Origin of the sequence: Streptomyces sp. R302 (assembly GCF_012927245.1) — a bacterium.
In the GTDB taxonomy this organism is placed as follows: domain Bacteria; phylum Actinomycetota; class Actinomycetes; order Streptomycetales; family Streptomycetaceae; genus Streptomyces.
The window spans coordinates 164,630-221,712 of the sequence record NZ_JABBGE010000005.1; the positions used below are offsets into that span (position 1 = coordinate 164,630).

The 57,083-nt window shown below is 74.7% G+C and carries 48 protein-coding genes and 1 pseudogene (1 of these 49 cut by a window edge); 25 read left to right on the forward strand and 24 right to left on the reverse strand.

From position 1 onward, the window contains the following. Window positions 1-1,025: the 3' portion of a GMC oxidoreductase gene (locus tag HHL19_RS17070; RefSeq protein ID WP_169090461.1), read on the forward strand. Its footprint begins 625 nt before the window's first position; 1,025 of the gene's 1,650 nt are visible here — the last part of the coding sequence; its start codon lies beyond the left edge, outside the window; its stop codon occupies window positions 1,023-1,025. 64 nt (window positions 1,026-1,089) lie between these two features. Here HHL19_RS17070 and HHL19_RS17075 read toward each other — a convergent pair whose 3' ends face one another. The 3 genes from HHL19_RS17075 to HHL19_RS17085 form a co-directional block, all read right to left on the reverse strand. Further along, a complete protein-coding gene (locus HHL19_RS17075) occupies window positions 1,090-1,578 on the reverse strand; it encodes a carboxymuconolactone decarboxylase family protein (RefSeq protein WP_169090463.1) in 489 nt (162 codons plus the stop codon). Further along, window positions 1,575-2,654: a dihydrodipicolinate reductase gene (locus HHL19_RS17080; protein WP_169090465.1), complete on the reverse strand. Its 1,080-nt coding sequence runs from the start codon at window positions 2,652-2,654 to the stop codon at window positions 1,575-1,577. The genes HHL19_RS17075 and HHL19_RS17080 overlap by 4 nt, the downstream gene beginning before the upstream one ends. Window positions 2,655-2,744: 90 nt before the next feature. Beyond that, entirely contained in the window at window positions 2,745-3,203 is a 459-nt protein-coding gene (locus HHL19_RS17085; protein ID WP_169090467.1) for a GNAT family N-acetyltransferase, read from the reverse strand. A gap of 153 nt (window positions 3,204-3,356) precedes the next feature. Here HHL19_RS17085 and HHL19_RS17090 point away from each other — a divergent pair, with 153 nt between their 5' ends. Beyond that, the gene (locus tag HHL19_RS17090) at window positions 3,357-4,124 is read left to right on the forward strand and encodes a L,D-transpeptidase family protein (protein ID WP_206325282.1); all 768 of its coding nucleotides are present in this window, start codon (window positions 3,357-3,359) and stop codon (window positions 4,122-4,124) included. A gap of 42 nt (window positions 4,125-4,166) precedes the next feature. On the opposite strand, the gene HHL19_RS17095 is transcribed toward HHL19_RS17090, so the two are convergent. Continuing rightward, complete coding sequence (locus HHL19_RS17095) at window positions 4,167-5,534, reverse strand: NAD(P)/FAD-dependent oxidoreductase (RefSeq protein WP_169090469.1); 1,368 nt, start codon at window positions 5,532-5,534, stop codon at window positions 4,167-4,169. Between the two features lie 250 nt (window positions 5,535-5,784). Here HHL19_RS17095 and HHL19_RS17100 point away from each other — a divergent pair, with 250 nt between their 5' ends. Further along, entirely contained in the window at window positions 5,785-6,354 is a 570-nt protein-coding gene (locus HHL19_RS17100; RefSeq protein WP_169090471.1) for an NADPH-dependent FMN reductase, read from the forward strand. A gap of 33 nt (window positions 6,355-6,387) precedes the next feature. On the opposite strand, the gene HHL19_RS17105 is transcribed toward HHL19_RS17100, so the two are convergent. Further along, the gene (locus HHL19_RS17105) at window positions 6,388-7,893 is read right to left on the reverse strand and encodes an NAD(P)/FAD-dependent oxidoreductase (protein WP_169090473.1); all 1,506 of its coding nucleotides are present in this window, start codon (window positions 7,891-7,893) and stop codon (window positions 6,388-6,390) included. Beyond that, on the reverse strand, window positions 7,890-8,504 hold the full coding sequence (locus HHL19_RS17110; protein WP_169090475.1) for a TetR/AcrR family transcriptional regulator: 615 nt from the start codon (window positions 8,502-8,504) through the stop codon (window positions 7,890-7,892). The genes HHL19_RS17105 and HHL19_RS17110 overlap by 4 nt, the downstream gene beginning before the upstream one ends. Window positions 8,505-8,676: 172 nt before the next feature. On the opposite strand from HHL19_RS17110, the gene HHL19_RS17115 reads away from it, so the two are divergent. Further along, the gene (locus tag HHL19_RS17115; RefSeq protein WP_169090477.1) at window positions 8,677-9,522 is read left to right on the forward strand and encodes a class I SAM-dependent methyltransferase; all 846 of its coding nucleotides are present in this window, start codon (window positions 8,677-8,679) and stop codon (window positions 9,520-9,522) included. A 21-nt stretch (window positions 9,523-9,543) separates the two neighbouring features. Here HHL19_RS17115 and HHL19_RS17120 read toward each other — a convergent pair whose 3' ends face one another. From HHL19_RS17120 to HHL19_RS17135, 4 genes are all read right to left on the reverse strand, one after another. Then, window positions 9,544-10,728, reverse strand: a complete 1,185-nt coding sequence (locus HHL19_RS17120) for a YncE family protein (protein WP_169090479.1) — start codon at window positions 10,726-10,728, stop codon at window positions 9,544-9,546. Window positions 10,729-10,905: 177 nt separating this feature from the next. Next, window positions 10,906-11,283 (reverse strand): hypothetical protein, encoded by a 378-nt coding sequence (locus tag HHL19_RS17125; RefSeq protein ID WP_169090481.1) that lies wholly within the window; start codon window positions 11,281-11,283, stop codon window positions 10,906-10,908. Next, complete coding sequence (locus HHL19_RS17130) at window positions 11,280-11,528, reverse strand: hypothetical protein (RefSeq protein WP_169090483.1); 249 nt, start codon at window positions 11,526-11,528, stop codon at window positions 11,280-11,282. Before HHL19_RS17130 ends, HHL19_RS17125 begins: the two co-directional genes overlap by 4 nt. A gap of 57 nt (window positions 11,529-11,585) precedes the next feature. Continuing rightward, window positions 11,586-12,185 carry a hypothetical protein gene (locus tag HHL19_RS17135; protein ID WP_169090485.1) on the reverse strand — a complete coding sequence of 200 codons (600 nt, stop codon included), beginning with the start codon at window positions 12,183-12,185 and terminating at the stop codon, window positions 11,586-11,588. A gap of 178 nt (window positions 12,186-12,363) precedes the next feature. Here HHL19_RS17135 and HHL19_RS17140 point away from each other — a divergent pair, with 178 nt between their 5' ends. The 5 genes and pseudogenes from HHL19_RS17140 to HHL19_RS17160 all read left to right on the forward strand — a co-directional run bounded on the left by HHL19_RS17140 (window position 12,364) and on the right by HHL19_RS17160 (window position 17,183). After that, window positions 12,364-13,065 (forward strand): ribonuclease H, encoded by a 702-nt coding sequence (locus HHL19_RS17140; RefSeq protein ID WP_169090487.1) that lies wholly within the window; start codon window positions 12,364-12,366, stop codon window positions 13,063-13,065. A 286-nt stretch (window positions 13,066-13,351) separates the two neighbouring features. Further along, window positions 13,352-14,035, forward strand: a complete 684-nt coding sequence (locus tag HHL19_RS17145) for a GNAT family protein (protein ID WP_169090489.1) — start codon at window positions 13,352-13,354, stop codon at window positions 14,033-14,035. 222 nt (window positions 14,036-14,257) lie between these two features. Next, the gene (locus HHL19_RS17150) at window positions 14,258-15,616 is read left to right on the forward strand and encodes a cation:proton antiporter (protein WP_169090491.1); all 1,359 of its coding nucleotides are present in this window, start codon (window positions 14,258-14,260) and stop codon (window positions 15,614-15,616) included. A 102-nt stretch (window positions 15,617-15,718) separates the two neighbouring features. Then, window positions 15,719-16,657, forward strand: a pseudogene (locus HHL19_RS17155) (IS630 family transposase); the annotation flags it as partial. Between the two features lie 106 nt (window positions 16,658-16,763). Further along, window positions 16,764-17,183, forward strand: coding sequence for a hypothetical protein (locus HHL19_RS17160; protein WP_169090493.1), 420 nt, complete (start codon window positions 16,764-16,766; stop codon window positions 17,181-17,183). Window positions 17,184-17,195: 12 nt separating this feature from the next. Here HHL19_RS17160 and HHL19_RS17165 read toward each other — a convergent pair whose 3' ends face one another. Further along, window positions 17,196-17,858: a GAP family protein gene (locus tag HHL19_RS17165; protein ID WP_169090494.1), complete on the reverse strand. Its 663-nt coding sequence runs from the start codon at window positions 17,856-17,858 to the stop codon at window positions 17,196-17,198. Window positions 17,859-17,978: 120 nt separating this feature from the next. Beyond that, window positions 17,979-18,158 carry a CsbD family protein gene (locus HHL19_RS17170; protein WP_169090496.1) on the reverse strand — a complete coding sequence of 60 codons (180 nt, stop codon included), beginning with the start codon at window positions 18,156-18,158 and terminating at the stop codon, window positions 17,979-17,981. A 214-nt stretch (window positions 18,159-18,372) separates the two neighbouring features. Here HHL19_RS17170 and HHL19_RS17175 point away from each other — a divergent pair, with 214 nt between their 5' ends. After that, entirely contained in the window at window positions 18,373-19,398 is a 1,026-nt protein-coding gene (locus tag HHL19_RS17175) for an enoyl-CoA hydratase/isomerase family protein (RefSeq protein WP_206325324.1), read from the forward strand. Here HHL19_RS17175 and HHL19_RS17180 read toward each other — a convergent pair. Continuing rightward, window positions 19,355-20,098, reverse strand: a complete 744-nt coding sequence (locus HHL19_RS17180) for a lysophospholipid acyltransferase family protein (protein WP_169090498.1) — start codon at window positions 20,096-20,098, stop codon at window positions 19,355-19,357. The genes HHL19_RS17175 and HHL19_RS17180 overlap by 44 nt on opposite strands. A gap of 194 nt (window positions 20,099-20,292) precedes the next feature. Here HHL19_RS17180 and HHL19_RS17185 point away from each other — a divergent pair, with 194 nt between their 5' ends. Next, window positions 20,293-20,754: a hypothetical protein gene (locus tag HHL19_RS17185; RefSeq protein ID WP_169090500.1), complete on the forward strand. Its 462-nt coding sequence runs from the start codon at window positions 20,293-20,295 to the stop codon at window positions 20,752-20,754. A 129-nt stretch (window positions 20,755-20,883) separates the two neighbouring features. Continuing rightward, entirely contained in the window at window positions 20,884-23,187 is a 2,304-nt protein-coding gene (gene secD / locus HHL19_RS17190; protein ID WP_206325279.1) for a protein translocase subunit SecD, read from the forward strand. Between the two features lie 144 nt (window positions 23,188-23,331). On the opposite strand, the gene HHL19_RS17195 is transcribed toward secD, so the two are convergent. Together HHL19_RS17195 and HHL19_RS17200 are read right to left on the reverse strand one after the other, a co-directional pair. Then, entirely contained in the window at window positions 23,332-26,151 is a 2,820-nt protein-coding gene (locus HHL19_RS17195; protein ID WP_169090502.1) for a SpoIIE family protein phosphatase, read from the reverse strand. A gap of 161 nt (window positions 26,152-26,312) precedes the next feature. After that, complete coding sequence (locus HHL19_RS17200) at window positions 26,313-27,962, reverse strand: phosphodiester glycosidase family protein (protein ID WP_169090504.1); 1,650 nt, start codon at window positions 27,960-27,962, stop codon at window positions 26,313-26,315. A 336-nt stretch (window positions 27,963-28,298) separates the two neighbouring features. Here HHL19_RS17200 and HHL19_RS17205 point away from each other — a divergent pair, with 336 nt between their 5' ends. The 3 genes from HHL19_RS17205 to helR all read left to right on the forward strand — a co-directional run bounded on the left by HHL19_RS17205 (window position 28,299) and on the right by helR (window position 31,732). Further along, entirely contained in the window at window positions 28,299-28,895 is a 597-nt protein-coding gene (locus HHL19_RS17205; protein WP_169090506.1) for an HD domain-containing protein, read from the forward strand. A 177-nt stretch (window positions 28,896-29,072) separates the two neighbouring features. Beyond that, window positions 29,073-29,402 carry a hypothetical protein gene (locus tag HHL19_RS17210; RefSeq protein WP_240983187.1) on the forward strand — a complete coding sequence of 110 codons (330 nt, stop codon included), beginning with the start codon at window positions 29,073-29,075 and terminating at the stop codon, window positions 29,400-29,402. Between the two features lie 170 nt (window positions 29,403-29,572). Continuing rightward, window positions 29,573-31,732 carry an RNA polymerase recycling motor ATPase HelR gene (helR, locus tag HHL19_RS17215; protein WP_169091142.1) on the forward strand — a complete coding sequence of 720 codons (2,160 nt, stop codon included), beginning with the start codon at window positions 29,573-29,575 and terminating at the stop codon, window positions 31,730-31,732. Between the two features lie 19 nt (window positions 31,733-31,751). Here helR and HHL19_RS17220 read toward each other — a convergent pair whose 3' ends face one another. The 4 genes from HHL19_RS17220 to HHL19_RS17235 form a co-directional block, all read right to left on the reverse strand. Further along, window positions 31,752-33,152 carry a GH1 family beta-glucosidase gene (locus tag HHL19_RS17220; protein WP_169090508.1) on the reverse strand — a complete coding sequence of 467 codons (1,401 nt, stop codon included), beginning with the start codon at window positions 33,150-33,152 and terminating at the stop codon, window positions 31,752-31,754. 51 nt (window positions 33,153-33,203) lie between these two features. After that, window positions 33,204-34,109: a carbohydrate ABC transporter permease gene (locus HHL19_RS17225; protein ID WP_169090510.1), complete on the reverse strand. Its 906-nt coding sequence runs from the start codon at window positions 34,107-34,109 to the stop codon at window positions 33,204-33,206. Continuing rightward, complete coding sequence (locus tag HHL19_RS17230; RefSeq protein WP_346768447.1) at window positions 34,106-34,993, reverse strand: sugar ABC transporter permease; 888 nt, start codon at window positions 34,991-34,993, stop codon at window positions 34,106-34,108. Before HHL19_RS17230 ends, HHL19_RS17225 begins: the two co-directional genes overlap by 4 nt. Window positions 34,994-36,120: 1,127 nt before the next feature. Further along, entirely contained in the window at window positions 36,121-37,425 is a 1,305-nt protein-coding gene (locus tag HHL19_RS17235; protein ID WP_169090514.1) for an extracellular solute-binding protein, read from the reverse strand. Between the two features lie 341 nt (window positions 37,426-37,766). Between HHL19_RS17235 and HHL19_RS17240 the strand changes: the two genes are divergently transcribed. After that, entirely contained in the window at window positions 37,767-40,565 is a 2,799-nt protein-coding gene (locus tag HHL19_RS17240; RefSeq protein ID WP_169090516.1) for a glycosyl hydrolase, read from the forward strand. A gap of 15 nt (window positions 40,566-40,580) precedes the next feature. On the opposite strand, the gene HHL19_RS17245 is transcribed toward HHL19_RS17240, so the two are convergent. Both HHL19_RS17245 and HHL19_RS17250 read right to left on the reverse strand, forming a co-directional pair. Then, window positions 40,581-41,612: a LacI family DNA-binding transcriptional regulator gene (locus HHL19_RS17245; protein ID WP_169090518.1), complete on the reverse strand. Its 1,032-nt coding sequence runs from the start codon at window positions 41,610-41,612 to the stop codon at window positions 40,581-40,583. Window positions 41,613-41,708: 96 nt separating this feature from the next. Further along, the gene (locus HHL19_RS17250) at window positions 41,709-43,238 is read right to left on the reverse strand and encodes a PQQ-binding-like beta-propeller repeat protein (RefSeq protein ID WP_169090520.1); all 1,530 of its coding nucleotides are present in this window, start codon (window positions 43,236-43,238) and stop codon (window positions 41,709-41,711) included. A gap of 154 nt (window positions 43,239-43,392) precedes the next feature. On the opposite strand from HHL19_RS17250, the gene HHL19_RS17255 reads away from it, so the two are divergent. Together HHL19_RS17255 and HHL19_RS17260 are read left to right on the forward strand one after the other, a co-directional pair. Then, entirely contained in the window at window positions 43,393-44,172 is a 780-nt protein-coding gene (locus HHL19_RS17255; RefSeq protein WP_169090522.1) for a DUF6585 family protein, read from the forward strand. A 152-nt stretch (window positions 44,173-44,324) separates the two neighbouring features. Further along, window positions 44,325-45,443, forward strand: a complete 1,119-nt coding sequence (locus HHL19_RS17260; protein WP_169090524.1) for a chitinase — start codon at window positions 44,325-44,327, stop codon at window positions 45,441-45,443. A 64-nt stretch (window positions 45,444-45,507) separates the two neighbouring features. Here the strand turns inward: HHL19_RS17260 and HHL19_RS17265 are convergent, their stop codons facing one another. Continuing rightward, on the reverse strand, window positions 45,508-46,524 hold the full coding sequence (locus HHL19_RS17265) for an alcohol dehydrogenase catalytic domain-containing protein (RefSeq protein WP_169090526.1): 1,017 nt from the start codon (window positions 46,522-46,524) through the stop codon (window positions 45,508-45,510). A gap of 234 nt (window positions 46,525-46,758) precedes the next feature. Here HHL19_RS17265 and HHL19_RS17270 point away from each other — a divergent pair, with 234 nt between their 5' ends. From HHL19_RS17270 to HHL19_RS17280, 3 genes are all read left to right on the forward strand, one after another. After that, on the forward strand, window positions 46,759-47,328 hold the full coding sequence (locus tag HHL19_RS17270) for a TetR family transcriptional regulator C-terminal domain-containing protein (RefSeq protein ID WP_169090528.1): 570 nt from the start codon (window positions 46,759-46,761) through the stop codon (window positions 47,326-47,328). A gap of 90 nt (window positions 47,329-47,418) precedes the next feature. Then, window positions 47,419-47,976 (forward strand): hypothetical protein, encoded by a 558-nt coding sequence (locus HHL19_RS17275; protein ID WP_169090530.1) that lies wholly within the window; start codon window positions 47,419-47,421, stop codon window positions 47,974-47,976. Window positions 47,977-48,060: 84 nt separating this feature from the next. Beyond that, window positions 48,061-49,317, forward strand: coding sequence for an MFS transporter (locus tag HHL19_RS17280; RefSeq protein ID WP_169090532.1), 1,257 nt, complete (start codon window positions 48,061-48,063; stop codon window positions 49,315-49,317). Between the two features lie 16 nt (window positions 49,318-49,333). Here the strand turns inward: HHL19_RS17280 and HHL19_RS17285 are convergent, their stop codons facing one another. Further along, window positions 49,334-50,353 carry a serine hydrolase domain-containing protein gene (locus HHL19_RS17285; RefSeq protein WP_169090534.1) on the reverse strand — a complete coding sequence of 340 codons (1,020 nt, stop codon included), beginning with the start codon at window positions 50,351-50,353 and terminating at the stop codon, window positions 49,334-49,336. Window positions 50,354-50,505: 152 nt separating this feature from the next. On the opposite strand from HHL19_RS17285, the gene HHL19_RS38520 reads away from it, so the two are divergent. From HHL19_RS38520 to HHL19_RS17305, 4 genes are all read left to right on the forward strand, one after another. Continuing rightward, window positions 50,506-52,206, forward strand: a complete 1,701-nt coding sequence (locus tag HHL19_RS38520; protein WP_169090536.1) for a CAP domain-containing protein — start codon at window positions 50,506-50,508, stop codon at window positions 52,204-52,206. 128 nt (window positions 52,207-52,334) lie between these two features. After that, entirely contained in the window at window positions 52,335-52,982 is a 648-nt protein-coding gene (locus tag HHL19_RS17295; protein WP_169090538.1) for an alpha/beta fold hydrolase, read from the forward strand. A 103-nt stretch (window positions 52,983-53,085) separates the two neighbouring features. Further along, on the forward strand, window positions 53,086-53,574 hold the full coding sequence (locus HHL19_RS37305; protein WP_169090540.1) for a DUF1269 domain-containing protein: 489 nt from the start codon (window positions 53,086-53,088) through the stop codon (window positions 53,572-53,574). A gap of 147 nt (window positions 53,575-53,721) precedes the next feature. Then, window positions 53,722-54,816: a chemotaxis protein gene (locus HHL19_RS17305; protein WP_169090542.1), complete on the forward strand. Its 1,095-nt coding sequence runs from the start codon at window positions 53,722-53,724 to the stop codon at window positions 54,814-54,816. Window positions 54,817-54,961: 145 nt separating this feature from the next. On the opposite strand, the gene HHL19_RS17310 is transcribed toward HHL19_RS17305, so the two are convergent. Further along, window positions 54,962-57,046, reverse strand: a complete 2,085-nt coding sequence (locus HHL19_RS17310) for a SpoIIE family protein phosphatase (RefSeq protein WP_169090544.1) — start codon at window positions 57,044-57,046, stop codon at window positions 54,962-54,964. Window positions 57,047-57,083: the final 37 nt, after the last annotated feature.

Here is a 57,083-nt window from a genome sequence, read left to right on the forward strand (position 1 = left end):
CCTGGTGGGAGAGCACCGACGCCTACCAGTACGCGCGCGTGGGCCGCAAGCACGCCCAGCGCTCCGGCTTCCCCTTCGTCTTCGTGCCCAACGTCTACGACTGGGACTACATGAAGCAGGAGGCCGCCGGAGCCGTACCGAAGTCCGCCCTCGCCGGAGAGGTCATCTACGGCAACAACCACGGCAAGAAGAGCCTCCAGAAGACCTATCTCGCCCGGGCCGCCGCCACCGGCCGGGTCACCGTCTCCGCCCTCCACCGCGTCACCTCGGTCGCCCCGGCCGCCGCCGGCGGCTACACCGTCGCCATCGAGCAGATCGACACCACCGGCGCCGTCCTCGCCGCCAAGACCGTCCGCGCCGACCGGGTCTTCTTCGCCGCCGGCAGCGTCGGCACCAGCAAGCTCCTCACCCGCCTCAAGGCCACCGGCGCCCTGCCCGCCCTCAACGAGCACATCGGCAAGGGCTGGGGCGACAACGGCAACGTCATGTGCGGCCGGGCCAACCACATGTGGGACCCCACCGGAAAGCTCCAGTCCGCCATGCCCACCGCCGGCATCGACAACTGGAACGCGGGCGGCGCCTTCGCCGAGGTCGCCCCGCTGCCCACCGGCATCGAGACCTACGCCTCCTTCTACCTCTCCATCACCCGCACCCCGCACCGCGCCGAGTTCACCTGGAACCAGGCCGCCGGCCGCGTCGACCTCAGCTGGGACCGGTCCTGGAAGCAGGCCTCCATCGACATGGCGAAGTCCATCTTCGACAAGATCAACGCCAAGGAGGGCACGATCTACCGCACCGACCTCTTCGGCGCGTACAAGATCTGGGGCGACCACCTCACCTACCACCCCCTCGGCGGCGCCGTCCTCGACCGCGCCACCGACAACCACGGCCGCCTCCACGGCTACCAGGGCCTCTACGTCGTCGACGGCTCCCTGATCCCCGGCAACACCAGCGTCAACCCCTTCGTCACCATCACCGCCCTCGCCGAACGCAACATGGAGCGCATCATCGCCGAGGACTTCTGAGTGACCCGCCCCACGCGAAGGCCGGCCGGTTCGCGCACCGGCCGGCCTTCCCGTGCGTCCGGGCTCACCCCGTCGGCAGCACGCACACCTCGTCGAGCCCGAGCACCCGGTTCAGCCGCCCGAAGGCCAGCCACGAACCCAGGCTCATCGTCAGCTCCACGATCTCCGCCTGGCTGTAGTGCGCCGTCATCCGCGCCCAGAACTCCTCGTCCAGGCCGTGGTGGTCGAGCGCGTACCGCTCCGCGTACTCCGCCGCGAGCCGGGTCCGCGCGTCGAAGGCGTCCGACACCTCCGTCGTCCGCCAGGCCGCGACCACCTCGTCGAAGCCCTCCTCGACCTTCTCCCCGTCCCGGTCCGTACGCCAGTCCAGACAGAAGCCGCAGCCGTTGATCTGCGCGATCCGCAGCCGCGCCGCCTCGAACTCGCGCAGCCCCAGGGTCGTATGGGCGTACACCGAGAGCGAGAAGTTCGCCGCCGCCGTCCCGATCTCCGGGACCATGTCGCCCCACACGTACCCGATCGGCTCCTGCCCCTCGGGAATGTCGATGATCACCGTGGTCTCCTTCCCAGCTTGCCCACCGCCGGGCGTATCGGCACGTCCAGCGCGTCGTACAGCCCCGGTCCGGCCGCCGTCAGCCAGTCGATCGCCCCGACGAGGCGTCCCACCGCCGTCGCGTTCCCGCCGGCCGCCCGGTTCTCGCCCTCGTCGGTCGCCGCCACCGTCACCTCGATCCGCGGCCGGCCCTCGACGATCACCCGGTGCGCCCCGGCGCCGTCCGGCGGCACCGGCCAGTCGGGGGCGCAGGACGGGTGGATCCGGGTCACGTGCTCGATCACGATCCGCGGCTCACCGCCGACGATCCCCTGCACCTCGAAGCGGACCGCGCCCTGCGTGCCCGCCTCGAAGACGCCCATCGTCCGCGTCCGCACGGTCGATCCGAGCGGCCGGCGGTCCACCGTCTCGCGGATCTCCTCCACCTCGGCGCCGAGCGCCCGCGCCATCAGCCGGATCTGCCCGCCCCACACCATCGTCGGGACGGACGGGAAGAGCATCGGCGGCTCGTAGTCGAGCGGCTTGCCCATCCCGATCAGCTCGCGCACGGAGAACTCCTGCTCGTACGTCGAGTAGTCGAAGATCTCCTGGCAGCGGACCGCGTCCACGGTCGTGCCCAGGCCGCTCACCAGGAGCGGCAGCACGTCGTTGCCCCAGCCCGGGTCCACCCCGGAGGCGAAGAGCGAGCCGCCGCCCTCGGCCACCGCCGCGAGCACCGGGTCGCGGAACTCGGGCGGGGCGCTGCGCGGGTCGTACAGCGGGTACAGCGACGGCGTCACCACCACCGCCCCCGCCGCCACCGCCCGCACCACGTCCTCCAGGGCGCCGTCGGGCCGCACGTCCCCGGAGGCCGCGTACACCACGGCCCCCGGACGCGCGCCCAGGACCGCCCCGACGTCGTCGGTCGCGGCCACGCCGAGCTCGTGCCCGAGGCCCGCGAGCGCGCCCGCGTCCCGGCCCACCTTCGCCGGGTCGGCGACGAGGACCGCCGCGAGTTCGAGCCCGGGATGGGCGTCCACGGCCCGGATGGCCGCCCGCCCGACATTCCCGGTTCCCCACACCACCGTCCGTATCATGCGCGGAGGGTAGCGCCGGGGGGCGGAGGTTCCCAGAGCCGTGACGCCACGATCTGACGAGACGTCAGATTCCTTGCCCTGTACGTCCGGTCAGGCCAGTCGCAGCGTCACGAACGGGATCGTGTCCCCCGGCAGCACATACCGCTCCACCTCCGTGAAGCCCCGCGCCAGCGCGAACCGCAGCCCCTCCTCGTTCGAGGCGAGCACCACCGTCTCCACCCCGTCGCCGCCCAGTGTCCGCGCGTGCGCGAGCCCCCGCTCGTACAGCGCCGTCCCGTGACCCCGGCCCCGGTACTCCGGCAGGATCCGCGCGATCACCGTCACCGCCGGCGTCTCCCCGTCCGGCGGCCGCACCGTCGAACAGCCCACCGCCACCCCGTCCAGATACGCCACGTCCAGCCGGTTCCGCCCGGCCCGCTCCCGCACTTCGTCGGCCGACAGCGGCGCCGTCGGGATGATCGTGTTGTGGACCGCCCGCCAGTCGGCCAGCTCCCGCTCGCCCGCCGCCGGAACCACCCGCAGCTCCCCGTACCCCTCAAGATCGCTCATCCCCGCACCCAACCCCGCCCCCGCCCGCGGGTCAACCCGGTTCGGGACCCCACCCGCTCCGCCGTACGGGTGGGCCGCCGCCACCCCGCGCAGCGCCGCCCGCCGAACGGGTACGGATCGCTCCACTGCCCCCGGCCAGGAGGATGCCTTCCCATGCCCGCCTTCGTCCGCAAGGGCGCCCCCGCGCTCCTCGGCGCCGGCACCTTGTGCGCGGCCCTGCTGCTCACCGCCTGCGCGCACCCCGCACCGACCACCCCGGCCGCGCCGACCACCCCCGCGCCCGTGAAGAGCTCGGCCGCCGCGTCCGCCGACGCCCGCCCCCGGACCGCCCCCCACCTCCCCGGCCTCGGCCCCCTCACCCAGGCCCGGATCCCCGACGGCGCCACCCAGGCCCTCGTCGTCACCGGCGACACCGAGAACAGCAACACCGCCACCGCCGTCCTCCACCAGCGCGCCCCCGGCGGCCGCTGGTACGAGGCCGGCGGCCCCTGGCCCGCCCGCAACGCCCTCAAGGGCTGGACCGCCGACCACTCCGCGGGCGACCTGCGCACCCCCATCGGCGTCTACCGCATCGGCGACGCCGGCGGCCGGCTGCCCGACCCCGGCGGCCGCCTCCCCTACGACGAGGACCCCGAGTTCGCCATCAGCGGCACCGGCTTCCGCGGCGAATCCCTCGAAGGCTCCTTCGACCACGTCATCGCCATCGACTACAACCGCGTCCCCGGCCGCACCCCGCTCGACAAGGAACGCCCGCTCGGCGCCGACAAGGGCGGCGGCGTCTGGATCCACGTCGACCACGGCGGCCCCACCCAGGCCTGCGTCGCCCTCGACCGCGACGACCTGCGCGCCCTGCTCCTCGCCCTCGACCCCGCCGCCGAACCCGTCGTCGTCATGGGACCGGCCCCCGAACTCGCCCGCTGAGCGGGCGGATCCGGGGGCCGGCCGGGACGTGGGGGAGCGGGCTCAGCCGACCGCTCCCCGGAACGGGCCGGTGTGCAGCCGGACCTGATCGGCCGTCAAATAGGAGTCGGTGTACTCGAAGTCCCGCAGCGTGCCCGCCTTCGACGCCAGGAACCCGGTCCGTACGTAGTCGTCCCCGGCCACCGCGTTCAGCAGCCAGTTCGTCATCACCCGGGTCTTCGCCACGTTCGTCCGCAGCGCCGCCCAGTGGTAGCCGCGCGCCACCGCCTGCGCCGCCGGCCCGTGCAGCTCCACGCCCAGCGGCTTCGACACCCCGTCCATCCCGCCCAGGTCCACCACCAGACCCAGGTCCTTGTGCGTGTACGGCTGGAGGGACCCGCCGCGCAGGGTCGCCACCAGGTTGTCCGCGAGCGCCTTGCCCTGCCGCATCGCGTGCTGCGCCGTCGGCGGGCAGATCGCGCCCTCCTCGCCCTTCGCCAGGTCCGGCACGGCCGCCGCGTCACCCAGCGCCCACACCCCGTCGACCCCCGGCACCCGCATCTCGGGCGTCGCCACGAGCCGGCCGCGTACGGTCTCCGCGCCGACCGTCCCGACCAGCGGGCTCGCCGCCACGCCGGCGGTCCAGATCAGGGTGCGGCACGGCAGCACCCGGCCGTCCGTCAGGGTGACGTTCTCGTCGTCCACCGAGGCCACCGACACCCCGAGCGAGACCTGGATGCCCCGCTTCGTGAGGATGTCCATCGCCGCCGCGCCCAGCTTGTCGCCCAGCTCGGGCATCAGCCGGGGCGCGATGTCCACCAGATGCCACTTGATCAGGGCCGGGTCGAGCCGCGGATAGCGCTTGACCGCGTTGTGGGTGAGCAGCTGGAGGCAGGCCGCCGTCTCGGTGCCCGCGTAGCCGCCGCCGACGACCACGAACTGCAGCCGCGCCGCCCGCTCGGCGTCGTCGTCGCTCGCGTCCGCCAGGTCCAGCTGGGCGATCACGTGGTCCCGCACGTAGACCGCCTCCGCCAGGGTCTTCATGCCCCGGGCGTGGTCGGCGAGCCCCGGGATGTCGAAGGTCCGGGTCACGCTGCCGGGGGCGAGCACCAGATGGTCGTAGGGTTCGACGTCGTACTCCCCGGTGATCGTCCGGACCACCACGGCCTTCGCCGCCGTGTCCACGCCCACCGCGCCGCCCGGCACGATCCGCGTCCGGTGCTTCTGGCTGCGCCGCAGCGACAGCGCCACGGACTGCGGCGTCAGGACGCCGGCCGCCACCTGGGGGAGCAGCGGCAGGTAGAGCTGGTACGAGAAGGGCGAGAGCAGCGTGATCCGCGCCTCCCGCTCGGTCAGCCGCCGTTCGAGCCGCTTCACACAGCCCACGCCGGCGAACCCGGCACCCACCACGAGGATCCTCGGTCGCGTCACGGTTGCCGCCTTCCGTATGAGCGTGCGGTGTGCCGCCCCTGGTGACCACCTAGAGGTATATGGCACTTTCTCGCTGAATGTCCGTGGTTCACCCTTTCTATCGCCATTGCTGCGGTATCGCTCCTCGGCATGGTCCGCTCCGGTCCCGTGAGGCTCGACGCGTCCGGCTCGTCGTCGGCCTCCGGCGGGCGGCCTTCCGGGACCCGGGTTACGTTGCCCGAGGACCCCGCACGGAAGGCGGCACCCGCCCATGACCACGTACCAGGTCGGCTACTTCGTCGGCAGTCTGTCGACGAAGTCCATCAACCGGATCCTCTCCCGGGCCCTGATCAGGGTCGCCCCGCCGGGCCTCGAGTTCCGCGAGATCCCCATCAAGGACCTTCCGCTGTACAACCACGACTTCGACGCCGACTACCCGCCGGAGGGCGAGGCGCTCAAGAAGGCCATCGCCTCGGTGGACGCCGTCCTCTTCGTCACCCCGGAGTACAACCGCTCCATCCCCGGCGGCCTGAAGAACGCCATCGACTGGGCCAGCCGCCCCTGGGGCACGAACTCCTTCACCCACAAGCCGTCCGCCGTCATCGGCGCCTCCCCGGGCAAGATCGGCACCGCCGTCGCCCAGCAGAGCCTCCGCTCCGTCCTCAGCTTCTGCAACTCGCCCCAGATGAACGCCCCCGAGGCGTACATCCAGTTCACCCCCGGCCTCTTCTCCGACGACGGCGAGGTCACCGACCCCGCCACCCAGCAGTACCTCGCGGACTTCATGGAGGACTTCAAGGCCTTCATCGAACGCGTCCTGACGGTCCTGCCCCGGACCTGACCCCCGAGATCCGCGAGGCGATGCGCAGGCCGATCATCCGAAGTGCAGCTCGGGATCGGACACGTCACCGTCGCGGAGCAGCCTCACGTCCGCGCGGTAGTCCACCGGCGTCCGCCACGGCCCCCGGTCGCCTTGGCGCGGCAGTTCGTCCACGGCGCGCCGGACGTACCCCGCGCCGAGGTCGAGGAGCGGACGGGTCGGCATGGCGGGATCGGCCGGCTCGGGGCGGCAGACGGCCAGGCCGTGCGCGTCCATGTGCCGGAGCAGCCGGCAGAGGTGCTCGCCGACCAGGTCGATCTTCAGCGTCCAGGACGCGTGGGTGTAGCCGATCGCGAGGGCGAGGTTCGGCACCCCGGACAGCATCAGCCCCTTGAAGACGACGGTGTCCGCGAGGCGCACCGGGGCGCCGTCGACGGTCAGCGAGATGCCGTCCAGGAGCCGGACGTTCAGGCCGGTGGCGGTGACGACGACGTCCGCGTCGACGTGCCGTCCGGAGGCGAGCTCCACGCCGGTCTCGGTGAAGCCCGTGATCCGGTCGGTCACCACCGTCGCCCGGCCCTCCCGGACCGCCGTGAACAGGTCGCCGTCGGGCGCGGTGCACAGCCGCTGGTCCCACGGCTCGTACGGCGGGTTGAAGTGCTCGTCGACCGGATAACCGGGCGGCAGCAGCCGGGCGTTGAGCCGCCGGATCAACCGGCGCGCCGCCTTCGGACACCGCCGGCAGAAGCGGAAGAACGCGCTCTGCAGGAGGACGTTCTTCCGGCGGATCAGCGCATGGGCGCGCCGCTCGCCGAGGCAGCGGCGCAGGACGCCGGCGAGCGCGTCGTCCCTGTTCACCGGCAGGACGTACGTCGGGGTCCGCTGCACCATCGTCACGTGCGCGGCGGTGCCGGCCAGGGCGGGCACCAGCGTGACGGCGGTCGCGCCGCTGCCGATCACCACGACCCGCTGCCCCGCGTGGTCGAGGCCGTCCGGCCAGTGCTGCGGGTGCGCGACCGTGCCGCGGAACCGCTCCCGGCCCTCGAACGCGGGCGTGTAGCCCTCGTCGTAGCGGTAGTAGCCGCCCGCGGCGACCAGCCAGCCGCAGGTCAGCGTGGTCGACTCGCCGGTGTCGGCGCGCTCCACCTCCACGGTCCACCGGGCCCGCTCGCCCGACCAGGAGGCGGCGCGCACCCGGTGGTGGTGGCGGATGGCCCCGTCGAGGCCGTGCTCGGTCGCCGTCTCGCGCAGGTAGTCCCGGATCCGGGACCCGTCGGCGATGGCCTGCCGGTCCCGCCAGGGCTTGAAGGCGTAGCCGAAGGTGTGCAGGTCGGAGTCGGACCGGATGCCGGGGTAGCGGAAGAGGTCCCACGTGCCCCCGAGAGAGGCGCGGGCCTCCAGGATCGCGAAGCTCTTCCCCGGCAGCTCCCTGCGCAGGTGGCAGGCGATGCCGATACCGGACACCCCGGCGCCCACGACGAGCACGTCCAGGTGCTCGACGGCGGCCGGCCCGGTTCCTCCGGTCACCCGCCCGGCCGTTTCCGCGGCGGTGTCGCTCATGCCCCGCCCCCGGCCTCGGCCCCGGCCCCGCCCGTGACCAGGGCGTTCACCAGGCGGCGGACCGCCGGGCGGGGGTCGGGGGAGTCGGGCCACGTGGTCATGAGGAGGTGGTGGCCGGCGCCGACCAGGGCGAGGGCGGCGGAGGCCGGGTCCAGGGAGGCGGGGGTACGTCCGAGGGCGCGTTCGGCCTCCAGGTAGGCGGCGACGGCCTCCTCGATCGAGGCGAAGCCGGGCGCACCGGCCGCCAGGGCCTCGCGGACGCGCAGCGCGGCGGCGGGGCGGGCCATGGCGAGGCCGGAGACCGCGGGGCCGCCGGAGTCGAGGAGGGCCCGGACGACCGTGTCGAGGTTGCCGGCCACCGTGCCCTCGCCGACCTGCCCGGCGAGGGCCCGCGCGCTCGCCGTCGTACGGGCGAAGCGGTCGAGGCACAGCTCGGCGACGAACTCGTCGAAGCCCTCGAAGTGCGCGTGCAGCAGCCCCTTGGCGCATCCCGCCTCGGTGGTGACGGACCGGCTGGTCAGCGCCCCCGGCCCGTCCCGCTCCACGACCCGCTCCGCCGCCGCGAACAGCCGTTCGCGCACATCGGGCGTCGCCACTCCACGCGGTGACATGAACCCGCCGTCCTCTCCGTCGTACGTCGCTCGTGCGCCCCCGGTGTCGGACCGCGGGATCGCCTCGACCTGGATCGTAAACGGGATTGCCGGAATGGGCACATGCCCATACGGTGGGGCGCACGAGAATGGGCGCCCGCCCATTCTCGTCCCGTCACCCGCGGAGGCAGCCGTGACCGTCATCGTCAACACCGCGCAGGACCAGGCCTGGAACGGCCCGGAGGGCGCCCACTGGGCCCGCCACCAGGACCGCTGGAACGCCGTCAACGACGGCTTCAACGAGCCGCTGCTCGACGCCGCCCGCGTCGGGGACCGCCACCGCACCCTCGACATCGGCTGCGGCGCCGGCCGGACCACCCGGCTCGCCGCCCTCCGCGCCCCACGAGGACACGCGCTCGGCCTCGACCTCTCCGGCCCGATGCTCGCCGAGGCCCGCGCCCTGGCGGAGGCCGAAGGGGTACGCAACGCCACCTTCACCCGCGGCGACGCCCAGACCCACCCCCTTGACGAGGGCGCCTTCGACGCCGCGATCAGCCGCTACGGAGCCATGTTCTTCGCCGACCCCGAGGCCGCCTTCGGGAACATCGCGCGCGCCCTGCGCCCCGGCGGCCGGCTCGCCCTCGTCTGCCCGTCGGACCCCGACCTCAACGGCTGGGTCACCGCCATGGCCTCCCTGCGCGGCATCCTGCCGGTCGGTGACTTCGCCCGCCTCGGACATCCCGGCATGTTCTCCCTCGGCGAGCCGGACCGCGTCCGCGCCGTCCTCACCGCCGCCGGCTTCACTGCGATCACGCTCGACGAGACGCGCGCGTACGGCACCTGGGGCCGGGACGCCACGGACGCGGCGGACTTCCTCCTCGCCACAGGCCCCGGCCGCCACCTGATGGACCGGGCCGACGAGCCCGCCCGGGCGCGCGCCCGCACCGCCCTCACCGACCACCTGCGCGCGCACGAGCAGCCCGACGGCACGGTCAGGCTGCTCAGCACGGCATGGCTGATCACGGCGGACAGGCCGTAGAAGGCCGGCCGTCGCACGGCTTCAGAAGACGACCACGCCCAGCGGGCGCGAGCCCGCCGCGAGGCGCTTCACCTCGCCGGAGTCGAGGTCGACGACGCTGATCCCGTCCCAGTACCCGTCCCGCGTGAACCCGCCGGTCACGTACGCGGTCCGGCCGTCCTTCGACACGGCGACGTCCTCGTGCGGCCCGTCGAGCGGGTAGACCCGCTCCATGCCCTCGGGAGACCGGACGGTCAGCGACGGGCCCCGGTCCTCGCTCGGGTCGATCGGCCCGGTGCCGACGGCGTACAGCGTCCCGTCCGCCGTCACGGTCGCTCCGTGCTGATGGGTGTCGGCCGTCATGTCCTCGACCTCGACCCGTCCGGTGGCCGGGTCCACGACGGCGAGCCGCTCGCCCTCGAAGGGCAGCAGCAGCTTCCCGTCCGAGGGGCGCACGGCGGTGTAGTGCGGCTTCAGCCAGGAGCCGAGCCCGCCCTCCGTGCCGTACGGGGCGACCTCGACGCGCCGGGCGTCGAGGGAGTCCGCGTCGACGACGGTCACGTCGAAGGAGTCGTGGTTCGTCGCGTACACGGCGGACCCGTCCCGGCTCACGTCCACGTCGAACGGCCGGCGCCCCACGTCGACCACGTCCACGACCTTCACGGACGCGGTGTCGATCACCTCCAGGGTGCCGTTCCCGCCGGGCACGTTCACCCCCACGTACGCCCGCCTCCCGTCCGGCGACAGCGCGATGCCCATCCCGCCGCCCCGGTACTCCCCGGTGGTCACCGGGCCGGTGTCCGTCCGGTACGGGACGAGGGCCAGGCGCTCACGGGTGGCCGTGTCGACGACGGCGACGCCCTCGGCCGTCGCGACCCAGGCCCGCCCGTCCTTCCCGAGGGCGAGCCCGTACGGAGCGGTGCCCACCTTCACGGAGCCGGTGGCGCCGCGCGCGGGATCGACGAAGGTCACCGTGTCCGCCCCGAAGTCACTGACGAGCAGCGTCCCGGCCACCGGCTTCGCGCCGGCCTGCGCGCCGGGCTCGGCGGTCCCCGAGGAGGGCGGGGGAGTGACGGTGACCGCGGGGGTGGGAGCCGCGCCCGCGGACCGGCTCGGCGCGGCGGCGGGAGCCTCGTCGGCCTGGGCGCATCCCGACAGCAGGACCCCGGCGACGGCCGCGGGCAGCAGGACGCGAGCGGTTCGGGACGTGCGGGGGGTCTTCGTCATCTCGGGCTCCTCGGACGCGGGACAGGAGGAGGACACCGCGCGGACCCGGCCCCTCCCGTACTCCGATCCTCCGGCTGCCGGACACCGCGCCCCCTCGCCCGCCCGTCCACACCCACCGACCCCTCCGGTGGACCCGGGGGTCGACCGATCGGATGACCCGAGGTGCGGGCCGGGACGTCAGCGGTAGCGGGCGGCGCCGCCGGCGTCGGGCAGCTCGTGCTCGAAGTCGCACGCGGCGAGGGCCCGGTACCCCATGCCCCACAGGGTCCGCAGCAGCGTGGCCACGGCCTCCACCACCTCGGCGGGCGCCGCGCCGGGCGAGGTCTCGCCCTCCAGGACGGTCGGCCACGGGAGGAAGTCGTCCGGGTCGGCGCGGTCCCACGTCCGACAGCCGTTGTGGTCGCCCGTGATCCGGAGCGGACCGAGGATCAGGTCGTGCCGCGCCGTGGTGGGGACCTCGGTGCCGCCCAGGGCGGTCCGGAGACGCTCGACGATCGTCTCAGGATCCGCCACGGCGACGTAGACGTCGAAGAACGCGTACGGGCCCTCGGTCACGAGCGGCCTCCTGCCTCGGTCGTCGCGGTGGGCCGACGACCGTCCCCGTACGGAGGCGGCACGTCGTCCCACGGGCCGGGGCCGAGCCGCTCGACCGCCTCGAACCACCGGCCGGCCCGCTCGGCGGGGAGCCGGCCGACCCCATGGGCGAGGCCGTGCCCACGGCGACGGGGGCGGAAGCCGACGACCGCGTACGGACCGTCGTACGCCTCCGCGAGCGCGTGGCGTCCGACGCGTGCGCGCACCGCCCCGCACCGGAGCCCCGTTGTCGACGCCGCCTTCCGACCCCTGGGGGAGCCGGCTCAGCCGCCCTGCGGCAGTGAGCGCATGGCGACGACCCCGGCGTGACCGGCCGGGCCGCCCTGGCCGGGGACCGCAGCGGGACCCTGGAGGCCCGCCTGGCCCGGCAGACCCGCGGGGCCCGCCGTCCCGGGCTGGCCGGGCATCGGCTGACCGGGGACCGCGGGAAGAGCCGGAGCCGACATCCCGGGCTGACCCTGCTGCATCCCCTGCATCCCCTGCTGCATCCCGGGCTGGCTCTGCATTCCAGGCTGTCCCATCGGCGACGGACCGGGCAGCCCGGGACGGCCCAGCTGCGGCTGCCCCTGCATCCCCTGCATCCCCGGCTGGCCCTGCGTGCCCGGTCCGCCCATCGGCTGTTGACCCTGCATGCCCTGCATCCCCGGCTGGCCGGGCATCTCCTGCATTCCCTGCATCCCCTGGAGGCCCGTCGGCGCCCCGGCACCCATCGGCGGCTGCTGCGGCGTGGGCGCGGGAAGCTTGATGTAGCGGCTCAGGTCCCGCAGCACCTCCTCCGCGGTCTGGCGCACGTCACCGGGAACGTCCCCCCGCTCCCGTATGAGCTGGGCGTAGATCGGTGCGGTGCCGTCCGCGTGGTTCATGGAGTCCGTCGCTTCCTGTCAGCTGGGTCGGTGCCGCGCACCGGCGGGCAGACGGCGAGTCTACGGGGAAGCGCCGACAGCCCGCGGCGCGGGGAGCCCGCCGCCGCCCGCCCGGGGGACCCTGTACGAGACCCTTCGACGGACACGGGCACACCCCCGTCCGTGTCAGGATCGAAGGATGCCTGAGAAGATCATCGCCGCGTGTGACGGCGCGTCCAAGGGAAATCCCGGCCCCGCCGCCTGGGCCTGGGTCATCGGCCGCGCGGACGGCACCCTGGAGCGCTGGGAGGCCGGACCGCTCGGCCGCGCCACCAACAACGTGGCCGAACTCACTGCCCTGGAACGGCTCCTGGAGACCCTGGACCCCGCGGCCCCCGCCGAGATCCGGATGGACTCGCAGTACGCCATGAAGGCCGTCACCACCTGGCTGCCCGGCTGGCGCCGCAAGGGCTGGAAGACGGCCGCCGGCACCCCGGTCGCCAACAAGGACCTCGTCGTCCGGATCGACGCCCTGCTCACCGGCCGGGACGTCGACTTCGTCTACACCCCCGCGCACCAGACCGACGGCGACCCCCTCAACGACGCCGCCGACCGGGCCGCCAGCCACAGCGCCAGGACCCAGGAACCCCTCGGCTCGGACGCCGGCTCCGCCCTGCCCGACCCCGAGCCCGCCTCCGCGCGGGCCTCGGCGCCCCGCACGCCCCGGGCGCGCTCCTCCGCGCCGGGCGGATCCACCGGTTCCGGCGCCCGCCGGAGTCGCCCGTCCGGCGGCACCCTGAAGGCCAAGTTTCCGGGCCGCTGCCGCTGTGGGCGTGCCTATGACAAGGGGGAGAACATCGCCAAGAACAGTGAGGGCTGGGGCCATCCCACCTGCGTCTGAGCACTGAGGCCGTCCGAGGGGCGGGCGACCCCGTCCGCCCCCTGAGACCGCCCCGGGGGGCTCTCCGGCAGGCTTCACCCGCGCGTGGATCCGGGTTCTCCGCAGGTTCTGTTCTCAGAGCAGTTGTGGCTGCATACTGTTCCTCCTCGCACCTGGTGACGAACCGTTTTGCCTGCTCATCCGACGTCTTCGACGTACATCGGCACCCGGCGAGATTCCCCCCTTCACTTCCGGCGCACAGCGTCGTGACGGAAGTGACCCCTGCCCGTGAAAGACCCGAGGTTCCGTGCCAGTACCTGTTCTCCTGACCGGGCGCTCCGTGCGCCTGGAGCCGCTGGCGATGCGGCACGCCGAAGCCCTTGCGCGGGCCGGCGAGGCGGACCGATCGGCCTATGCCTTCACTCCCGTGCCGAACGGCCTGGAATCCGCGCTCGACTACATCGCCCGCGCCCTGGCCGAACAGGCCGCCGGGCGCTGTCTGCCCTTCGCCCTGGTCAGTACCGCCGACGACCGGGTGATCGGCTCCACCCGCTTCCTCGAACTCGACTACTGGCGGGGCCCGCTCGTCTGGCCCCCGACCCCCGGCCACCCCCACGGGGATCCGCTCACCGCGGTCCCCGACGCCGCCGAGATCGGGAACACCTGGATCTCCGGCGACGCCCGGGGCACCGGCATCAACACGGAGGCGAAGCTGCTCATGCTCCGCCACGCCTTCGACGTCTGGGGCGTCCGCCGGATCACGCTCCGTGCCGACGCCCGGAACACCCGCTCGCGCGTCGCCATCGAACGCCTCGGCGCCACCTGCGAGGGCACCCGCCGGGCCCACTCGCGCGGCCTCGACGGCGCCGTCCGGGACACGGCCTTCTACTCGATCCTCGACGAGGAATGGCCCACCGTCCGGGACATCATCGAGCTGCGCCTGAGATCCCCCCGCCGGGGCAGGGCCCTCCAGGACCTCCTCCCGGCCTGAACCACCGGGCGCCGCCTGACCTGCGGGCGGCGCCACGGGGTGGTTCCATGGAGACGACGGGAAGGACTCCGCGTGAGGACACGGAGTAGCGGTCCCCGAGGCCGCGCACCGTGCAATCAGGATCCGCGAGAAGCGGGTGAGTCCTTCCCGCCCCCTCTTCCCCAACTTCCGCACGCCTTCCCTCGCCGACACCCACCGGGACGGGCGAGGGAGGCGGTGCCCATGAACGGCGGCGCGTGGACGGTCCTCGCCGTGGCCGGCGTCACGGCCACCTATGCCCTCGGGTCACGTCGGCTGGCGACGACCCCGCTCTCCTCGGCCGTCGTCTTCACCGGCTGCGGCGTCCTCCTCGGCCCGGCCGTCCTCGGCGTGATCGACACCGACGAGGCCGGGCCCATCACGGCCCTGCTCGAAGCGGCCCTGACCCTGGTCCTGTTCACGGACGCCATGACCGTCCGCCGCCGCGACCTCACCCGCGGCGGATTCCTGCCCCGCCGGCTGCTCGGGATCGGCCTCCTGCTGAGCATCGCCGCCGGCTGGCTCCTCGCCTGGCCCCTGCTGCCCGGACTCACCGTCTGGGAGCTCGCCCTCGTCGGCGTGATCCTGGCACCCACCGACGCCGCGCTCGGCAAGTCCGCGATCTCCGACCGCCGCGTCCCGCCCCTGGTCCGCCAGGGCCTGAATGTCGAGAGCGGCCTCAACGACGGCATGGTCCTGCCCTTCTTCGTGGTCCTCCTCGCCACGATTCCCGGCACCTCGTACGCGTCCGAGGGCGTGGCCGGCACCTTCTGGCGCTCGCTGCTCCTGAGCACCGTCCTGGGCCTGCTCGTCGGCGGCGGCGCCGGACAGCTGCTCCAGACCGCCCGGGCGCGCGGCCTGATCACCCGCGAGTGGCGCCACGTCTACGTGCTCGCCGTCGCGGCGGGGGCGTACGAACTGGCCGTCGTCGTCGACGGCAGCGGCTTCATCGCCGCCTGGGTCGCCGGCTTCGGCTTCGGCCGCGCCCTGCGGAACATCCCCGCGAGCCCGCCGGGCACCACCGCGCCGGGGCGCGACGGGGACCCGGAGGCGGACGGAGACCGGGACACCACCGCGGACCTCGCCGAGGACCTCGGCGGTCTCCTCGCCTCCCTCGCCCTGCTCCTGTTCGGTGCCGTCCTGCTCGGCCCCGCCCTCCAGCACCTCACCTGGCCGGTCGTCGGCTACGCCGTGCTCAGCCTCACCGTCGTCAGGATGGTTCCGGTCGCCGTCTCCCTGCTCGGCAGCGGCCTGCGGCTGCCGACCGTCCTCTACATCGGCTGGTTCGGTCCCCGCGGCCTCGCTTCGGTCGTCCTCGGACTCCTCGTCGCGGAGGAGCACGTCGCGGGCACCGAACTGCTGGGCCGGGTCGTGGCGGTCACGGTCGCCCTGAGCGTCCTCCTTCACGGCGCCACCGCCTCCGTACTCGCCGGCGCGTACGGCGCCTGGTACCGCCGGGCCTCCGCCGCCGCCCGTGCTCCCGGTCTCAAGGAGTCCGCCGAGGTCCCGCCGGGCCCGCGTCGCCGCCGGCTGGGACGCCGCCACGAGGGGTCGGGAACCTAGTGACCTGGTGTTGAGTCCGTGGGTCGCCACGTGAGGCGACCGCTGTTTCAGATTGCGGTGTTCGCCTGCGGCGGGTCACGCGTTCGCGCTGTGCTGCGGGGGATGGGCGATACCCGGCTGGAACCTGTCGTGCTGTCGGAGGCCGAGCGGCTGACGCTGGAGAACTGGGCCAAGTGCCGCTCGACCGCGCAGGGGCTGGCCGTTCGCGCGCGCATCGTGCTGGCGTGCGCGAAGGGCTGGAGCAACACCGTGGTCGCCGCGCGGCTCGGTGTCGGCACAGGCACCGTGCGTCGCTGGCGAACCCGCTTCCTGCGCGACCGCCTCGACAGGTGGAAGACGTCGTGGCCCGCCCCCTGGAACAGACTCCTCCCGGCGGGACGCACTGGTCCAAGCGGGAACCGGCCAAGGTCGTGGGTTCTTCCCGGTCGGCGTGCTGAGGATCTGGCACGCCTCCGGCCTCCAGCCGTGGCGGACGGAGACGCTCAAGATCTCCCCGGACCCGTCCTGATCGACAAGATCCGCGACGTCGTCGGCCTCTGCCTCGCCCCGCCGGCGAACGCCGTCGTCTTCGCGATGGACGAGGAGCCGCAGATCCAGGCCCTGGAGCGGACCGCGCCGGTGCTGCCCATGATCCCGGGAGTGCCCGAGCGGCGGAGCTTCGACTACATCCGGCACGGGACCGTCGACCTGTTCGCCGCCCGGAACACCGCCACCGGCAAGGCCCTGGCGGTCCACGTCATCTGCGACAACCTCTCCGCCCACAAAGCCCCCGTGGTGCACAAGTGGCTCCTCGCGCACCCCCGCTTCCAGCTCCACTTCACCCCGACCTGCTCGTCCTGGATCAACCAGGTCGAACGGTGGTTCGCCGAACTGGAACGACGCTGCCTCGCACGTGGGGCGTTCTGCTCACTCGACGCCCTCAAGACCGCGCTCGAAGAGTGGACCAAGGTCTGGAACGACGACGCCCGGCCCTTCCAGTGGACCAAGACCGCCGACCGGATCCTCGACCGCATCTGCCGCCACTGCGACAGGATCTCCGAACCGGTCACTGGGCGCCGCCGCGCGCCGCGCCGCTCCCGGGACCACCATGGAAGCAGCGCGGGTACCGGCGGGGCCGGTACCCGGCGGAGCGAGAGCGAGGTCCGTCATGGCCACCACGCACACCCCTCACCGGTCCCACGGCACCACCCAGCTGTGGGCCGGGGGACTGACCGTCTTCGCCGCCGTCATGCTGGGGATCACCGGAGTCGTCGGTGTCTTCCGGGGCATCATGGCCATCGCGGAGGACGACGTCTTCCTGACGACGCCGAACTACGTCTTCCGGTTCGACCTGACGGGATGGGGCTGGATCCACCTCGTCCTCGGCGCCGTCGCGCTCGTCGTGAGCTTCGGCCTCTACAAGGCGTCGATGTGGGCACGGGTGGCCGGCGTGGCCATCGCCGCCCTCGTCGTCATCGCCAACTTCCTGTCCCTGCCGTACTACCCCGCCTGGTCGATCCTGATCATCGCGATGTCCGGTTTCGTCATCTGGGCGCTGTGCGTCGTGAAGCCCGACGACGCGGCCTGAATCCCGGGGGCGTCACGCCAGCTGGTAGAGGCCGCGGCTGATGAGCCACAGCCCCAGCGCCAGGCACACGCCGATCACCGCGGGCTCCTTGTGGCGCCGCAGCCAGTCGTGCAGCCCCATCAGGGCGTTCGCGGACCGCTCCGGCGCGAAGACCATCGACAGCTCCATGGCCAGCAGGCTCGACGTCGCCACGAGGCAGAAGGCGGCCAGGGCCACGACGGACCCGGCCTCGGAGAGATCGGCGTGGACGACGGTGGCGGCCGCGGCGCCGACCATCCCCCACGGCTGGAGGAGTACGGCGAGGGCCGCGGCGGACCAGAGCGAGGCGCCCTTGCGCGCGGTCCGGTCCGCCGGGTCCTCCTCCGCGGCCTTCGGCGCGACCGCGCCGCTCCGCACCCGACGCCACCGGTGCACGCCGTAGCCGACCAGACCGACACCGAAGAGCAGCGAGACCCAGAGCGCCGCGACGGACGGCGGCGAGCGGGGCGCCGGCGGCTCGCCTCCGGTCAGGAGCAGCACCAACGTGATCACCAGCACCAGACACGCCACCCAGGCCAGGATGAACACCAGCCCCTTGCGCACCCCGCGCGGCGAGGCCAGCACCAGGACGAAGGCCATGACGGGCAGCGGGAAGAGGGTCACCGCCAGCCCGATCAGCAACAGGTCAAGCGCCATCGCGACACCACCCGGGACCGAGACCGAGACCGAATCCGAAATCCAAAATCCGAGATCCGAAATCCAAGCCGCTTCCGCCCCCGCCCCCCGTACCCGCAAGCCTTGGCGCGCCAGAGGTCGTCACGAACGCCCGACCGAGTCCATGACGCCACGGGCACGTTCACGGAGGCTCCTCACCGCCCCGCGCGCCTTCGCCTTCGCCTGGTCCGTCCTGCCCTCGGCCTCCAGCCGCTTGTCGCCGGTGAACCTCCCGGCGAGCTCCTTGAACCTGCCCCGGGCCTTGTCGACGGCGCTGCCCATGACCGCGATCCCTCCTCGGTACCAGCCCCCGATCCACGCTAGGCCGCCGCGGCTCCCCCCGCCCGTCGGCCCCGGAGCGGGCCGGTAGCGTGGGCCGCGACACAGAGCCGTGCCAGGGAAGGACCGAGTGATCGCCGTGCCCGCCGAGAACCCCGCAGCCGCCTCCGCGGCCCCAGCCGCCCCCGCCGCGCCGGTCGCCCCGGGCCCCGACGTCCTGCGCCGCACCGACGGCCGCGCCGGATTCCTCACCCTCGACCGGCCCCGGGCCATCAACGCCCTCACCCACCCCATGGTCCGCGCCCTCGACGCCGCCCTCACCGACTGGGCGGACGACCCGGCCGTCACCACCGTCGTCCTGCGCGGCGCGGGGGAGCGGGGACTGTGCGCCGGCGGAGACATCCGGGCCATCCACGACGACGCCCGCGCCGGCGGCACCGCCTCCGCCGCCTTCTGGCGCGACGAGTACCGCCTCAACGCCCGCATCGCCCGCTACCCGAAGCCGTACGTCGCCTTCATGGACGGCATCGTCATGGGCGGCGGCGTCGGCGTCTCCGCCCACGGCTCCGTCCGCGTCGTCACCGAACGCTCCCGGATCGCCATGCCCGAGACCGGCATCGGCTTCGTCCCCGACGTCGGCGGCACCTGGCTCCTCGGCCGCGCCCCCGGCGAACTCGGCACCCATCTCGCCCTCACCGGCGCGCAGATCGGCGCCGCCGACGCCCTCCTCACCGGCCTCGCCGACCACCACGTCCCCGCCGCCGCGCTCGACGCCCTCGCCGACGACCTCACCCGCCTCCCCGCCGACGAGGCACTGGCCCGGCACACCGCCCCGGCCGCCCCCGGCGTCCTCGCCGAACAGCGCGAGTGGATCGACGCCTGCTACTCGGCCCCCACCGTCGAGGAGATCGTCGACCGCCTCCTGGACTCCGGCGTCCCCGCCGCCAAGGAGACCGCCGACACCCTCCTCGGCAAGTCCCCGACCGCCCTCAAGGCCACCCTCACCGTGCTCCGCGCCGCCCGCGGACTCGACAGCCTCGAAGCCGTCCTCGACCTGGAGTACCGCGCCTCCTGCGCCGCCCTCACCAGTCACGACCTCGTCGAGGGCATCCGCGCCCAGGTCGTCGACAAGGACCGGAACCCGCGCTGGGACCCGCCGACGCTCGCCGGCGTCACCGACGCCGCCGTCGCCCGCTACCTCACGCCCCCGCCCGGCGGCGACCTCGGCCTCGCACCCGCCTGACCCCTCCTGCACGGCCCGGCCCGGGCGGTGCCGCCACCGGGGTCCCGGCCGCCGACTCGCCCAGCGCCGTCGCCGCCGTCCGCCACGCCTCGGTCACGGCCCCGTGCGCCAGCGCCGTCGCCGCCGGTACGTCCTCCGGCAGCCGCAGCGGCGCCCCGATGTGCACGTGCAGGCACGGGCGCCGCAGCGGGGCCGTCAGCACGCCCGCGATCTGCTTCACCGTCCCGCCCGAGGTGATCCGGCGCGCCCCCGCCTGCCCGACCGGCACCACGGTCGCGCCCGTCGCCCCCGCGAGCCGCGCGAGGCCGGTGCGGAACTCCTCCGGCGGCGCCTCCGAGGCCTCGCTGCGCGGCGGGATCCGCCCCTCCGCGTAGAGCAACACCGGCCGCCCCGAGGCGAGCGCCACGGCCGCCCGGTCCAGCGCCGCAGAGGCGTGCGCGGTGCCGCGGTGCACCGGTACGTACCCGTCCCGCGACAGCGCCCGCCCGAGCCCCGGCACCCGCCACAGGCCGGCCGCCGCGAGCAGCACCGGCTCGGCGCCGAGCCGCCGCCGCAGCGCGGCGAGGACCAGCGCCGGATCGGCGAGCGAGGTGTGGTTGGCGACGATGATGGTGCCCGGCTCGATCCGGGCACCGGGGTCCGCGGTCACGGTCAACCGTCCGAAGAACGGCACGAGATGCGCAGCGAGACGACTGAGCACGGGCGGACCCTCCACCTTCGGGACGCGGTACGACGACGGCCCGCCCATCGTCGCCCGCGGCCCCCGCCCCCACATGGGCGCCCGTACTCACCCCGTACTCATCCCAACTCATCCCACCTGGTGTCCCGCCCCCACCGCGACGTGTCTAGGCTGGCCCGACGCGAGGACACGAGGGAGACGGGGGAGGGCGGACGATGCACACGAGCCGGCGCCCGCCCGCGCGCACCCGCGCGGCCCGCACGCTGCTCCGGCTCCTCCCGGCGTTCCTGTGCGTGCTCTGCACGTTCCTGGCGGCGCCCGCGCCCGCCGCCGCGACCACCCCGGCGTCCGTCGCCGCGGTCCCGGCGTGGCCCGCGCCCGCCGCGCGCCAGGTGCCGGAACCGGCCGCCGTCACGCCGACGGTCACCCCGTCGGCTCCGGAGCCGCCCGCGCCCGACCCGCACCTGTCGGGGGCCGAGGCGGCGGAACTGCCCGCCGCCGTCGAGCAGTCCGTACGGTTCCCGGCGCCGCCCGTCGCACCCCCGGCCGTCCGGGGCGCGGACGCGACGCCCGTACGCGGGCGCGTGGCGGCCGACCCGCGCCGGGAGCGCGCCCCGCCCGGCCTCCCGTACGACCCCCGCGACCCCCGAGGTCCGCCCTCCACCCGGCACAGCTGACGCCGTTCCACCGCGCCGCCGTCCGGGCCCTCGGCATGCCCGCCGCCCCGGCCACGCGCGCGTACCCCCGTCATGCCCGCACGGACCACCGCCACGCGCGCGTGGCCGTGCACCGCCCGTGGAGGACCCATGCCCTCGTCCGCCGTGCTCCGGCGCGCGCTCCTCGCGCTCGCCGTCGTCGCACTCGCCCTCTGGACCGCCCTCACCACCCAGCCCCGCCTCGGACTCGACCTCCGCGGCGGCACCCGGATCGTCCTGGAGACCCAGGACACCCCCGCGCTCCGCGCCGACGCCGAGGCCACCGACCGCGCCCTCGAAGTCCTCCGCAAGCGGGTCGACGGCCTCGGCGTCGCCGAACCGTCGCTCGCCCGCGCCGGCGAGAACCGGATCGTCGTCGAACTCCCCGGCCTGCGCGACCCCCGCGAGGCCGCCGAGGTCATCGGCCGCACCGCCCAGCTCACCGTCCACGCCGTCACCGGCACCACCGCCGCCGCGCCCGAGGGCCGCACCGCCGACGACGGCACCCGCGTCCTCCCCGACCCCGACGGCGGCGGCCTCCTCACCCTCGCCGCGCCCGCCCTCACCGGCGACGGCGTGAAGAGCGCCGACGCCGTCCTCGACACGACGAGCGGCCGCGGCTGGACCGTCGACCTCGCCTTCCGCGACGGCGCCGCCGCCGACTGGGCCCGGCTCACCGGCGAGGCAGCCTGCGCACCGGCCGGCGACCCGGCCCGGCGGGTCGCGATCGTCCTCGACGACCGCATCGTCTCCGCGCCCGCCGTCCAGACCGGCGTGACCTGCGGCGCCGGCATCGCCGGCGGCTCCACCCAGATCACCGGCGGCTTCTCTGCCGAGGAGGCCCGCGACCTCGCCGCGCTCGTCGAGGGCGGCGCGCTGCCGCTGCCCGTCACCACCGTCGAACAGAGCACCGTCGGACCGACGCTCGGCGCCGAGGCCATCCGCGCCAGCGCGCTCGCCGCCGTCATCGGCCTCGCCTGCACCGGCGTCTTCGTCATCGCCGTCTACCGGCTCCTCGGCCTCCTCGCCACGCTCGCCCTGCTCCTCTACGGACTCCTCTCGTACGCGGCGGTCGTCGCCCTCGGCGCCACCCTCACGCTCCCCGGCCTCGCCGGTTTCGTCCTCGCGGTCGGCATCGCCGTCGACGCCAACGTCCTCGTCTTCGAACGGGCCAGGGAGGAGTACGCGGCCCTCGGCCGCACCACCGCCGTCCGCGACCCGCGCCGCCCGCTCGCCACCGCCTTCGCCAAGGCGTGGAGCGCCGTCGCCGACTCCAACGTCACCACGCTCCTCGCCGCCGGCCTCCTCTTCGCCTTCGCCACCGGGCCGGTGAAGGGCTTCGGCGTGACCCTCGCCCTCGGCGTCGTCGCCTCCATGGTCACCGCCATGGTGATCACCCGGCTGCTCGCCGACGTGGCCCTCGCCCTGCCCGCCGTACGCCGCAGGCCCGCGCTCACCGGCATGGCGAACCTCGGCCGGCTGCGGACCCGGCTGGCCCGGCGGGCCCCGCGGCTGATGGTCCACCGCCGCCGCTGGTTCACCGTCAGCACGGTCCTCCTCCTCGCCGCCCTCGCCGGGATCGGCGTGCGCGGGGTGCAGCTGGGCGTCGAGTTCACCGGCGGCCGGGACGTCCAGTACGCGGCCACCCGCCCGGTCGACGCGGACGCGGCCCGTGCGGCCGTCGCCGCGGCGGGCTTCCCCGACGCCGTGGTCCAGGCCACCGGCGACGACGGCCGGGAGGTGACCGTACGGGTGGGGGAGACCGACGACTCCGCGCAGCGCCGCATCACCGACGCCCTCACGGAGACCGCGGGCCCCGTCACCGTCGAACGCGACGACCTGGTCGGTCCGAGCCTCGGCGGCGAGCTCCGCACCCACGCGCTCCTCGCGCTCGGCCTCGCGGTCGCCGCGCAGCTCGCCTACCTCTCCGTCCGCTTCCGCTGGACGTACGCGGCGGCGGCCGTCGCCGCGATGGCCCAGGACGTGCTGCTCGTCGTCGGCCTCTTCGCCTGGCTCGGCAAGCCGGTGGACAGCGTCTTCCTGGCGGCGCTGCTGACCGTCGTCGGCTACTCGGTCAACGACTCGGTCGTCGTCCTCGACCGCCTCCGGGAACTCCGCCGCACCGGCACCCGCCTCCCGCTCGCGGACCTCGCCGACCGCGCGGTCGCCCAGACCCTCCCGCGCACGGTCAACACCGGCATGGGCGCCCTCTTCGTCCTCGCCGCCCTCGCCGTCCTCGGCGGCGACACCCTCACGGACTTCTCCGTGGCCCTCCTGGCCGGCGTCCTCCTGGGCATGGCCTCGACCGTCTTCACCGCCCTCCCCCTGACCGTCACCCTGGAGACCCGTACCCCCAAGCCCCCCACCCGCCCGAAGACCCCCCGCCCGGCCGACCCCACGGGCGCGGTCGTCTGAGCCACCAGGAGCGGCGCGCGCCCGGCGCCACCCGGCCCGGCGCGCGCCCCGACAGCCCTGACCGAGCTCGGGATCGTATCCGTTCGGCCGATGGGGCGGTTCGGGTGACCGTGGGGGTGCTGGGTCGTTGCACGCGTCAAACGATCACATGACGAAGACGCGGAGGTGGTTTCCGTGGGCGTTCAGCAGGCCGCGGCGGTGAAGACCCTGGTGCTCGACGAGCCGGAGGACGTACGGGAAGCGGCGGGTGCGGTCGCGGGCGGGGAGGCCGTGGCGTACGGGTTCGGGAACTTCTACGCGCTGAGCTTCCGTCCGGAGCGGGAGGTCGTGGAGCGGGTCAACCGGATGCAGGGGCGCCCGGCCGGGCGGACCGCGAGCGTGACGACCGTGCCGGAGCGCCTGCCGGCCGCGTTCGACTGGACGCGGCTTCCGGACGGGGTGCCCTGGCAGCAGGCCAGGTCGCTGATGGACGAGTTGACCGGGCTCGGGCCCATCGGGCTGCGCGGCCCGGCGGCCGGCCGGGTCCCGGAGGCGCTCGTCGCCGCCGACGGGGGCCGGCCCACCGTCCAGGTCATCGCGCCCGGCACCCGCTGCCCCTCGCACGCCTTCCTCGGCGCCGCGCTCGCCCTCGCCGGCGGCGACTTCCTCGCCGTCGCCTCCGTCAACCGCTCCCGCCACCTCACCGGCCGCGACCACGAGCCGGCGCACTGGCGGGCCGACGGCCTCGTCGACGAGTTCGGCGACGAGGAGGGCGTCCGGATCCTGGCCCACGCCGACGAGGAGGCCGCCCGCCGCCGCCATCCCTTCCACCGGCCGACGTCCGTCAGCATCCTGGCCTTCCACCGCACCGCCGGTCACACCCGCTCCGGTCTGCCCGCGCTCGTCCTGGAACGGCAGGGCTCCCTCTCCGCCGACCACATCCGCGCGATCGCCGCCAACCACGGCTTCGGGCTCCGCCTCGCCCCGCGCGCCGTCGTGCCGCACGCCCCACGCGTCCGCCAGCATCGCGCAGATGTGGAGGCCCCGGCCGCCCTCGTCGCCGGCCTTCGCGTGCCGCAGGTGCGGGGCGGTGGCCGCGCCGTCGCGGACCTCCACGGTGAGGGTGGACCCGCCCCGCAGCAGCCGGAGGGCGTACGGCGGAGCGCCGTGCCGCACCGCGTTGGTGACCAGCTCGCTGACGATCAGTTCGACGGTGAGCGGCTCCACCCCGAGGCCCCACTCCCGCACCCGCTCCTCGGCCGCGTGCCGGGTCGGCGCCACCGCCGACAGCTCGCCCGGCACCTCCCACTCGGCGACGTCCGTGGCGGGCAGCCGCAGGGTGCGGGCGACGAGGAGGACCCGCTCGGGCGCGAGGAGCGCCGCCAGTTCGTCCGCCATCGCGTGCGTGCCCCGGTCGGGGGCGGCCAGCGCCTCCGCCACCCGTGCCCGCGACGGGCCGCCGTCCGCGCGGGCCGAGGAGGCGAGGCACAGGGTGGTGCCCTCCGGGAGGAAGTGGGAGGAGCAGGCGAACGGCGGGCCGTCGTCGCCGAGGAGCGGCCCCTCGTCCACCAGGTCCGCGTCGAGGGAGCCGTCCGGCCGGACGGCGACGCACAGCGACGTCCCGGCCCTGGCGAGGTCGAGCCGGCCCGTCACGGGATCGTGCACGGCGACCGTGCAGCTCGCGGCCGGCTCGTCCCCTCCCTGCCCCTTCCCGTGCGCGGGCCCCTGCTCCCGGGCGAGCCGCCGCGTCACCGCGTGGAGCCGGGCCAGCAGTTCGTGCGGGGCGAGGTCGAGCGTCGCCAGGCTGTACACGGCGGTCCGCAGCCGGCCCATCGTCGCCACCGAACTCAGTCCCGGCCGCTCCACCTGACCGACCACCAGCGCTACCCGCGCGCCCGGCAGCGCGATGACGTCGAACCAGGAGCCCCCGCCCGTGCCTCCGGGCCGGTGCCGCTGCGCGAGCTCCACGGCGTGCCGGGTCTCGCCGTCGGGCCGCAGCGGCCAGGACTGCAGGGCCGTCATGACGGTGTGCTCGCGGGTGAAGCGGAGCGCGTTCTCCAGACAGGTCGCCGTGTGCGCGGTGATCCCCTCGACGACGGCGAGATCGTCCTCGGTGTACGGGTCGGCCCCCGGCGGCCGCCGGAAGGCGACGGCGCCGAGCAGCTGCCCGCGCACCGACAGCGGTGCCACGATCCGCACCTCACCGTCCCACCGCCACAGTTCGGGACCGTCCGGCAGCCGCTCGCCGAACAGCCCGGGCAGCAGCACCGCCCCCGGCTCCGGAAGCGGCTGACCGGCGTCCCCCTGCCCGGAGCCGCCCACCGCGGTGCACCGCAGCAGCGGCGTCTCGCCCGCGCGCCGCAGCTCCGGCGGCTTCCCGCGCAGCACCGCGTCCGTCAGCGCGACGACGACCGAGCCCGCGAAGCCGGGCGCGGTCACCTCGACGAGCTCGCGGGCGGTCCGCTCCACGTCGAGCGTCCGCCCGATCCGCTCCCGGGCCTGGTAGAGCAGGGCGAGCCGCTGCTCGGCCAGGATCCGGTCGGTGACGTCCGTGACGGTGGCGACGAGCCCGATCGCGGGCCGCTCCGCGCCGTCCGGCCCCGGCGCGTGCAGCGGGTAGACGGACACCGAGTAGACGTGCTCCCGGTCCGCGTCCCGCGCCGTCCGGCCCCGGACCAGGACGTCCCGGGCCGGCGGCCCGCCGTCGAGGACCTCGCGGAGCACGTCCTCCCGCACCTCGACGCCGAAGCGCCGGTACGCCTCCACCGCCGGCCGCCCGAGCACGTCCTCCTCCGCGACGCCCCGCATCGCGAGCGCCGCGCCGGTGACCCGGACCAGCCGCAGCTCCCGGTCGAGCACGTGCACGCCGACCGAGGACTGCGAGAACACGGCGTCGAGGACGGCGTGGTCGAGCACGGACACCGCCACACCGCCCAGCGCGGCCGCCCCCTCCGGGCCGGGAGGGGGCGGGACGTCCTCGGACATGCTGCACCTGCCTGCGGTCGACACCCGGTCCAGGCCCAGTCTCGCCGCTCGGGGCGCCCTCCGCCTGTCACGACTCCTGCCCGTCTCCCGTCCGTCTCCGCCCGTCTTCCGTCGGTCGTGACTTCCGCCGAGGCGCGGCGGGAGTCACCGCCGGGCGGGCGTCACCGGGGGAGCAGGAGCAGTGCGTTGCCGAGGGAGCGCTGGCCCGCGGTGTCCGAGGGCCGGTTGACGACCCCGGCGGCGGTCGCGAGGACGCTCGACCCGCCGCCGTCGAGGTTGAGGGCCTCGCGGGCGCCCAGGGAGCGCATCAGGCGGGCGGCGCCGTCGATGCTCAGGCCCTCGCTGACACCGGGGTTGCGCCCGTCGGCGACGACGAGGAGCAGCCGCCCCTCGCCGTCCCTGCCGATCATGGACCGGGGGTTGGCGCGTACCGTCCATTCGTAGGTGAAGGACTGGTCGGGGCCCTCGCGGACGATGCCGTCGCCCACCGCGTTGACCGCCACCCGGCCCGCGCGGACCAGGGACGGGCCCACCTGGAGGATCGTCGTGTCGGGCCCGAGCGCGACCGCCCGGCCCTGGCCGTCCCCTATCCGCTCGTCGAAGGAGAGGACGGCGCCGGCCCGGACGGTGCGCAGCAGCCAGGCGGCGCTGTCGCCGGTGGCCTGGAGCGTCGAGCCGCCGGCCGGGACGGCCGCGCCGCGCGAGGTGTGCACGGCGGTCACCCGGCCCCGGGCGTCGAGGACGGCCTCAGCTCCGGCGCCGGCCGGGGGAGCGCCCCACTCGGGGGTGAAGCGGACGAGTTCACTGGCGTCGGTGCACTTGAAGTCGTGCTGGGGGCGTTCGGTGGGCTGGTCGCCGCCGACCCCGCCGCAGTTCCAGACCTCGCCGGGGAGCCGGTTGATCCCGTCGACCTCGGCCGTCTCGCCGCCGGCGGTCACCGTCACCCGGGTCGTGAAGGTGTCGACGGCGAGGGAGCGCCCGCCCCGGTCGAGGCGGACGCCGGCCCGTCCCCGGGTGGCGGAGCCGAGGATCCGGCCGTCCCGCACGTACATTCCGCCGGGCGCGCTGTTGTAGAACCACTGGCCGTTGATCCCCGCGACGGCGCCCGAGGCGCCGATCAGGTCCGTCAGCTTCTCGGTGCCCTTGAGCGCGGGGCCGTGGTCGGCGGCGAGACGGCCGCCGAAGACGTCGAGGTCGACCCGGAGGACGTGCACCCGCTGGGGCGCGTCCTCGTCGCCGCCGTCCTGGGCCGTGTAGCGGGTGCGGGCGGTGAAGCCGGCGGTCTTGAGCCGGGCGACGAGCGCGGTCGCCGCGGCCTCGTCCGCGTACCGCCGGGTCCGCACCGTCCAGCCGAGCACCCCCGCGGGCCGGTCCGCGTACGCCGGCGTGGTCACCCGCTCGACGCGCGGCCTGAAGCCGGCCGCGCCCAGGGCCTTCGCGACCCGCAGCGCGGTGTCGTGGGGCCCGAGCGCCAGCGGCGCGCCGGTGAGGGGGCCGTCGGGCTGCCGGGGGAGGTTCACCTGGACGGTCCAGTAGTCGTCCGCGTCCCGCGTCCCGTACGTGAGGGAGGTGAGCGTCACGCCCGGCGCCGGGGTGCTCGTGACGCGGGTGGCCGAGTGGACGGGGTGGCGCGTGGCGACGGCGGGTCGGGCGGCGGCGGGTCCGGCGGCTGCCGGTGCGGCGGGGGCGGGCGCGGAGGCCGCGCGGGGGGCGACCGCGGGGCCGTCGGGCCGGGCCTGTGTGAGGGGCACAGACGACCCGGTCGACAGGACCGCGGCGGCCACCAGGATGAGGAGGGGCCTGCGCTGCATGGGAGTCCTTCCCGAGTGGGAACTGCCTGGATATCGAGGGAACAAGCCGTCAGTTACCGGACGGTGACGCGCAGTTCGACTCCCGTGGCAGAGCGGTGGAAGGTTGGGTTCCCCTCTCCTGGGCGCAACTCGTCCCCTGGGATCGGCTGCTTCCCTGGGATCGGCGCGTCTCCCGGGTCCGAGTCGTCTCCTGGGTCCGGCTTGTTCCCCGGGTCCGGCTCGCGGCGCGCGGTGGACAGACCCCGGCGGCACCGGCCCCGAAGGGCGCGGCGCCCGGCCGTCACGCCCGCGCCGTACCCCGGCGGGGGCGGAGACCCACCCGGCTATCCTTCCGGTGTGGAGATCCCCTCATATGACGAAATCCGGGCGCTGCACCGGAAGCACGCCCCCAGCGACGCCGCCTTCGAACTCGTCTTCACCCACTGCGAGATCGTCGCCGCCGTCGCCGAGCAGCTCCTCTCCCGACACGGCCGGGGCGTCGACGCGGACCTCGTCCGCGCCGGCTGCCTGCTCCACGACATCGGCGTCTACCGCCTGTACGACTCCGCGGGGCGCGTCGACGGCGCCTCCTACGTGACCCACGGCGTCCTCGGCCACCGGCTGCTCGCGGAGGAGGGCCTCCCCGAGACCCTCTGCCGCTTCTGCTCCTGCCACACCGGCGTCGGCCTCACCCAGGAGGACGTCCTCGCGCAGGGCCTGCCCATCCCGCCCGCCGACTACGTGCCCGTCACGCCGGAGGAGCGGATGGTCATGTACGCCGACAAGTTCCACAGCAAGAGCACCCCGCCCCGCTTCGTCTCCCCCGACACCTTCGAGACGAGGATCGCCCGCTTCGGACCGGAGAAGGTCACCGTCTTCCAGTCCCTGCGCCGTCTGTACGGGGACCCCGAGCTCGACGCCCTGGCCGCCGCGCACGGACACGCCGTGACCTGAGCCTGCCCCGCTGGGGTTCGACATCGACGTCCTTCCGGGTGGGGCGGCCGGAGAGAGCTCCGGTGGTTCGTCCCGGGGGACGGACTGACGGCCCGTCGGGTTCCCCGGAGCCCGTGGGAACATCCGTACGGAGCCGGCCGGCGGGCCGTTGTCAGTGGCGGCTGTCACCCTGGGGCCATGGACAGGCAGAGCGGGAGTCCCGGCGGCGGGGGGAAGGGCGGCGGCATGGGCGGGGACCGTGACGAGGAACTGCTGAGGGGTCGGGTCTACGGCCAGGACCACGACGACCCGCGCCCGGGACCGCGCCCCGGGCGGGCCTACGCGGAGCTGGTCGGCGGCCCGCTCGACGGGCTGCTGCTCGACGTCACCGACTGGACCGGCGAGGAGATACGCGCGGGCGCCGTCCTGGAGACGGAGCTGAGCCGCTACGGCGCCGAGGGCAAGGCCGTGTACGGACCCCGGGCCGGCGATCCGGCGCGCTTCGACTGGACCGGCGACACCCGCTGACGGACCCGGGCGCACGGACGGACCGGTGCCCGGACATGCGAAAGGCGGGAGCTCCTCCCGCCATGTTCAAGATATAGCGCACGGGGGGCCTTGCGGCAAGGCCCCCCGGATGCCGCACAATCGCAGACCTCACCCCTTTCACCTGCTGAAACGAGATTGCGCGCGTGCCCATGCCTCAGCGGACCACCGGCCCCTTCGAGCTTCCCGACCGTCTCGCCGCCAAGGCCGACCCGGCGCTGATCGCCGACGACGAGAAGCACTTCGCCGCCGTCGCCGAGAGCCTCGACCAGGCCGTCGCCGAACTCTCCGAGCGCCTCGACGCGGTCCTCCGCGCCCCCGGCGGCGCCGGCCGCGAGGCGATGGAGCGCGACCTGGAGGTCCACCGGCTCTCCGGCCGGCTGCGCGCCCTGCGCCGCTTCGGCCTCGACCTCTGCCTCGGCCGGATCGTCTCCGCCGACGGCTCCGAGCCCCTCTACATCGGCCGCCTCGGCCTCACCGACAGCGACGGGAACCGGCTGCTCGTCGACTGGCGCTCGCCCGCCGCCGAGCCCTTCTTCGCCGCCACCCACGCCCACCCGATGGACCTGGCCAGCCGCCGCCGCTACCGCTGGAACGGCGGCCGGATCACCGACTACTGGGACGAGGTCTTCACCGAGGGCGGCCTCGACGCGCACGCCGCCCTCGACGACCAGTCCGCCTTCATCGCCAGCCTCGGCACCAACCGCTCCGAGCGGATGCGCGACGTCCTCTCGACCATCCAGGCCGACCAGGACGCCATCGTCCGCGCCGGCTCGCGCGGCGCCCTCGTCGTCGACGGCGGACCCGGCACCGGCAAGACCGTCGTCGCCCTCCACCGGGCCGCCTACCTCCTCTACTCGGACCCCCGGCTCGGCCACCGCCGCGGCGGCGTCCTCTTCGTCGGCCCCCACCAGCCCTACCTCGCCTACGTCTCCGACGTGCTGCCCAGCCTCGGCGAGGAGGGCGTGCGCACCTGCACCGTCCGCGACCTCGTCCCCGAAGGGGCGACCGTCCGCCCCGAGAAGGACCCCGAGGTCGCCCGGCTCAAGTCCTCCGCCGCCCTCGTCCGGGGCATCGAGAAGGCCGTCCGCTTCTACGAGGAGCCCCCCACCGGACCGACCCACGTCACCACCGACTGGGGCGACCTCACCGTCACCGCCGACGATTGGGCCGAGGTCTTCGACGCCCCCGGCCCCAGCACCCCGCACAACGAGGCCCGCGAGCTGATCTGGGAGGAGCTCGTCACCCTCCTGAAGGAGAAGACCCGGGGCGAAGTCCCCGACATCCTGTTCGAGCGCGCCCTGCGCCACGACCGAGAGCTCGTCTCCACCCTCGACCGGGCCTGGCCCATGCTGGAGCCCACCGACCTCGTCGGCGACCTGTGGACCGTCCCCGCCTACCTGCGCCTGTGCGCCCCCTGGCTGGAGCGGGACCAGGTGCGGGCCCTCCAGCGGGCCGACGCCCAGGCCTGGACCGAGTCCGACCTGCCCTACCTCGACGCCGCCCGGCAGCGCCTCGGCGACCCCCGGTCCAGCGCCCGCAAGCGCCGCGAGAAGGCCACCCTCGCCGCCCGCAAGGAGCGCATGGCCGGCGTCATCGACAACATCGTGCGGGGCGACGACGACGGCGAGGGCGCCGTCACCATGCTCCTCGGCAAGGACCTCCAGGACAGCCTCGTCGACGACGCCGGACTGCCCGTCGCCGCCGGCGACCCGCTCGCCGGACCCTTCGCCCACGTCGTCGTCGACGAGGCCCAGGAACTCACCGACGCCGAGTGGCAGATGCTGATCGCCCGCTGCCCCTCGCGCAGCTTCACCATCGTCGGCGACCGCGCCCAGGCCCGCCACGGCTTCACCGAGACCTGGCGGGAGCGCCTGGAGCGGATCGGCCTCGACCGCGTCGAGATGACCTCGCTCAGCATCAACTACCGCACCCCGGAAGAGGTCATGACCGAGGCCGAGCCGGTCATCCGCGCCGCCCTCCCGGACGCCAACGTGCCGACCTCGGTGCGCGCCTCCGGCCTCCCCGTCCACCACGGCACCACCGGCGAACTCGACGCGCTCCTCGACGACTGGCTCGCCGGGAACGCCGACGGCGTCGCCTGCGTCATCGCCGCCGAGGGCCGGCTCCCCGACCTCGGCGACCGTCCCCGGGTCAGGGCGCTCACCCCGAGCCTCTCCAAGGGCCTGGAGTTCGACCTCGTCGTCCTCCTCGACCCGGAGACGTACGGCGAGGGCATCGAGGGCGCGGTCGACCACTACGTGGCGATGACCCGCGCCACCCAGCGCCTCGCCGTGCTCGCCACGGCCTGACCGGCGGCGGGCCGGACGCTCAGGACGGCAGCCCGCCGCGCGCGATCACCTCCGCGTACCAGCGGGCACTGTCCTTGAGCGTCCGCCGCTGGCTCGCGAAGTCCACGTGCACGATCGCGAACCGCTTGCTGTACCCGAACGCCCACTCGAAGTTGTCCAGGAGCGACCACAGGAAATAGCCCCGCACGTCCGCGCCGTCCTCGATCGCCCGGCGCACCGCCGCCAGATGCCCGTGCAGATACGCCACCCGCTCCGGGTCCCGCACCTGCCCGGACGGGTCCGCGTAGTCGTCGTACGCCGCCCCGTTCTCGGTGATCACCAGCGGTACGCCCGGCAGCTCGTCGCGCAGCCGGGCGAGGAGCTCGTACAGCCCGTCCGCGTCCACCGGCCAGTCCATCGCCGTCCGGGGCCCCGGCGCCGGCAGGAACCGCACGTGCCGCTCCGCGCCGGCCCACGGCGACGGCGACTCCGAGGACCCCGCCGCGACCACCGTGGGGGAGTAGTAGTTGAGCCCCAGCGAGTCGATCGGCGCCGAGATCGCCGCCAGGTCCCCGTCCCGTACGAACCCCCAGTCCGTCACCCGGGCCGTGTCCCGCACCAGGTCCTCCGGCAGCCGGCCCCGGAACACCGGGTCCAGGAAGATCCGGTTCGCCACCGCGTCGATCCGGCGCGCCGCGTCCAGGTCCTCCGCCGACTCCGTCAGCGCCCGCACCACGTGCAGGTTCAGCGTCAACGACACCTCGGACCCGGCCGGCAGCGCCTCCCGCAGCGCGCCCACCGCGAGGCCGTGCGCCAGGTTCAGGTGGTGCGCGGCGCGCAGCGCGTCCGCGTCGCTGGTCCGGCCCGGGGCGTGCACCCCGTTCCCGTACCCCAGGAAGGCGGCGCACCACGGCTCGTTCAGCGTCGTCCAGGTCGCGACCCGGTCGCCGAGCGCCGCCGCCGTCATCCCCGCGTACTCGGCGAACCGTTCCGCCGTCTCCCGGCGCGGCCAGCCGCCCGCGTCCTCCAGCTCCTGCGGCAGGTCCCAGTGGTACAGCGTCGCCACCGGCCGGATCCCCGCCTCCCGCAGCTCGTCGCAGAGCCGCCGGTAGAAGTCCAGGCCCTTCTGGAGCGCCGGCCCCCGCCCGGTCGGCTGGACGCGCGGCCACGCCACCGAGAACCGGTAGTCCGTCACCCCCAGCTCGCGCATCAGCGCCACGTCCTCGCGCACCCGGTGGTAGTGGTCGGCGGCGATGTCACCGGTGTCGCCGTTGCGCACCTTGCCCGGCGTCCGGCTGAAGGTGTCCCAGATGGACGGCGTCCGGCCGTCCTCCGTGGCCGCGCCCTCGATCTGGTACGCGGCGGTGGCGGTGCCCCAGCGGAAACCCTCCGGGAAACGGAGCGTCGCGGAGGACTCGGGGCGTGCGTCGACAGCGGTCATGAGGAGGCAACTCCAAGAAGGTGAGGGAGGGATGAAGGAGACAGGAGGGGCTCAGCCCTTGACCGCGCCCTGCATGATGCCGCCGACGATCTGGCGGCCGAGCAGGCCGAAGACCAGCAGCACGGGCAGCGTGCCGAGCAGGGTGCCCGCCATGATCACGGACTGGTCGTGGACATAGCCGCCGCCGAGCTGGCGGAGCGCCACCTGGACGGTCGGCTCCTGCGAGGAGAGCGCCACGATCGGCCAGAAGAAGTCGTTCCAGGCGGCCATGAAGGTCAGCAGACCGAGAACGGCCATGCCCGGCCGGGCGATCGGCACCACGATCGACCAGAAGATCCGGGCCGTGGACGCGCCGTCCACCCGGGCCGCCTCGATCAGCTCGTCCGGCAGCGACTGCACCAGGTACTGGCGCATGAAGAACACCCCGAAGGCCGAGACGAGCCCCGGCAGGATCACCGACTGCAGCTGGTTCACCCACTGGAGCTCCGCGATCAGCATGAAGAGCGGGATGACGCCCAGCTGCGGCGGGATCATCATCGTCCCGACCGTCACCGCGAGCAGCGCGCCCCGGCCCCGGAAGCGGAGCTTGGCGAAGGCGAAGCCGGCGAGCGTGCAGCACAGCACCGTGCCGACCGTGATCGAACCGGACACGATGAGGGAGTTGAGCAGCGCCTTGCCGATGTCCGCCTCGGCGAGCACCGCCTCGAAGTTGCGGATCAGATGCGGGCCCGGCACCAGCGACGGCGGCACCTGGGCCAGGTCGGCGTTGGAGCGGCTGGCCGCGACGATCGTCCAGTAGAAGGGGAAGGCGGAGACGAGCACGGCCAGGATCAGCACGGCGTACGCGACCGGCCCGGCCTTCAGGGTCCGTCCGGCCCCGGACCGGCGGCGCGGCCGGGCGGCCGGCCGCCCGGCGGGGTCGAGGGCCGGTGCGGGCGGATCGGCGAGCGCGGTCATCGACCGGCCTCCTTGCGGGAACGGCGGCGCGCGATCAGGGCGTTGACCCCGACCAGCACCAGGATCAGCAGGAACATCACCCAGGCGATCGCGGCGGCCCGGCCCAGGTGGAAGAAGCCCCAGCCCTGCTCGTACATGTACAGGCCGAGGGTCTGGTACTGGTGCGAGATGCCGCCCGACATGGACCCCTCGAAGAGCAGCGGCTCGCCGAAGAGCTGGGTGGCGCCGATCGTCGACACGACGACGGTGAAGAGGATCGTCGGCCGCAGCCCCGGCAGGGTGACGTGGAAGAACTGCCGCCAGCGGGAGGCGCCGTCCATCTCCGCCGCCTCGTACAGCTCGGACGGGATGGACTGCATGCCGGCGAGGTAGATGAGCGCGTTGTAGCCCGTCCACCGCCAGACGACGATCGTCGAGACCGCGATCTGCGAGCTGACGGTGCCCGACTGCCAGTCGATCGGACCGACGCCGACGAGACCGAGGACGTAGTTGAAGAGCCCGAAGTCGCGGCCGAAGAGCTGCGCGAAGACGAGGGTCGCGGCGGCGACGGAGGTGGCGTACGGCAGCAGCATCGCCGTCCGCAGGAACGTCCGGCCACGGAGCCGGTGGTTGAGCAGGTGCGCGAGCGCGAGCGCCATCACCAGCTGCGGCACGGTCGACAGCACGCCGATCGTGAACGTGTTGCGCAGCGCGGTCCAGAAGAACTCGTCGCCGAAGAGCGCGGTGTAGTTGCCGAGCCCCCGCCACTCCATGGCGCCGGGGTCCTGGAGCTCGACCCGGTGCAGCGACACGTACGCCGTGTAGACCAGCGGGAAGAGCCCGAAGGCCGCGAACAGGGTGAAGAACGGTGCGACGTATGTGTAAGGGGAAAGAACGCCCCACACACGCCGGAAGCCCGACGTACGCGGAACGCTGCCGGCTTTCGCCGATGCGACGAGGGTCACGGTGCGGCCCTTCGAGAGACGAGGAGGAAAGATGACGAGCCCTTGACGGGCGGGGCGGTTCCAGGCCCGGGGCGCCGACCGGGCCCGGGAGCGGGGCCCGCCGGGCCGGGCCCTTGGGCGTGAGGCCCGTGGGGGTGCGGTCCTCGGGTGTGCGGCCCGTGGGGGTGCGGTTCCGTGGGGCGTGCGGCCCTCGGGTGTGCGGTTCGTGGGGGTGCGGTCCCAGGGCGTTCGGCCTGTGGAGCGTGCGGTCCCCGGGTGTGCGACCCCGGGCCTGCGGCCCGCGCCGGGCTTCGGTGCGGGTGACCCGGCCCACGGGCCGGGTCGGCTGCCCCCCCGGCCGAAGGCCGGTGGGGCGGTGCCCCGTGGGCTTGGAGCCGGCTGGGAGGCCGCCTGCCGGGCCGCAGCCCGTGGGACTTGTGGCTGTGGCCCGTGGGCCAGCGGCTGGCTTCTCACGGTGCACCCGGGGTACCCCGTGGTGGTGCCGACGGCGAGCCCTGCAGGGCCTCGCTGTCCGGTGAGGCTGGCGCTCCACCGGACCGACGTCCACCGACCGGAGCCGGTCGGGCCAGCAGGCCCTCCCGGTTGACCCCGGTGGCCCGGGACGGGAGACGCGCCGTTCGCCGCGGGCCCTCGGCGCGGCCGACGCGCTCCGGACGCCTGTGGCTCCGCCGGCCGCCCCGTTGGCCGCCCGCGCGGCACGCTGGTGGGGTGGGACCACCAGCGTGCTGCATCTCGCCGGGAGTCGGGCCGGTTTCGGTCCCGCCCCGCCGGGGCGGCCCGCCCGCGCCGGAGCCGTACCGCCGCCCAGCGGCGTACGGCGGCGTGGTCCGGCCTGGCGGCGTGGTCCGGCCTGGCGGCGTGGTCCGGCCTGGCGGCGTGGTCCGGCCTGGCGGCGTGGTCCGGCCTGGCGGCGTGGTCCGGCCTGGCGGCGTGGTCCGGCCTGGCGGCGTGGTCCGGCCTGGCGGTGCGGTCCGGCCTGGCGGTGCGGTCCGGACCGCACCGCCGTACGACGCCCCAAGCGTCGGGGCGCGGCGGCCCTGCCCGGCGTCGGGTCCAGCCGCCCGGCGTCAGCCCAGGGTGTTCGCGACGCCCTTCTTCGCGTTCTCCCAGGCCTTCTCCGGGGCGAGGCCCTTGCGTTCGACCTCGCTCAGGGCGTTGGTGATCTGCTGGCTGATGTTCTGGTCGTGGACGCCGAGCACCTGGACCGGCGCCGCCTTCGCCGCGTCGCCGAAGATCTGTCCGATCGGCGCGCCGGAGAAGTACGGGTCCGTCGTGCCGGCGACCTCGGTGATCGCGCCGGTCGAGGACGGGAAGTTGCCCTGCTTGGTGAAGATCTTCGCCTGCTGCTCCGGCGCGGTGAGCCACTTCACCAGCTCGTACGCCTCCTTCTTGTGCTTCGCGGCGCGCGGCACCGCGAGGTAGGAGCCGCCCCAGTTCCCGGCGCCGCCGGGCAGCGCGGCGATGTCCCACTTGCCCTTGCCGGTCTCGCCGGCCTGGCCCTTGATGTAGCCGAGCATCCACGCGGGGCAGGGGATCGTCGCGAAGGAGCCCGCGGCGAAGGCCTGGTTCCACTGCGGGGACCACTGGTCGAGCTTGGCGCTGAGCCCGGCGTCGCTCGCCTCGACGGAGGTCTCCCAGGCCGTCTTCAGGGCGGGGTTGGTCTCCCAGATCAGCGCCCCGGAGGCGTCGTAGTACCGCTCCTTCTCCTGCCCGATCATGATCGAGTAGAGGCTGCCCACGCTGTCGAGCCACGCGCTCTTCGCGGGGGCCTTCGCCTTGTACTGCTTGCCGAGCTCCAGGTAGCCGTCCCACGTGGACCACTTCTTCGCCAGCTCGGCCCGGTCCGTCGGCAGTCCGGCCTGCTCGAAGAGGTCCGTGCGGTAGCACATCGCCTCGGGGCCGACGTCGGTGCCGAGGCCCAGCACCTCGCCGTTCTTCCCGGTGGCGGCGGCCCACTTCGCCTCGGCGAACTGGCCCTTCAGCCCATCCGCGCCGTACTTCCGCAGGTCCTCGAAGCGGTCGGCCTGCTGCTGGGTGACGGAGGCGATCCGGCCGACCTCGATGCCCTGGACGTCGGCGAGGCCGCCGCCGCCGGCGAGCCGGGTCTGGAGCGACTTCCAGTAGTCGGCCTCGTCCTCGGTGTCGGTCTGCTTGATGGTGACCTCGGGGTGGAGCTTCTCGTACTCGGCGTAGAGGCCGGCCTCCTTGTAGCCGAAGGAGCCGAAGAGGTCGACGGTCACGGTGACCTTGCCGCCCTCCTTGCCGGAGGCGCTGTCGGAGGCTCCGGAGCCGCAGGCGGCGAGCAGGGAACCGGTGAGCACGACCGCTCCGATGCGGAGGGCTGCCTGGGTGGCGGCTCGGGTGATGGGCATGGACGGGCTCCCTTGGAGTCAGGGCGGAGAAGGGGGAACGGGGGAGGCGAACGGTGTGGCCCCGGGTCCTGGCGGAGCCCGGAGGCCGTTCTTGAGAGCGCTCTCAAGAACGGACTGGAGCGTGCCCCGACTCGCCCGTTCCCGTCAAGACTCGAAGGCGTAACGGCTCGGAATCGAGGGGTTCCTACGAGGCCGTGATCCCAACTCCGCTTTCGGTCCCCTCTCTTGACGCCCAGGTTTCGGGAGTTTTACGTTGCGCACTGCTGAGAGCGCTCTCAAGAACCGTCACGCCCGAGCACGAACCCCCACGAATCCCTCCTCCGAGCCAAGAGGTGCTGTACGTGTCAGCTCCCCGCTCCCGACCGGCCGCGTCGCTGGTCCTCACCGCCGCCCTGGCCGCCGCCGGTCTCGTACCGGCCGCCGCCGGGTCCGCCTCCGCCGCCACCGTCCCCGTGGGCGCGGGCGGATACTCCGACACCCGCCCCGCCGGGACCTCCGGTCCCACCACCAACACCGGGACCCCCGTCACCCCCAAGGTGACTGCCGCCGCCAAGGACCGGCCCGTCCCCACCAACGACTGGTGGTCCTCGCTCGCCTTCCAGCGCTACGGCGACAACCCGTACTCGACCCCCATGTACGGGCATCCGCTCACCTACCAGGCCGTCGCCGGCGGCCTGGAGATCGGCTACCCGACCACCCCGGCGATCGTCGGCGACGGCCGCCAGTACGAGTTCCCCCACAAGGCCGACCTCACCCTCGGGCTCACCGGGCTCAACTCGCCCGACACCAGGGCCGACGACTGGTCCGACTGGACCGTCACCCCCCTCTGGTCCGACGGCGCCCGCACCCTGCGCACCACCATCGGCCACGGCCTGCCCTACGTGTACGCCAAGGGCACCGGCGGCGACGCCCGGATCACCACCGCCGCCCCGCCCACCGTCTTCGCCGACCAGGGCAACGTCCTCGGCATCACCGTCGCGGGCCACCACTACGCCCTCTTCGCCCCCTCCGGCACCGACTGGAACGTCTCCGGCACCACCCTCACGGCCGGCCTCGGCGGCAAGGACTACTTCTCCGTCGCCGTCCTCCCCTCCACCGACGCCCTCGCCACCTACCGGCGCTACGCCTACAGCTTCGTCACTGGCTCCCGCGTCGCCTGGTCCTCCTCCGGCGGCAGGGCCGACGCCACGTACACGCTCACCACGGAGGCGAAGGAGGGCACCGAGACCGGCACGCTCCAGGCCCTCTACCGGCACCAGTGGCTGAACTCCACCGACCCCCTCACCCCGTACACGTACGTCTCCCCGCGCGGCACCATGAAGGTCCGCGAGGGCCGCTCCTTCTCCACCAGCCGCAAGCAGGCCGCCGTCCTGCCCGGGCTGCCCGCCACCGGCGCCGTCGACCAGGCCCGGCTGCGTACGTACCTCAACGAGGTGGTGAACTCCGCCGACCCGTTCTCCGGGGCCACCGACACGTACTGGACCGGCAAGGCGCTCGGGAAGCTCGCCCAGCTCGTGCCGCTCGCCGAACAGCTCGGCGACACGGCGCTGCGCGACCGGCTCCTCGGCCTGATCAAGGGCCGGCTCCAGGACTGGTTCACCACCGGCGGCGCGAACGAGTTCTCGTACGACCGCACCTGGAAGACCCTGACCGGCTACCCGGCCTCCTACGGCAGCGACACCGAACTCAACGACCACCACTTCCACTACGGCTACTACGTGTATGCCGCCGCGATCGTCGCCCAGTACGACCGGGCCTGGGCCGCCGACTCCGCCTGGGGCGGCATGGTGAAGACCCTCGTCCGCGACGTCGCCAACCCCAGCCGCACGGACACCGCCTTCCCCTTCCTGCGCGGCTTCGACGTGTACGCCGGACACAGCTGGGCCTCCGGCCACTCCGGCTTCGCGGCCGGCAACAACCAGGAGTCGTCCTCCGAGTCCACCAACCTCAGCGCCGCCCTCGTCCTGTGGGGCTCCGCCACCGGCGACGCCTCCCTGCGCGACCTCGGCGGCTACCTCCTCGCCACCGAGTCCGACGCCATCGGCCAGTACTGGTTCGACGCCGACCAGCAGGTCTTCCCCGGCTCCTTCGGCCACGACACCGTCGGCATGGTGTGGGGCAGCGGCGGCGCGTACTCCACCTGGTGGACCGCCAACCCCGAGGAGATCCACGGCATCAACACCCTCCCGGTGACCTCCGGCAACGCGCTGCACATGGGCGCCTATCCGGGCGCGATCCGGCGCAACCTCGCCGAGATGGAGCGGGAGAACGGCGGCCCGGCCGTCGAATGGCGCGACATCCTCTGGGAGTTCGAGTCGCTCGCCGAACCGGCCCGCGCCAAGGGCAGGTTCGACGCCGTCGGCGGCAACTACACGCCGGAGGCGGGCGAGTCCCGCGCCCACACCTACCACTGGCTGACCACCCTGGACGCGCTCGGCGCCCCCGACGCGACCGTCACCGGCTCCGTCCCGGCCTCCGCCGTCTTCCTCAAGGGCACCGAACGCACCTACGCCGCCCACAACTACGGCTCCGCGCCGATCACCGTCACCTTCTCCGACGGCAAGTCCCTGACCGTACCGGCCCGTTCCACCGCCACCGGAAAGGGCACCGGCACCATCCCCTGCGGTCGGCCCGGCGGGCCCGCCTGCCCCGAGCCGAGCACCGGCGACACCTTCCGGCTCGCCTCCGGCGGCACGCTGACCACCGCCACCGACACCACCGCCGGCAGCGACACGATCGCCTCCGCCGGCGGCGCCAACCACGACGGCACCCCGCACCAGCCGCTCGTCTACGTGGCGCGGAACGTCACCGGCACCCTCACCCCGGGCGCCGCCACCGCCTTCCGCCTCGCCGTGGACGCCGGCACCTCCGTCGGCCTCGGCCAGCAGGTCCGGATCAGCTACGACCTCACCGGCGACGGCACCTTCGAACGCACCGAGACCTACCACTACTTCGCCACCGACCCGGTGCCCGGCTGGGAGCGCTACGACCAGAACCGCGGCCTGAAGTCCGCCACCGGCACCCTCGGCGACCTCCGCGGCGGCACCGTCCGCCTGGAGGTGTGGAGCGCCATCGGCAACGGCCCGTCGACCGTCCGCACCGGCACGGCCGACTCGGTCGTCGTCATCCCCTTCGACTGACCTGGGCGCCGGGCCTCACGCCGAGGCCCGGCGCACCAGCGTCGTCGGCGTGATCAGCGGGTCCGGGGCGGGCGCCCCGGACCCCTGCTCGTTCAGCAGCCGCATCAGCAGCCGCACCATCAGCCGCCCCATGCCCTCGATGTCCTGCCGGACGGTCGTCAGCGGCGGGTCCGTGCGCTCGGCGATCGACGCCACGTCGTCGAAGCCGACCACGGCGACGTCCTCCGGCACCCGCAGCCCCCGCTCCCGCAGCACCCGCAGCGCGCCCGAGGCCATCAGGTCGTTGGCGGCGAACACCCCGTCCACGTCGGGCCGCCGGTCGAGGAGTCCGGCCATCGCCCGGGCGCCGCTCTCGGCCGTGAAGTCGCCGTGCCCGACGAGTGCCGGATCCGGGTCCCCGAGCGCGTCGCGGTAGCCGTCGGCGCGGTCCACGGCCGAGGTCTGGTCGCGCGGACCGGCCAGGTGCGCGACGGTCCGGCAGCCCCGGTCGACCAGGAGCCGGACCGCCTCGCGCGCCCCGCCGCGGTTGTCGCAGTCGACGTACGGCATGCCGGGGCCGATCCCGTCCGTCGGCCGGCCGCCGAGCACCGTCGGGATCTTCGCCCGGCGCAGCACCGCCGCCAGCTCGTCCTCGTCGTGCAGGGAGAAGGCGAGCGCGCCGTCCACGTGCCCGCCGCCGAGGTACCGGGCGATCCGGTCGTGGTCGCCCGGACTCTCCACCCACAGCAGCACCAACTGCGAGTCGTGGGCGGTCAGTTCACGACTGATGCCGCGCACCTGCTCCTGGAAGAAGGGGTCGGAGAAGATCCGGAACTCGGGCTCCGCGATGACCACCGCCACCGCGTCGTTGCGCCGGGTGACCAGGGTGCGGGCCGCCAGGTTCGGGACGTAGCCGAGCTCCTCCACGGCCTGCCGCACCTTGTCGACCAGCGGAGCGCGTACCCCCGCGCCCCCGTTGACGACCCGGGAGGCCGTGGCCCGCGACACCCCGGCACGGGCCGCGACGGCCTCCAGGGTGGGGCGCGCCCCCGTCGTCTGCTCGGCCACGTAGGCCCCCTTCGTCTGCTCGGACCGGGTCAGGATATCCGTACCGGGCAGGGTCTTGAGAGCGCTCTCTGGATCACCGGCGGGCGGGGCGGTGGGTCACTCCCGGGCCGGGGCGAAGGAGACGAGACGGGGCTGCCGCTGGGCGTCGTCGCCGCTGACGCCGTTGGGCATGGCGAGGATCCTCCCGCCGACCTGGAGGACGCGGCCCGCCATCGTGCTGTACTCGGCCTCGGCGGCGGCCGCCGGGTGCTTCATCAGCACCTTCTCCGTGTCGGGCCCGCCCTTGCCGAGGACGAAGGTGCGGCCGGGGCGGCTGGGGGTGGCCGACTCGTACACGACAGTTCCCGTCGCGGAGCGGAAGCCGACCGGTGTCAGGGTCCTGCCGTCGTGCGTCCGGATTCCCCAGAGGAGCTTCCCGGTCGCCAGGTCGTAGGCGCCGACCCGGTCCGTGCCGCCGACGTGGACCAGTCCGTGACCGACGACGATGCCCGGGCAGGGCTGGAGATCCGCGTCGATGCCGACGTGCACGCAGTGCTCGAAGCCCTTGGGGCGCGGGTCGATGGTGCGGCGCAGCTCGCCCCGCGGGCCGAGGGCGACGATCCGCCAGTCTTCAGTGAGCCGTTCGTTGTCGATCGAGGTGTACACCACCGGGTCGACAGAGATCATCCGCTCCATCTGCCGGCCGGCCGGGGTCCGGTGGCGCCAGCGCACGGCGCCGGTGCGCGGATCGAGCTCGCGGAGCTGGGAGTACTGCTTCCGGCGGTCGACGCCGAGCGCGCAGGTGGCGGTGACGAGGAGCCTGCTGCCGCCGGCCACCTGGTCGGGGTGGCAGCGGCCCGGGTTCTCGGTGGGGACGGTGAAGAGCCGGGACCCGTCGGAGACGCGGAAGGCGGCGGCGCCGAGGCCCTCGGCGACGGCGAGGGTGTCCCCGCTGATCGCGGTGTGCACGATGATGGCGGGCGTGTCGCGGGAGGGGTCCCGCAGCAGCTCCTTCGTCCAGCCCGTCTTCCCGGTTCGCAGGTCGATCATCCGGAACCGGTCGCAGCGGGCGCCCCGCTGGGCGCCGCTGGTCGCGAGGACGAGGACGATCCGGCCGTCCGGCGTCGCGTGCTCCGGCGCCTCGCAGACCGGGGTGGGCAGGGTGAGGTTCCAGACCTCGGCGCCGTCCGAGAGCCGGTAGGCGGTGACCTCCCGGTACAGGGCCTGGACGATCGTGTCGCCGACGATCCAGGGGCCGTCGACGGGGACGGTGCGTCGGGGCAGGTCCGTCGTGTCCGAGGCGATCCAGGCGGAGGCCTCGCCGGGGCGGCGGGCGGCGGCCAGCTCCTGGGCGGTGGGGACGTGGACCGGTTCGGGGGTGCGGAGGGTGGGCTTGGGGGAGGTCGTCCCGGCGGATGGCGTGGCGGTGTTCTCCGGCGCGGTGTTCTCCGGCGCGGCGTTCGCCGGCCGCGCCCGCTCGACGCCGTCCCCGAGGCCGTATCCGTACCAGCCCGCTCCGGCCACCGCGGCGACGAGCAGCGCCAGGCCGACGGCGAGCGCGGTCAGCGCGCGGTCGCGCCGGGGGCGGGGGACCGGTGCGGGGGCCTGCCGCCCCGGCGGATACCAGGACGGCGGTGTGTACGACATCGGGGGTCCCCCTGTGGATCACCGGCAGGTCGGAATTGCATTCTAGAATCTAATTCTGGTTTGGTCGTAGCATAGCGGCGCGGCACAGCGGCGCGCGTGGAAGGCGGCGCCGGCCGGCGACACAGGCGACACCGACGCGGGACCGGGGGCGACGATGGTGCGGACCGACGCCGAACAGGGCGGCTACGAACAGCGGATGAGGGAGGCGGCGGCACGGGAGCGGCTCGGCGCCCACCGCGGCGGCCACGCCTCGTCCGCGCCGGCGCGCAATCGCGGCGCCCTCGGGGTCGCGGTCCTCGCCGCCGTCCTCGCGGCGGCCGCCGTCGCCGCGCTCGCCGGCGGCTACGGCCCGCTCGCGATGGTCCCCGGACTCCCGCTCGTCCTCTGCCTCTTCTCCCTCCTCGGCCACCTCTTCTTCGGCAGCCGTACCCGCGACGCGCGCCTGGAGCAGTACGAGGGCGGGCTGGTCGTCCACCTCAAGGGCCGGATCCGGGTGGTCCGTTACGCCGACACGAAGATCCTCGACAACACCGTCCGCCGCACCCGGTACGGACAGACCCTCTCGGTCACGTACTCCTTCGGCCTCACCGACACCGAGGGGCGCAACCTCGTCGTCGGCAGCGTCTTCACCGGCGGCGAGATCTGGGGCCCGCTGCTGCGTCAGGACTCCGCCCGCGCCCAACTGCCCGGCGCCCTGGCCCGCCTCGACGCCGGCGAGCGCCTCGACTTCGGCCTGGTGTGGCTCACCGCCGCCGAACTCGGCTCGGGGCGCGCCTCCGCGCCCTGGCGCACGGTCCACGGGGTCGAGATGGCGGACGGCACCCTCACCGTGCGGGCCGAGGGACGGCGCGGACCGCTGGTCGTCGCCCCCACCCGCTACCTCGCGAACACCCCGCTGCTCCTCACGCTGATGGAGACCCTGCGCGTGCGGTGAGAGCGCGCGAACTCCCCTCCCTCAGTACTTACTTCAACTCTTGACGCAAGCTGGTCCAGACCTCTGGCTTCTCGGTGCGCGCAGCCCCCGTTCTCCCCCACCCGGGCCCGTCCTCCGGCCGCCCGGCGAACTCCGAGGAGCGTGTCCTCCCCATGCGCAGAAGCCGATTCTCCGGGCGGGCCCTGGCCCTGACGGCCCTCACCGCCGTCCTGTCCGCCCTCTTCACCGCGGCGCCCGCCGAGGCCGCCGAGGGGTCCGTCACCGGACTCGCCGGCAAGTGCGTCGACGTCGCGGCGGCGAGCAGCGCCAACGGCACCGCCGTCCAGCTCTACACGTGCAACGGGACCGACGCCCAGCGCTGGTCCAACCCCGGGGACGGCACCCTGCACGCCCTCGGCAAGTGCCTCGACGTCGTCGACCGGGGCACCGGCGACGGCGCCTCGGTCCAGCTGTGGGACTGCAGCGGCGGCGCCAACCAGCAGTGGGCGGTCACCGCCGCCCGCGACATCGTCAACCCGGCCGCGAACAAGTGCCTGGACGTCCGCGGCAACAACAGCGCCGACGGCACCCGGCTGCAGATCTGGAGCTGCACCGGCGCGGCGAACCAGAAGTGGAACGCGCCCGCGAGCGGCGGCGGCACCCCCGACCCGTCCGGATTCGTCGTCACCGAGGCGCAGTTCAACCAGATGTTCCCGAACCGGAACCCCTTCTACACGTACGCGGGTCTGGTCGCCGCGACCAAGAAGTACCCGGCGTTCGCGGGCACCGGTGGCGACACCGTGAAGAAGCAGGAGGCCGCGGCCTTCCTCGCCAACGTCTCCCACGAGACGGGCGGCCTGGTCCACATCGTGGAGCAGAACACGGCCAACTACCCGCACTACTGCGACGGGAACCAGCCGTACGGCTGCCCGGCCGGCCAGGCCGCCTACTACGGCCGCGGCCCGATCCAGCTCTCCTGGAACTTCAACTACAAGGCCGCCGGCGACGCCCTCGGCATCGACCTCCTGAACAACCCCTGGCGGGTCGAGCGCGAGCCGGACGTCGCCATGATGACCGGCCTCTGGTACTGGAACACCCAGAACGGCCCCGGCACCATGACCGCCCACGACGCCATGGTCGACGGCGCCGGCTTCGGCCAGACCATCCGCTCCATCAACGGGTCCCTGGAATGCGACGGCCGCAACCCGGCACAGGTCCGGAGCCGCGTCGACGCCTACCTCCGGTTCACCTCGATCCTCGGGGTGGCGCCGGGCGGCAACCTGTACTGCTGACGCCTCCGTGACGGCGCGAGGGGCGGCGGCCGGTTCGATCCCGGCACCCGCCCCTCACGCACGCTCAGGCGGTGGCGTCGAGGACCGCCCGGAAGCGGGCCCGGCCGGTGAGCATGTGCTCGTACGCCTTCGGGGCCTCGGAGAGCGGGAAGAGCTCGATGCTCGGTCTGATCCGCTGGGCGGCGCTGAAGGCGAGGTTGTCCTCGTTCTCGATCGGGGTGCCGGTGAGGTGGCCCTGGACGGTGCGGGTGCCGATGATCAGCTCCCCGGTGTCCACCTGCAGCGGGTCGGCGGCGGCGCCGAGGACCAGCAGACGGCCGCGCGGCGCGAGCCCCGCCACCAGGGGGCTCATCGAGGCGCCGGAGGACGCGGTGGCCAGGACGGCCGCCGCGCCGCCCAGCTCCTGCAGGACCTGCGCGACGTCCTGCGCGGTGCTGTCGACGTAGTCGTGGGCCCCCAGCTCGCGGGCCGCCGCCTCCTTGTCCCGGCCGCGGCCGACGGCGACGACGCGGTACCCGAGCGCGCGGGCGTACTGCACGGCGAGGTGCCCGAGCCCGCCGATGCCCTGCACCGCTATGAGCGCGCCCGGCCTGGCCCCGCTCCGCTGGAGGGCGGTGAACGTGGTCAGTCCGGCGCACAGCAGCGGCGCCGCCTCGGCCGGCGGCACGCCGTCGGGCACCCGGACGAGACCGCTGGCCCGCGCGTACACCACCTCCGCGTATCCGCCGTCGATCGTGGTCCCGGTCTGCTCCTGGTCCAGGCAGCTCACGAAGTCGCCCCGGCGGCACGGGTCGCACTCCCCGCAGTGCCCGGCGAGGAAGCCGACGCCGACGCGCTCGCCGGTCCGCCACGCGCGGACCCCGGGGCCGACCGCGTCGACCACGCCGACGACCTCGTGCCCGGGGACGATCGGCTGCGCGGGATCGGCGCGCATGCCCTCGGCCGCGAGGACGTCGGTGTGGCAGATGCCGCAGAACTCGACCCGGATCCGGACGTGGTTCGGAGCGGGGTCGACTAACTCCCGATCGACGAGGCGGAAGTCCTGGGATCCGGTGACTTCGACGGCGCGGTAGGTGTCCATGTGCTCGCTGCTCCTGGGATAGGCCGGTGGTTCGGTGGCTCGGTGGTTCGGTGGTTCGGTCGTCGGTGGTTCGGATGCCGGTGGTTCGGAAGTCAATATGACCGACCGTCTTTCGATCGGCAAGCATGGATCTCGAGGAGTCGTTCGGGTCAAATGCCCCTGATCGGAGGTGATTTGACGGCACCCTGGACGGCAGCCGTTCGTATCCGGGGCGAGGAGAGCGAGGAGAGCGCAGTGGGCAGGCACAGCGTGCGCGAGCAGTTGGTCCAGGGTGCCGTGGAGTGCTTCCACCTGCGCGGGTTCAACGGCACCGGCATCCAGGACATCGCCCGCGCGGCCGGAGCCCCCAAGGGGTCGGTGTACAACCACTTCGCGAGCAAGGAGGACCTGGCCGCCGAGGTCCTGGAGCGCTACGCCGCCTCCCGCGAACTCGCCCGGCTCGACGACCCGACGCTCGATCCCCTCCCGCGGCTGCGGGCGCACTTCGCGTACCTCGCCGACGACCTCGAACGCTTCTCCTTCGAACGGGGCTGCCTCTTCGGGACCTTCGGCGCCGAACTCTCCAACCAGAGCGACCTGCTCCGCGACCGGGTGGAGACCGGCCTCGCCGCCTGGACCGAGGCCGTCGTCCGCGTCCTCGACGAGGCCCGCGCCGCGGGCGACCCGACCGGTCCGCTCGCCCCCGAACGGCTGGGGCCGTTCCTCGTCGAGGCGTGGGAGGGCGCGGTGCTCCGCGCCAAGGTCTCCCGGAGCCGGGCCCCGCTCGACGGCTTCTTCGCGGTCCTCGACGCGCTCACCGCCTGACGTACACCCGCTGTGCCCGCGTTCACCCGTGGTGGTGGTCGCGGCCCGTACCGTCCGCCCGGCCCGCCCGCGTGCGGCAGCGTGACCGTCATGAACGCCCGCCGCGCCGTGCTCCCCCTGCTCACCGCCCTCCTCGTCGGCGGCTGCGTCGCCCTCCCGGAGCAGGCCGCGCCGCCTGCCCCGCAGCCCCCGGGCACCAGGCCTCCCGCGCTCGCGCCCGCCGCCCAGCGACCCCCGTCGGCCCTCCCGGTGCCGCCGGAGCCGCCGGTGGAGGCCGAACCCCGGGAGGAGCTGGCGGAGGCGGAGCCCCGGGAGACCGGCCCCGGAGCCGTACCCCCTCCTGTTCGGTCACCCGCTCCCTCACCCGTTCCCGCTCCCGTTTCGCGTCCGGCGCTCCGCGCGGCGACACCTCGGACCACGGAACCCCGTACGACGGCACCCCGTACCAAGGCCCCCCGCCCGCCGGCAGCGGCGCAGCCGCGCCCGCCCAGGACCCGCGCCGCGACCCCGCCCCGCGGCCCCGCGCCCACCGCCCGCCCGGCGGCGGGGGAGACGCTCCCCGAGATGCGGAGCCTCTGCCGTGAGGCACGGCGGATCGACGCGCCCATGGGGGCGGCGGAACTGTGCCGGAGCATGTACGGGAGCTGAGGGCTCCGCCCCGCGAAGTGGCCCAGTCCCACAGCCCGTCAATGGACCAGGGAACGCAGGCCACTTCGCCCTACCGTCGTGTCCATGGCGAACACCACCCCGACGCACCCCACCCTCAAGCCCCCTGCTCCCCAAGGCCCCACCCGTCCCGCCGCGCCCCGCACCCTCCTCCTCGCCCAGCTGAGCAACTCCGTCGGCGACGGCGCGTACTACGTGACGTCCGCGCTGTACTTCACCGGTGTCGTCGGGCTCTCCGCCACCCAGGTCGGGGCGGGGCTCGCCGTCGCCTGGGCGGTCGGGTCACTGGCGGGCGTGCCGCTCGGGACGCTCGCCGACCGGCGCGGACCGCGCGGCGTCTCCGTGCTCCTCGCGCTCGCGACGGCGGCGGCGGTCGCCGCCTTCCTCGTCATCGACTCCTTCCCGGCCTTCCTCGCCGCCGCCACCCTCTTCGCCTCCGCGCAGAGCGGGCTGGCCGCCGCCCGGCAGGCACTGCTCGCCGGACTGGTCGCCCCGGCGGACCGCACGGCGGTCCTCGCCCGGCTCCAGGCGGTCCTGAACGCCGGACTCGCCGTCGGCGCGGCCCTCGGCGGCATCGCCCTGCACGCCGACACACGGGGCGCGTACCTCTCCGTCCTCGCCCTCGACGCGGCCGGCTTCGTCCTCGGCGGCGTCCTGCTCGCCCGTCTCCCCGCACCCCCCGTCGCGCCCGGCCGCACGGTCAGGGCCTCCGGGACGGCGGTCCTGCGCGACCGGCCGTATGTCGTCCTCACCCTCCTCAACGCCCTGATGCTGCTGCGGATGCCGGTGCTGAGCCTCGCCCTGCCGCTGTGGATCGTGCAGCGGACCGCCGCGCCCGGCTGGACGGTCTCCGCGCTCTTCGTCCTCAACACCGCCGCCGTGACCGTCTTCCAGGTGCGCGCCGCCCGCTCGGTCACCGACCTGGGGTCGGCCTCGGCGGCGGTGCGGGGCGCGGGCGCCGTCATGTCCGCCTCCTGCGCCGTCTTCGCGGTGACCGCGCTCCCGGGTCTCGGCGCCGGGGCGGCCACCGCCGTCCTCGTCGCCGGCGCGGTGCTCCACGTGGTCGCCGAGATGCGGCACTCGGCCGGCGCCTGGCAGCTGGGCCTCGGGCTCGCCCCCGCCGACCGGATCGGCCAGTACCAGGGCTTCTTCGGCGCCGGTGTCCCCGTCGCCCGCACCCTCGGGCCGCTCGTCGTCACGACCCTCCTCATCGGCGTCGGCACCGCCGGCTGGCTCCTCCTCGGTGCCGTCTTCGCCCTGGCCGGCGCCGCCACCGGCCCGGTCGCCCGCTGGGCGGCCCGGACCCGGCCCGCCGACGCCTGAGACCCGGGACCGGTACTCAGCTCCGCGCTCCGGCCTCCGCGAGGAGGGCGAAGCCGTGGCGGTCGACGGAGGCGGTCGTGGCGGCCAGGACCACCGTGCCGGTGCCCGACGCGCGGTCCAGGCCGAGCCAGGAACGGAAGCCGCCGGTGCCGCCGTTGTGCATCGTGACGGTCAGGTTCCGGACCCTCAGGGTGATCCAGGCGGCGCCGATCCGCGTCCCCGTGGTGAAGGGGACGACGGGGTCGAGCGCGGCGATCCCCGGCGCCGTGCCGTCGAGCAGGGCGGCGGTGAGGCGCGCCATGCTGCCGATGTCGGCCCGGATCCCGCCGGCCGGCCCCAGCGCCTCGCCCGTCCACGGCTCGCGCGGCCGGCCGCGCGAGGTCGTGCCGGTGAGCGCGCCCGGCCGGAGCCCCGCCGGTCCGGCCGGGAGGTAGAACGGGTCGAGGCCGAGTGGGGTGCTCATGCGGTCGGCGACGAGTCGCTCGTACGACGTCCCGGCGGCGACCGCGAGCGCGTGCCCGAGGAGCTCGAACCCGAGGTTGGAGTAGCGGGGCCGCGGCGAGCGGAGCCGTACCGCACGCGCCTGGTCCAGCAGCTCGACGACGGACTCGCCGTACGGGTTGGTGCCGTGCCGCCAGAGCGCGTACGTCCGCCGCCACGGCCGCGCCGAGCCCGGCACCCTCGGCAGCCCCGACCGGTGCGTGGCCAGCGCCCCCAGCGTCACCCCGCCCGCCGGCACGTCCGCGAGGGGCAGCAGCGCCCCGAGCGCCGTCCGTGCCGTGACCTCCCCGCGCCTCAGCGCGTCCGCGTACAGCAGCCCGGTCACGCCCTTCGACACCGACCCGATCTCGTAGTCGGCCCCGAGCCCCGCCCCGACCGAGGCCACCACCGTGCCCCCGGGCCCGACCACCGCCGCGGCGACCGCGAACCGCCCGCCCGTCAGCTCCCGCAGCCGCCCCGCCAGCCACGCGTCACCGTGCTCCCCGCCCGTCCGCTCCCCGCCCGTCCGCTCCCCGCCCGTCCGCTCCCCGTCCATGCGGCCACCCTAGAAGTCCGCGCGACGGCCGCCCAGCCCCTCTGTGACCCACGTCACGGATTCCGCTTTCCCTCTTTCCGTTATCGCCGTCCTCCGCACAGGCTCTCCCAGGCGCAGGAAACTCCAGGACGGGCGAGAGAAGGACGGACGGCGTGCAGCGGACGATGGACACGGACCGGATGGCGGAATGGACCACCGAGCGGATACGGGCGGCGCAGTACGGGGACCCCTGGGCGTGCGACCAGGTCCTCGGCGCCCACCAGCCGCTCGTCCACGCCCTGGTGTCCCGCGCCCTCGACACCCGCCCCGCCGCCGCCGTCGACGCCGTCGTACGGGACACCCTGCACCGTGCGCAGGCAGCCCTGCACACCCTGCCGTACCCGGAGGCGTTCCGGCCCTGGCTCCTCGGCCTCGCCGTCGACGCCGTCCTCGGCCACGCCGCCGTCGGACACGACGGACTCGACGGGGGCGGGGGCTGGCTGGACATCCAGGACGCGGTCCTCGCCGCGTTCGGTGCGCTGGAGGCCGAGGGGCTGCTCCCGCGGTACGAGACGGCCGCCGCGCTCCAGTGGACGCCTGAGGACACCGCGGCGCGGATCGAGACGGCGTGGGTGCGCGCCGAGGCCGCCCGGTCCGTGGGCGCCGCCCTGGCGCGGCGGCCCCGCTGCCCCGGCCTCCAGGAGCTGACCGCCGGTTGGGACGGACGCCCCGGCGCCGGCTGGCGCGACCACCTCGCCCAGCACACCCTGTGGTGCGCCCTCTGCGGCTCGGCCGCAGAGGGCGCAGTCGTGCCTTCTGTCGTCGTCCCGTCCGCCGCCGTCCTGTCCGCGGTGGCGGCCGAGCCCGCTGCCGCCGCATACGGCGTGGACGGCGCAGCGGACACCGCCGCCGCCGACGCCTTCGCGGAAGAGGCGACGCGGGCCTATGACCTCGGCGGGCTCGCCCCCGTCGCCGCCCCCGACGGGCACCGGGCGACGCGCGGGGACCGCCGCCGGCGGCGGCAGGCCGAGGAGCGGACCCGGCGGCGCGCCGCCGTCGCGGCCGGCATCGCGGTCGTCGCGGTGACGGGCGGGGCGTTCTCGCTGTACGGCGGCGGCCGGGACGGCAAGGAGGTCATGGAGGCCAACCGCGCGGCCGCCCCCGGCCCCGACACGCCCCTCACCCACGACCCGGACTCCCTCTCCACCACCCCCGCCGACCTCGGCGCGACCCCCTCCGCGTCCACCACGTCCCCCGGCCGGACGACCGCCTCCGCCACGCCCGGCGGCGGGGCCGGGAAGACCGCCACCGCGCGCCCCACCACGGCGACCCCCACCCCCCGGCGCACCACCGCGATCCCCACCCCCACGCCCACCCTCCCCAAGAAGACCGCCGCACCGACGACGGCCGCGCCGAAGCCCGCCCCGACCACCGCGTCGCCGACGGCCGGCACCGACCCGGCCCCGGGCGGCGGCGCGCAGAACGACCCCGGCAACGCCTCCGCCGCCGACCAGGTGCTGTCGCTCGTCAACGCCGAACGCGCCAAGGCGGGTTGCGGACCGCTCACCGCGAACGCGACCCTCGCGCGCGCCGCGCAGGGCCACTCCGACGACATGGCGGCCCGCGACTTCTTCGACCACACCAACCCCGACGGCGCCGACCCCGGCGACCGCGTCACGGCCGCCGGCTACCCCTGGTCCACCTACGGCGAGAACATCGCCATGGGACAGCGCACGCCCGAGCAGGTCATGGAGGCGTGGATGAACAGCCCCGGCCACCGCGCGAACATCCTCAACTGCGACTTCAAGGAGCTCGGCGTCGGCATCCACGACGACGGCGGCCCCTACTGGACCCAGGTCTTCGGCGCCCGCTGACCCGTACGCACGCTGAAACCCGTACGCCCGCCGACTCGTGTGCGTACACCCGCTCCCGTGAGGTGCGTGGCGGGCCCGTGACAGACTGGCCTGCCCGCGCCTCACCCGAACGGCCGACCGGAGGTCCGATGTCCGTGCGCCCCCGGTCCGACGCGGCCGGACCGCTGCTCGTACGGTACGGAGCCGAGGCGCCGGAGGCCGCGGTGCTCCTGCTGCACGGCGGACGGGCCGACGGACTGGAGGCACCGCCACTGCTCAACCTGCCCGCCCTGCGCATGCGGCCCTTCGCCGAGGCCGTGCGGCGGGCGGCGCGGGGGACGGCGGTCCTGGTCGCCGAGGGCCGCTACCGGCACCGGGGCTGGAACGGCGAGCGCGCCGACGCCGCCCGGGACGCCGAGGCCGCGCTCGCCGGGCTGCGGGCGCGGTTCGGGGAGATCCCGGTCGTCCTCGTCGGCCATTCGATGGGCGGACGGGCGGCGCTCGCCGTCGCGGGGGACCCGGCGGTCCGCGGCGTCGTCGCCCTCGCCCCCTGGTGCCCGCGCGACGAACCCGTCGCCCACCTCGCGGGCCGCCGCCTCCACCTCCTCCACGACGAGACGGACCGGGTCACCGTGGCCCGCGACTCCTGGGAGTTCGTCCGCCGCGCCCGCGAGGCCGGCGCGGACGCGACCGGCATCCCCATGCCGGCCGGCGGCCACACCATGCTCCGCGCCGCCGGCCTCTGGCACCGGCGCGCCACCGAACTGGCCCTGGAGACACTGGCCTCCGGCCGCTAGGGCCTGACCGCTCTCCGAAGCCTCCGATTCGCGGGAGCGGGCATATCGGGACAGGATCGGGCGTAGCGGGGGCGCGAGCCCCCGCGCGGTCGGAGGAGGCGCAGTGGCTGAGCTCATCGTGATCGGGTACGAGGACCGTGCCGTCGCCGAGGAGGCCCTCGGCACCGTGCAGGACCTGCAGCGCGACCAGGTCGTCGGGCTCAACGGCCTCGCCGTCGTCTCCGTCGACGCGGAGGGGCGCACCCACGTCGACACCTCCAACCGGGTCGTCGGGGTGACCGCCGCGACGGGTGCCCTGTGGGGCACCATCTTCGGCATCCTCTTCCTCGCCCCGGCCGTCGGCGCCCTCACCGGCGCCGCGCTCGGCGGGCTCGTCGGCCGGCTCAGCCAGTCGGGCGTCGACGAGCGGTTCCGGCAGCAGGTCGGCGATCTGCTGCGGCCCGGCGCCGCCGCGGTCGTGATCATGGCCGCCAAGCTCACCGAGGACAAGTTCACGGCGGCGATGCAGCGCCACGGCGGCACCGTCCTGAAGACCTCCCTCAGCGACGCGGACGAGAAGGAGCTCGCCGAGCAGCTCGCCGGAGCGGAGTGACGGCGCCCGCCCCGTCCGCCGTGCCGCTCCTCCGCCGTGCCGCCCCGTCCGCCGTGCCGCTCCTCCGCCGTGCAGCTCCTCCGCCGTGCCGCTCCTCCGTCGTCCGCCCGCCGTGCTCTCCCCCCCACCCCCGCAGGAAGGCCCCCCATGGATCCCGTGCTCAGCAGTGAGGTGCTCGCGAAGCTGCGTCAGCCCCGGCCGTACCCGGCCGTCTCGCTGGTGATGCCCACCCACCGCCGTGAACCGGACAACGCCCAGGACCCGGTGCGGCTGCGCAATCTGCTCTCCGAGGCCGAGAAGACGCTCGCCGGCGACCCCGACGTACCGCGTGAGCGCCGGCTCGACCTCCTCGACCAGTTGAGCCGCGCCGCCGCCGAGGTCGACCTCGCGCACGCCGAGGACGGGCTCGTCATCTACGCGGCGCAGGGCGAGCACCAGGTGTGGTCGCTGCCCAGGACCGTGCCCGAGCGGGTGGTCCTCGCGGACACCTTCCTCACCCGCAACCTCGTCGCCGCCCGCGCCGCCGAGCAGCCCTACTGGGCCCTCGCCGTCTCCGCGGACCGGGTCTCGCTGTGGAGCGGCGACCCCGAGCGGGCCGTCGAGGCCGCCCGGGACGGCTTCCCGCTGACCCGCAGCCTGGAGGACCGGGACGTCGAGCGGAAGGAGCGGGTCGGCGACGTCCCCGGCGCCTTCCGGGACGAGGCCGCCCGCCGGTTCCTGCGCGGGGCGCACGAGAAGCTGCGGGTCCTCCTCGCGGCCGAACCCCGCCCGCTGTACGTGCTCGGCACCTCCGAGGCCCTCGGCCTCCTGGAGGAGCTGGGCCCGCCGGCCCCGGAGACCGTGACCGTCCGGCACGGCGGCCTCGCCGACGGTCCGGCCGCCGCGGTCCACGCCGCCGTCGAGCCCGCCCGCGCCGCCCGCGAGGCCGACGCCGTCAAGGGGCTCCTGGCCGACCTGGACGCGGCCCGGGGCCGCCGCGAGTTCGCCGGTGGCATCGACGAGGTGTGGCGGGCCGCGAAGGAGGGCCGGGCCCGCCTGGTCGCCGTCGAGGACGACTTCCGGACGGTCGTACGCGAGGAGGGCGAGCACCTGGAACCGGCCGAGGCCGGCGATCCCGGGTCCCGGGACGACATGGTCGACGAGATCGTCGAACGGGCCCTGGACACGGGTGCGGAAGTGCGGTTCGTGCCCGGTGGCACGCTCGACGGCCGGCAGCGGATCGCGGCCGCGCTGCGCTACTGACCCCGCCAGCCCTGACGCACCGCCGGGACGGGACGCTCGTACGCACGGGCGTCCCGTCTCCGCTTCCCGAGTCCTTGCCCCGTCCCCGTCCCCGTCCCCGACCTCGTCCCGTCCCCGACCCGTCCCCGTCCTGCCCCCGCCGCCGTCAGGGCGCCCCGCCCACCCGGAAGGCGAGCATCGCCGTGTCGTCGCGGTGGTCCGAGAGGCCCTGGAGGATGCGGAGCAGGTCCGGCAGGGACTGGCGGCGGCAGCGGGTGGCCTCGGAGGCCAGTCGGCGCTGGCCCTCGTCGATGGGGGCGGACGGCGTCTCGATGAGCCCGTCGGTGTACAGCAGCAGGGTGTCACCGGGGCCGAGCACGTGGACGTGGGTCGTACGGAGGAAGTCCGAGGCGACGCAGAGCGGCGGGTCCGCCGCGCCGGGCAGGTAGGCCGCGTCGCCGGCGGCCGGGACGACGAGCGGCGGCGGGTGGCCCGCACTGGACCAGCACAGCAGCCACGTGCCGTCCGCGCGGCGGCGCAGGACGGCGTGCAGGGCGGTGGCCAGCGGGGCCGTCCCCAGACCCGCGGAGACGTGGTCGAGACGGGCGAGCACCGCGTCCGGCCTGGCGCCCGGCCCGCCCGCGTACGCCAGGGCCCGCAGCATGCTCCGCATCTGGCCCATCGCCGTCGCCGCCGTGAGGTCGTGGCCGGCCACGTCCCCGATGTCGAGGACGAGCGTGTCGTCCGGGAGCCTGAAGGCGTCGTACCAGTCCCCGCCGATCTCCCCGCTGGAGCTGGCCGGCTGGTAGCGCGCCGCCAGCGTCCCGCCCCGGACCCGCGGCGGCTCGGTCAGGTGCGCCCGCTGGAGGCTGAGGGCGGTGCGCCGGGCCTGCTGGAGGTCGAGGACCTTGCGGATCGGGCGCTGGGCGTGGTGCAGCACCTCCCGCAGGAGCTCGGTCTCGGCCGGGCCGGGGATGGGCGTGTCGCCGTTGCTGCTGGTCGCGGCGTAACCGAGCACCCGGTCCTCGACGATCAGCGGGATCAGCGTCAGGCTGGTGGCCCCCGAGGCGTGCAGCCAGCGTTCGCTCACGGTCGGGATCAGCCCGGGCGGCACCGGCGCGCCCGGCACGAGCCGGAAGGTGACCGGTTCGCGGTGGTCGAGGACCTTCCGCACCGCGGGCGTCACCGCCACCCCCTGGCCGCGCAGGGCCGGCGGCGCGGGCAGCCCGGGGCGGGTCGCCGAGGCGATCCGCCGCGCCGTCACCCCGGCGTGCTCGGGCAGCGGCCACTCGTCGTGCGAGAGGAGGAGGACCAGGCAGGCGTCGGTGAGCTCCGGCACCACCACCTTCACCACCTCGGCGAACGCCTCGTGCAGACTCGCCCCCGACACCGCCGCGACCTGCGCGAGGAGCCGCTCGCGCAGCCGGGTGCCCCAGGCGTCCTCGACGTCGGCCGTGGCCGCCACCCACTCGGTGAGCCGGCCGTCGCGCAGGACCGGCACGGAACGCGTGGTCATGTGCCGGTACGAGCCGTCCTCCGCCCGCACCCGGAACGTCGCCTCGAACACCGCGGGCCGCCCGCCGTCGCCTCCGCCGGCCGCGCGCCGCCACGCCTCGCTCAGCCGCTCCCGGTCCCGCGGATGGATGTGCGCGTACCAGCCCGCGTCGGCCCGTCGCCGCCAAGGGGTGCCCGTCAGCCGCTCCCAGCCGGGGACGATCTCCTCCATGCCCCCGTCGGGCCCCATCACCCACACCATCTGCGAGACGGCGGAGACGAGGTCCTCGTACCGCTGGAGCGCCAGTGTCTCGGCCGTGGTGTCCATGGCCAGGACCAGGATCCCGGGCCCGTGGTCGGTGGTGACGGCGCTGCACGAGTAGACGAAGTGCCGGGACTGCCCCGGCTGCCCGGGGTCGGGCCGCCGCTCGCCGACGACCTGCCGGGCCCGTCCGGTGTCCCGTACGGACTCCAGGACCGCGAGGAACCGATGGCCGTCCGAGTCGGGGAACGCCTCCCGCGCGGGGACCCCGAGCCGCCGCACCCCGAAGAGCCGGGTGAAGGCGGAGTTCGTGTAGATCAGCCGTCCCTCGGGCCCGGCGAGCACGGAGACGGCGGCGACGGTCCCGTCGAACATGCGCGGATCGACGGGGGGCCCGCCGACGCCGGCTCCCATGGCGGCGGCCGGGCCCGTGCCCGTACCGGAGTCGTCGGGTCCGGGGCCGTCCGGGTCGCCCGTGGTTTCGCCGGCCTTCACGTACTCATCATCAGGGCGCGGGCCGTTTCCGGCCCGC

Bases quoted from the DNA above. Each gene is read 5' to 3' on its own strand.
- HHL19_RS17080 (WP_169090465.1), bottom strand. From the start codon at position 2,654: ATGATACGGACGGTGGTGTGGGGAACCGGGAATGTCGGGCGGGCGGCC.
- HHL19_RS17085 (WP_169090467.1), bottom strand. From the start codon at position 3,203: ATGAGCGATCTTGAGGGGTACGGGGAGCTGCGGGTGGTTCCGGCGGCG.
- HHL19_RS17090 (WP_206325282.1), top strand. From the start codon at position 3,357: ATGCCCGCCTTCGTCCGCAAGGGCGCCCCCGCGCTCCTCGGCGCCGGC.
- HHL19_RS17100 (WP_169090471.1), top strand. From the start codon at position 5,785: ATGACCACGTACCAGGTCGGCTACTTCGTCGGCAGTCTGTCGACGAAG.
- HHL19_RS17105 (WP_169090473.1), bottom strand. From the start codon at position 7,893: ATGAGCGACACCGCCGCGGAAACGGCCGGGCGGGTGACCGGAGGAACC.
- HHL19_RS17110 (WP_169090475.1), bottom strand. From the start codon at position 8,504: ATGTCACCGCGTGGAGTGGCGACGCCCGATGTGCGCGAACGGCTGTTC.
- HHL19_RS17120 (WP_169090479.1), bottom strand. From the start codon at position 10,728: ATGACGAAGACCCCCCGCACGTCCCGAACCGCTCGCGTCCTGCTGCCC.
- HHL19_RS17135 (WP_169090485.1), bottom strand. From the start codon at position 12,185: ATGAACCACGCGGACGGCACCGCACCGATCTACGCCCAGCTCATACGG.
- HHL19_RS17140 (WP_169090487.1), top strand. From the start codon at position 12,364: ATGCCTGAGAAGATCATCGCCGCGTGTGACGGCGCGTCCAAGGGAAAT.
- HHL19_RS17150 (WP_169090491.1), top strand. From the start codon at position 14,258: ATGAACGGCGGCGCGTGGACGGTCCTCGCCGTGGCCGGCGTCACGGCC.
- HHL19_RS17160 (WP_169090493.1), top strand. From the start codon at position 16,764: ATGGCCACCACGCACACCCCTCACCGGTCCCACGGCACCACCCAGCTG.
- HHL19_RS17165 (WP_169090494.1), bottom strand. From the start codon at position 17,858: ATGGCGCTTGACCTGTTGCTGATCGGGCTGGCGGTGACCCTCTTCCCG.
- HHL19_RS17170 (WP_169090496.1), bottom strand. From the start codon at position 18,158: ATGGGCAGCGCCGTCGACAAGGCCCGGGGCAGGTTCAAGGAGCTCGCC.
- HHL19_RS17185 (WP_169090500.1), top strand. From the start codon at position 20,293: ATGCACACGAGCCGGCGCCCGCCCGCGCGCACCCGCGCGGCCCGCACG.
- secD (WP_206325279.1), top strand. From the start codon at position 20,884: ATGCCCTCGTCCGCCGTGCTCCGGCGCGCGCTCCTCGCGCTCGCCGTC.
- HHL19_RS17195 (WP_169090502.1), bottom strand. From the start codon at position 26,151: ATGTCCGAGGACGTCCCGCCCCCTCCCGGCCCGGAGGGGGCGGCCGCG.
- HHL19_RS17200 (WP_169090504.1), bottom strand. From the start codon at position 27,962: ATGCAGCGCAGGCCCCTCCTCATCCTGGTGGCCGCCGCGGTCCTGTCG.
- HHL19_RS17210 (WP_240983187.1), top strand. From the start codon at position 29,073: ATGGACAGGCAGAGCGGGAGTCCCGGCGGCGGGGGGAAGGGCGGCGGC.
- helR (WP_169091142.1), top strand. From the start codon at position 29,573: ATGCCTCAGCGGACCACCGGCCCCTTCGAGCTTCCCGACCGTCTCGCC.
- HHL19_RS17220 (WP_169090508.1), bottom strand. From the start codon at position 33,152: ATGACCGCTGTCGACGCACGCCCCGAGTCCTCCGCGACGCTCCGTTTC.
- HHL19_RS17225 (WP_169090510.1), bottom strand. From the start codon at position 34,109: ATGACCGCGCTCGCCGATCCGCCCGCACCGGCCCTCGACCCCGCCGGG.
- HHL19_RS17235 (WP_169090514.1), bottom strand. From the start codon at position 37,425: ATGCCCATCACCCGAGCCGCCACCCAGGCAGCCCTCCGCATCGGAGCG.
- HHL19_RS17250 (WP_169090520.1), bottom strand. From the start codon at position 43,238: ATGTCGTACACACCGCCGTCCTGGTATCCGCCGGGGCGGCAGGCCCCC.
- HHL19_RS17255 (WP_169090522.1), top strand. From the start codon at position 43,393: ATGGTGCGGACCGACGCCGAACAGGGCGGCTACGAACAGCGGATGAGG.
- HHL19_RS17260 (WP_169090524.1), top strand. From the start codon at position 44,325: ATGCGCAGAAGCCGATTCTCCGGGCGGGCCCTGGCCCTGACGGCCCTC.
- HHL19_RS17265 (WP_169090526.1), bottom strand. From the start codon at position 46,524: ATGGACACCTACCGCGCCGTCGAAGTCACCGGATCCCAGGACTTCCGC.
- HHL19_RS17275 (WP_169090530.1), top strand. From the start codon at position 47,419: ATGAACGCCCGCCGCGCCGTGCTCCCCCTGCTCACCGCCCTCCTCGTC.
- HHL19_RS17280 (WP_169090532.1), top strand. From the start codon at position 48,061: ATGGCGAACACCACCCCGACGCACCCCACCCTCAAGCCCCCTGCTCCC.
- HHL19_RS17285 (WP_169090534.1), bottom strand. From the start codon at position 50,353: ATGGACGGGGAGCGGACGGGCGGGGAGCGGACGGGCGGGGAGCGGACG.
- HHL19_RS17295 (WP_169090538.1), top strand. From the start codon at position 52,335: ATGTCCGTGCGCCCCCGGTCCGACGCGGCCGGACCGCTGCTCGTACGG.
- HHL19_RS17305 (WP_169090542.1), top strand. From the start codon at position 53,722: ATGGATCCCGTGCTCAGCAGTGAGGTGCTCGCGAAGCTGCGTCAGCCC.